The sequence below is a fragment of the Paraburkholderia sp. RL18-101-BIB-B genome (assembly GCF_046026985.1).
Classification (GTDB): Bacteria; Pseudomonadota; Gammaproteobacteria; order Burkholderiales; family Burkholderiaceae; genus Paraburkholderia.
The window spans coordinates 1-52,921 of record NZ_JARESV010000053.1; the positions used below are offsets into that span (position 1 = coordinate 1).

Consider the following 52,921-nt stretch of genomic DNA (forward strand, 5'->3'; position numbering starts at 1 on the left):
AACCGTCGGGCATCGGGACACGACTCAGATAAGCGGCCGGCGACGCGCGGCCAGTCGGGTGATGCGAAGCCGGGACTGGCAGATATTGCCTAATGCCCCGGCGATCGGGTAGGGTGGGCGACATCTTCACAACCAGAACAGGGATAAAACCATGAACAAGCAGGAACTGGTGGATGCAGTTGCCGCGAAGACTGGAGACAGCAAGGCCGCGACCGGTGAGGCGATCGACGCGGTGATCGCGACCATTACCGGTGAGCTGACGAAAGGAAAGACGGTGCAACTGATCGGCTTTGGTTCGTTTTCGACCGGTGCGCGTGCCGCACGGGTCGGACGCAATCCGGCGACCGGTGCCGAGATCCAGATCGCTGCCGCCAAGACAGTCAAGTTCACCGCGGGCAAGGCGTTCAAGGACGCGGTGAACGGCGCCTGAAACCACAGCCAAGCCATCGGACGCGGCTGCGAACGGCCTCCTGGTCGGATCGCCGCGACCTGTACGGCGACAGTCGCGTCGGAACACCGTGCTCAGGCTGCCGGTCTGGACTCAGGGCGGCTGGCCCTGTCGCATTTGCTGCGGGTTAGTGCGTTGTATCTCGGCCCCTCGCTTTTGCTGCCTATCTATATCGATACTCGCATGGAAAAGAAACATTCCCGGACACGGCGGCAGACCTCGTGCCCGACTATCGGTGCGTTGCTACGCTACCGGACCCGCATCGTGCGCGTCATCGCGGAAGCGCGTGGGCAGCGCGCGATGATCGAATCGCTCGACACGGCGGGCCGGACATTCGTGAGTACGGTGAAGTGGGCCAGCCTGCGCGAACTTGGCGCCCAACTATTCTGAATCTTGCCTGAATCGCGGGGAATCTGACGATCAACCTTCGCTGTCGCGACTCGAACCCTGCCCACGCCCCTGGATAGAGTGCCGCGCGCCAGGAGCTGGCGGTTGCGGCAACAAATTTTTCTTCCATCAGTAGACGCGGAAATTGGCCGCTTCATACTTGCGCAAAGACCACCGTCAGGGCAATAGAATGCGACGCGTCATCGTTCGGAGATCGCTGGTTCACGGCAAAGGTGTATTTGCGATGCGTCCGCTCGCAGCGGGCGAGCGCGTGCTCGAATATAAGGGCGAAATCACAGCGTGGCGGGACGCGTTACGTCGACACCGGCGTGAAGGCGTCACGGGACACACCTTCCTGTTCGGTCTGTCGGATGGCCGGGTCATCGACGGCAGTCGCGGCGGTAACAGTGCGCGGTGGCTGAATCACGCCTGCGCGCCGAACTGCGAGACCGTCGAGGATCAAGGGCGGATTTTCATCTACGCGCTCCGGCCAGTCGACGCAGGCGAAGAGCTCTTCATCGACTATCTGCTGGCAATCGACGATGCCGAAGACGAAGAGGCTCGCGCTCAGTATGCATGTGCTTGTGCGTCTGCCAGGTGCCGTCGGTCGATGCTGGCTGTCGCCGCGTGATGGGGAGCTAGGCAGGGCGGTGGCGTGAGCGACCGCCTGTCTGGAAGACCACGACCACATAGGGCAGTTGCTTCTCGACTGATCGAATGCCCACGTCCAATCGACGCAGGGATTTTTCGAGGAAAATTAAGCCCGTGCAACCGTTACGCAACTCTTGTCCCCACGCAAGATGGTGAGTTCACTATCGTATCCGATGAGACTCGAGCTTCTGGTGTCGGCCAGTTTCTGGCATTCGATCGTGTCACGGGGCGGATGCTGGAACGGCGCTTCACGCCGGTCGGTGGCCGGTCGTCAATCTGCAGGTCTCCGTGGACCTCATACATTGCACTGGCTCAGCTGAGGAGGCCGGGCCGCCGCCAAGCAAAGTTCATTCTTGTGACTCGCGTGCAAGGACGACCGCTGCCTCGACGCCGCCTTCCGTGATTTCCTCCGCGCGGGCAGCGTCTGGCACAGCGCACGCCAGCTGAAGGGTGCCCACCATGAGAGCAAAGATGCGGTTGCCCGACGACCCGCCGCTTTCAAATCTGCGTCTGGGAGTAATGCGGTCAACGTCGCAACGAAGCTTCGCAATCCATTCTCATAGGTTTGCTGTATGGACAACGAGTGCCTACCGAGTTCAGGAAGCAAAGCTGCCGAAGGACACCAGAAGGTTCATGTCGGCCCAATCGAACCAGGCATGACAACGAAGTCACGAGCGCGACGTGGGCGATGTTCCTCCTAGTCCACGAGCGAGACGCAGTCTGTCGCCGAACTTTGCTCGAGTTGCGGAGACCGCGCTCGATTTGTCACCCAAATGGGCGAGACGATCTGATGAGAAAATTATTCTTGAGACGATCATTTTGGCAATACGGAGGGTCGGAATTGACGTGGTGTCGACCCGGTCAACTTACGCATCAGACGACGGAGTGCAGTGGTGTCTCCGTACCCTATCTCTTCAGCAATCTGTTCGATCGTAAGATTGCCCGCTTCAAGCAACATGCGTGCTCTACTAATGCGGACATGTTGAAGCAGCGCTGAAGTACTTCGACCGGTCGCAACCTTTACATGTCGAGAGAGAGTTCGACTCGACATGCACAATTCAGTCGCGAGCCTTTCGATGCTTGGGGGATTTCGTAGTCGCGCCTCATATAGCGATACTAGCTTTCCAACCAATTCATTGCCATTTGCCAATGCGGCCGGAACAATAAATTGCGCCTGAGACCCGCGACCATCAATCAGCAGATTTCGGGATACCGCTTCTGCGAGCGTCGGATTAAATCTGGTACGCAAAAGATAAAGCATGACGTCGATCTGCGCAAATGCAGCCCCGCCCGTTACAATATTTTTATCTACGACCAGCAACCTGTCACCGTCGACCGTACACGTTGGCGCCATTTGTTGAAGCAGACCAGCGAACCACCATGTGGTGGTCACCCGCCGGTGATCGAGTAAGCCTGCCGCACGTAATAAAAAAACCGCCGAACACGACGCCGCGACCTCGCCACCTGCTCTTACGTGCTCTTGCAATGCATTAATCGTTCGCTTGGCATCCGGTTCATCAAATCGAGTCGTGACTTCCGCGACTGTCTGCAAGTCCAAACCGGGAATAATCCACACCGAACCGTCGTGACTTAACTTCTTAGGCAGCGGCGTTGCGCCCACGCTCACACCATTGCTCAATCTGACGAGTTTCCGGGTGGAATATATCCGCCACTGCGGTACAGCACACCCAACCTTCTTTGCGCAAGCCGCCGCGGTCGAAAGGATATCAAGGGTCATCGCGACGCTTGACGCGGACGCTCCGCGCAGAACTATGACCGAGAAATCAAACATGGCTGATACCGCCTGATAAGTGTCTGAACGGACACTGCTAGTTTGCGGTTTCTGGCAGTCAAATACAACCCTTACTAGCGGGAAACGAGAGGTATGCGACGAGGGTCGTGCGCCTACCTTGTCGTTCCCACACTCAAGAGGAATCAGCCATGCAACCGAGAAATCTTAACGAATACGATCCTTTAAAGGACTTCCAGCCGCGAAAAATCACGCTACTGGACGACATCACCAAACTTGTCCATATTTCTGGCAAGGGCCCCGCAGTGATCGTGATCCCTGAAGTTCCGGGTATCAGCCCACATGTTGCGCGATTTGCCCGGTGGGTTCGAGATGCAGGCTTCACGGTCTACATGCCCTCTCTATACGGCAGGGATGGCGAACCTATCGACCTCGAAGTCGGACAGGCGATATTCAAGCGCCTATGCGTGAGCGCGGAATTCCGTGCATTCGGTGCTGGCGGTTCTAGTCCAGTTACAAAGTGGTTGAGGGCTTTGGCCAAGCTTGCCCACGAAGAATGCGGTGGTCCAGGTGTCGGCGCAATCGGAATGTGCTTTTCGGGAAACTTTGCTTTGTCGATGATGCTCGAACCGGCGATGCTCGCACCAGTGTTCTCGCAACCCGCGCTGCCACTTGACGACGACGCCGGACTGGAGATAGCTCCAGAAGAGCTGAAAGTAGTCAAGGCACGACTTGAAAAAGAAGATCTCACAGTTATGGCGTATCGCTTCGAAGGCGATCGCTTTTGTAAGTCCCAGAGATTCGCTGCATATGAAGAAGCGCTTGGAGATCGATTTATCGGGCGAGTGCTGCCCGACAGCGCTGCCAACAGAGACGTGCCCGAGTTCTTTGAAAAGGTAGTGCAAACACCCCACAACGTCGTCACTGTACATCTCATAGATCAAGAGGGGCAGCCGACGACAAAGGCGCGGGACGAAATTCTTGACTTTTTCAGGGCTCGACTCTCTTGAAGAAACCTTTGTGCGCCAGATTGCGCGACTGCTCTCCTGCGGTACGCTCGTCTGCTTCAAGTAATGGAGTCCTAATCGTAAGATCCCGGGCTTCGACTTTCGTCGCCCGGGATCTCCAGCGCGTCATGTGTGCGCGGGGGTAACTTCGAAGGCGCAGTGCTGCACAAGGCCGATCTCGTAAAAGCGCGTCTTTGGGAATCTAATCTAAGTGTGCGATCTACGGGAGGCAATGCTCTACGGTGGTATGCGTATCTGCCTCGCGTGCCGACCGAACTGCCGCAGCGTGCACCCAGATACCGATATCAGCAACCTGCTGCGATTCAACTTCGCGAAGCGGAACGATGTATCCGCGTCGGTTTGATCCAAGTGAAAATCACTCAATAGTTCGCCGCGGTTCGCGTTACTTCGCGCTTGCACTGGTGGATCGGCCCGAGCCGATCAAAGCTCCCCATTTCGGGGAGTTTTTTTCTCTCGTTCTCTGTGTGCATTACCGCACACACCGGGGCACCTACAGGCTGACACCGTACAGCGCGTCTTCGTCGATCGTAAGCGATGGATGCGCTCCGGCCGAAGCCTCGGAGGCGGCCCAATGAATCGTCACATGACGTCCGTCAAGCAGACCGTTGACGCGAGTATAAAGGCGCCCGTGCAGATGGAGCCGTATCGTCGGCTGCGAGTGGCAGTCGAGCGTAACCACGCCACAATGTCGGAGGGAAACGTGATCTGTCCAGCGGCATGCCGTCGTATTGGCCTAACAGCAATGCGGTCTGGACGGGTCAGCCGCAACTCAACGAACCGCCGTTGGAAATTGACGGCGCGGCGGCTCATTGGGACCATCGGGTCGATGACGATTACTACAAGCAGCCAGGCGATCTCTTCCGCAAGATGAATGCGGCCCAGCGCCAGACGCTCTTCGACAACACGGCGCGGGCGATGGGCGATGCAGGGATGAAGTGAGGCAGCGCCACAACGACAACTGCACCAGGGCCGATCCGGAGTATGGCGCGGGTGTCGCAGCTTCGCTTGCGCGCTTCGCCGTCGGAACGTTGTAGGACATACCACCAAGTCGATCTGGATTGCATCTTAAAGCGACAGTGCATGGCGCTGCCTGTAAGAAGTTTGTCGCTTTGCGTGCTCCCGGATTCGCTGAAGTGCTGCGTGGCGTCCCGCTCGTACGGGGCTCGGGGCGGGACCATCGGTGCTGACACGCCGGTGTACTCGTGTGACCGCATGGCTAGCGTGAAGATAACACGCTTGTAATCGCAGTGTCATGGGGCCGCCAGAGTGAGCGGCCGAGAATGGGGTACCCGGTGAGCGTGAAGCTTCCGGATAGCTACTCGATCCGGACGCGACTTATTTTTGTGGAGTAGTGATGTACGCAGATAGTATCGATAAATTCGCGAAGATCGGCGCGCACAAAGCGTCGGCTGTCGTGCGCTCGCCGCTTGCCTTTCTGATTGGCGCGGCGATGGCTGGTGCCTACATTGGCTTTGGCGACATCCTTATGTTTTCGGTCGGCTCGCATGTCAATCAGGCCTATACGCACTTGATCATGGGTGCAGTATTCGCCTGCGCGCTGACGATCGTTGTGTTCGCCGGTTCCGATCTGTTCACCGGCACGGCGATGTACATGCCGTTTGCGGTATTCCGCGGAGAAACCGGGGTCGGTGGCATGGTACTAGTGTGGGCGGTGTGCTGGATCGGCAATCTGATCGGCGCGGTGGTGCTCGCGGCGATTCTACACGCGGCCGGCGGGGGCGTGCTGTTGACTGACGGTTCGGAGGTGTTCTTCAAGGTGGTTGAAGCGAAGATGGCCGCCCCGGCGGTTCAGCTGTTCGCAAAGGGCCTCCTGTGCAACTGGCTCGTGTGCCTGGCGATCTGGATGGCAGCCCGGACCGATAGTGACGCGGCCAAGCTCGGGTTGATCTTCTGGCCCGTATTCGCGTTCGTTGCAAGCGGCTTCGAGCACAGCGTCGCGAACATGTTCGTGTTCGCGCTTGCGCTGATCAGCGAGCACCCGGCCAACATCACATTCGCCGGTGCCGTACACAACGAACTCTCCGTCACCCTGGGCAATCTCGCCGGCGGTGGGATTTTCATGGGTCTTGGCTATTGGCTCCAGGAAGGCGGCATTGGCCATGCGTCGAATGCACGCATTCCGGCTGCGGGCAACCGCGCCCGCACGAACTGATAACGCCTGAAACCTCCCGGATTTCTAATGGGCGTTTTTACGGTCCTGAAAGGAGACGCGCGGTCTTACATGAGAAATATAACGATTCGACAACTCAAGACTTTCGAAAGTGTGGCGCGCAACTTGAGTTTTTCCCGCGCGGCTGAGGACCTTCACCTGACCCAGCCGGCCGTGTCGATGCAGATCAAGCAGATGGAGGACCAGACTGGCTTGCCGCTGTTCCGCCACACCGGTAAGCGGATCTCGCTGACCGAAGCCGGCACGCTGATTCTACGTCATTGCCGGGTGATTCTTGCAGATCTGAAGACTGCCGAGCAATCACTGGCGGACCTCATGACAGGCGGCATCCAGCGTCTGCGAGTCGGATTGATCACCTCGGGCAGCTACTTCTTTCCGCATCTGATCAACTCGTTCATGCAACGCAACACCAGCGTCGATCTCGACATGACAGTGCGCAGTCGCGATCAACTCATCACCTTGCTGCGAAGCGATCAGATCGACCTCGCCGTGATGGTGCACGCGCCGGATGGCCCTGCCATCATAGCCGAGCCGTTTGCACCCAATCCCTTCGTGCTGGTGGCGGCACCGACACATCCGCTTGCTTGTGAAACCGACATCCCATATGCGCGCATCGCGCTCGAATGCCTGATCGTAAGGGAGAGTGGTACCGACACCCGCAACGCCGCCAACGACACATTCTGCCGACGCGAATCGGCACCGCGTTTTATGGAAATCGGCTGCGAAGAAGCGATCAAACAGTCGGTCATGGCCGGCATGGGCATCAGCTTTCTATCAACACAAGCGGTTCAGTCCGAAGTGCGCGCCGGTTTGCTCAAAGTGCTCGACGTGCAGGGTTTTCCGCTTAGACGCCAATGGTGTGTGGTCCATCGCGCGGACCGCCCCTTACCGCGGGCGGCGGACGACTTCCGGCAGTTTCTTCTTACCGAGGGCGGTACACGGCTTGAAGATTTCACGGGTATTGAGAGTGTGCATACGGGCATCGTTCTTCAGCGGCCTGACCACGCTGCTCTAGAAACAAGGACGACTGCCGCCAGTAGCGCCAGCCACGAAGTCGCGCTTCGCACTCGCGCGCTGTTACGCGACGACCGACTGCCAGACGAGCATCACGTTCAGGGCCAGAATCACGCCAGTGGCGAAGACGGCAGTGCCGATCAGCTTCCGGCACGCAGTGAATCGACCCATCACTGAGCGCCGCGATGACAGCACCACGAGCGCAATAAGCGGGACGGGCAGGATGATGCTGAGCACGATCTGGCTATCCACCATTGCGGTCATTGGATTGCACGTCATGCAGACAATGACGGCCGGCACCATCGTAATGAAGCGTCGTGCCAGCACCGGCGTCTTGAATCCGACAAAGCCCTGCATGATGTTTTGACCGGCCATCGTTCCCACCACCGAGCTGGAGATACCCGAAGCCAGCAGTGAAATGAGGAACAGTGCTGCCGCTCCGGCGCCAAGAACAGGTGTGAGCGTGTGATACGCCACCGTGATGTCGGAAATGCCTGGTGTCTTCTTGTTGAACACGGAAGCGGACATGGCCACCATTGCCAGGTTCACGAAGCCGGCAAAGCCCAGGGCGATCACCACTTCACGGTTCGAAAACCGCACCAGCTTGCGGCGCTGGTAGTTGTTACGAGCCGGTGCGCGGTTCTGCGTCAGACCCGAGTGCAGATAAATCGCGTGCGGCATGATGGTCGCGCCGACGATACCAACCGCGAGCATCAGGGCGTCGTTGCCCCGCAGATGCGGCACGAAGGTGTGAAAGATGGCGGCGTGCCAGTTTGGTGGTGCGATCACGAGCTCGCATAGATAGCTCAGACCGATGATGGCGATGAGCGCGGCAATGACGATTTCGAGCGGGCGGAAACCCTTTCTATCGAGCGACAGAATGCCGATAGTGATGATGCCGGTAATCAGCAGTCCCCACCCGATCGCCACATGAAACAGCAGCGAGATGCCCATCGCCGCCCCCATGAACTCTGCCAGATCGGTTGCCATCGCGGCAATCTCCGAACCGATCCACATCCCGATCACAAGCGGACGCGGAAATTCGTCGCGACATAGTTCCGCGAGACTACGGCCGGTCACAATACCGAGTTTGGCTGACATCGCCTGAAACAGCATCGCCACAAGGCTTGACAGCAGCACCACCCAAAGCAGCTCATAACCGTAGGTCGAGCCCGCCTGGATGTTGGTCGCGAAGTTGCCCGGGTCCATGTAGCCGACCGAGGCGATCACCCCAGGGCCGGCGAATGGCAGCAGCGCACGGATGCCATGTCGCCTGTTGTCGAGGACATCGCGCATCGCCGTGACGGTGTCGGTCGTTGATCTCCCGGACAGGGCGTAGTTAGCGGTGCGTTTAATTGCCATCAACATGGTGGGGGCCTTTTCAAAGTGCTACGTGGTGTCGATACGAGATGACTGCTTCTGCCCCGCAATCACGGGGGAACAGAATTGAATCCGGATTGGGGCGCCGTGAGTCCGCTTCAGATCGACCCTGCGTGCACGCGGCGCGCCACTGTCACCGCAGAACTGCTTGCGCTTACGCGAGCACGTCGCGACGGTCCTTCAGCTTGTGGATAACGTCGAGCGTGGCGTCATCGACGCGCAGGTGCTCACGCACCAGCTGGCGCGGCGTGTTCGCCAGCCACTGTGCCAGAGTCACTTCGGAGAAGTGGTCCGACTTGAAGATTTCCAGAAAAACGAGGTCGGTATTCCCGGTATTCTTGATGTAGTGCCCCAGGTTCTTCTCGACGTAGCCCACGTCGCCCGGATTGAAGTCGACCGTCTGAGCGGCCGGGCCCGTGTTAAACACCGTCATGCGGCCGGTACCCTGGATGAAGTACTGCCATTCATCCGCATCAGGGTGCCAGTGCATCTCGCGCAAACCGCCCGGACGGAGCGTCACCATCGCGGCCGCCACGGTCTTCGAAACCGGGAAGATACTGCTGTCGACGATGCGCACTTCACCGCCCGGCTGGGCCAGCGTCGGCGCCATGGAGCCCATGCGGAAGATGAACGGATGGTCTGGGCGGCCGTTCGGCGCCGCGGCGTAGGCCTGGTCGGCCGCGAGCGGACCGGCCTTGGCGCCCTGGTAAATCCACAGCTGCTCGAGCGGGATTTCCTTGAACTTCTCGGCCGGCACGCCGAAGTTCTGCGCCAGGATTTCCGGTGGCGTGTGCGCCATCCAGTCCGACACCATCAGCGTGTTGAATTCGCCCGATGAACCGTTGTCGAAAGCCAGCACGAATTCGCCGCCGTTGTTGCCCAAGCCTTGCAGCGAATGCGGCAGACCCGGCGGGAAGTACCAGATGTCGCCGGTTTGTACATCGGCGACTTCAGCGCGACCCTTGGTGTCGATAGTCGTGATACGAACCTCGCCGCTGACCATGATCGCCCACTCGGCCTGTTGGTGCCAGTGCAGTTCGCGCACACCGCCGGGTCCGAGGCGCATGTTCACGCCCGCGATGTCCTTCGACACCGGAAACGCCTTCGTTGTCACTTCGCGTGCCCAGCCACCCGCCTGTATGCGCTTGTGCGCCTCATTGAAGGATGCCCATGGAATCGGCATTCCGCCGACATCCGTCGGCGGCGGGTTGTTGAACGACGGCAAAACATCGCGCAGTTGTGGATTCTGCGGGCCGGGCTCGGAAATCGCAGCGGGCGTCGAGTTGATACCTCCCTGCAAAGGACGGTCCGGGTTGCCGAATTCGGCTGCCTTGGCGGCGGCCGTTGCACCGAGTGCCACGGCACCTGCGGCCGCACCGGCTAGTACACTGCGACGTTTCAGGTCAGTCATGGTTGCTCTCTCATAAGTATTCCTATTGAAGAATCCACGGTGGTCAGGATGAACTCCTGTACGACACAGATGTGGGCACGATCCGGTCTGGCTTGTGCTGCAGTGAGTCGTCGCTCAATCTGGAGGGCTCCCTGCAGAATCGGAAGATCGCCATCCGCTCCGTGCGACGAATATTAGAAACGTGCGGCGCAAATGAACAATCAAGATTTCTTTGAAAAAACCATAAGAGCATCTGATACACGCCACATGCAAATGGCACTACGATGAGCGCAAGACGTGGGATTGATTGCTGTTAAGTCCATTACATATGAAAGGAGTTTGATCTTGGGTAGCCTTAGCATTACGCACTGGCTGATCGTTCTGGCAATCGTTGCGCTAGTTTTCGGCACGAAGAAGATCCGCAATCTCGGCTCGGACCTCGGCGGAGCGATCAAGGGTTTCAAGGAAGGCATGCAGGAAATCGAACCGGTTATCGCAGACGGCCCCGGGAAGGAGGCGCCGGTGGCCGCCCACATCGACGTGCGGGATCCCCCTGCCGTCTCGCAACAATGACCCGTGCATTGATTGAATTCGCAACAGTCTGGAGGAGCAGTTGCCATGTTTGACATCGACATTTCCAAAATGGCCGTCATCGGCACGGTCGCACTGGTTGTGCTCGGTCCGGAACGACTTCCCCGTGTCGCGCGCACTGCCGGCGCGTTACTGGGGCGCGCGCAACGTTACCTGAATGGCGTGCGGGCGGAAGTAGATCAGCAGATCCGGATCGACGAATTGCGCAAGATGAAGGAAGGTATAGAACTGGCGGTGACCAATGTGCAGGGTACTGTCGACCGTGCCGTGCGCCAACATGCTGGTGAACTGCAAGCTGGCGTCGATGCGACGGCGGCAAGCTTGAAAGAAGTGTTGCCAACCGCCTACCTGCCCTCCGTCCACGACGGTACGGACGATTTGCAGGCGGAACTATTCAAGGTTCGACCCGCGAAGTTGCCGATGTCGGGGCAGTTCGAAGCCTCAATTCACGCGCCTCGCCCGGATGCTGTTTCGTCCATGGCACCAGCATTTTCTAGCCAGCAAGCGCGGGCGAGGTGGCGCGGTTCGGCATCAGGCGGTCGAGGCGCCGCTGTCAAGCGCACCCGAGTTGTCTCGATGGCCGCCAGCAAGGCGCTGGGACGGAATGGTGGACGCCTCGCGTGAAGCTCTTTGGCTAGTTATGCAGCCTCTCAAGCACTGATATAGGCTCCCTATAAGTCGCGGCACTAGATGCACGCAGGGGCGGATTCAACCGGTGGATGCAATAGTTTGCTGGATCGCTCGGCTGGCGTTTCGTAGTCCAGGTACTTTCTCAACGCGGGTAGGAGGGCTCTGGTGCAAATACGGAGGCCGATGGGTTAGGCTCAGGGTTTTGACGCACGCAGGGCAAACAGAATGAGTAAGCTGAGGAACATTGACAAGCTGTTCGAAGGTCGGCACTTCGATCGCGAAGTCATCGTCTTGTGCGTTCGTTGGTACCTGCGCTAACAGCTGAGCCTGCGCGAGATGATGTCCGAGCGTGGCCTTTCTCTGGCGCACACGACGATCATGCGCTGGGTCAAGCGGTTCACGCCGGAGTTCGTCAAGCGCTGGAACCGTTTTGCTACGGCAGCCGGCCGGTCGTGGCGAGTCGACGAAACTTAGGTGAAGATCCGTGGCAAGTGGGTTTATCTTTACCGAGCGGTTGACCGGGCCGGCAAGACGGTTGACTTCCGGCTCAGCGCCAGGCGCGATGTCGCTGCTGCCAGAGCCTTTTTTCGCGAAAGCGATCAGGAGTCAAGGGCTCGCTCCCAAGACAATCACGCTGGACGGCTACGCGGCGTCGCATCGCGCAGTGCGCGAAATGACGATCGATAAATTGCGGCCTGAAAGCACAACGTTGCGATCGTCGAAGTACTTGAATAACCTGATCGAACAGGATCATCGCAACCTCAAAGCGCGGCTGAACGTGATGCTCGGCTTTAAACGCTTCAGGACTGCGGCAACCTCCATTTCCGGCAGCAACCTCCATTTCCGGCATCGAGTTGATGCATCGCATTCGCAAAGGCCAATTCAAGCTGATGAAGCTGCACCTCAAAGATACCACTGCGCCCTCAGTGTGGACGGCGGTCCTTTCAGCTCGCTGAGATGACGAACAGCCGGGTGGCCTCGCGCTCGCCTGCGCTATTTGCACCACAACCCCCCGACGAACCAAGGCGCCTGCTCTCTCAGGCACTTTGCTTTTCAGCGCCAGGTCGCGGAACGCCTCATTTGCGCTAGACTGGCTTAAGCAACCGGAGGGAGACCTGGATGATACGCAAGACGCTCAATGCCTCGCAGCTTCAGCAGGAGGTCAACCGACGAATCCATCGACTGCAGGAAATCGTCGAGGATGGCGTGAAGATTCGTGTGCCGCGGCCGCAGATGCAGGAGCCTGACAAGACAGGCTGCAACTGGAACATGACCCACTTCGGCAACGCGGTCGGCTTCGAGCGCGACATCGAGGGCGTGCTCAAGGCTGTGCGTGCGGAATACAACCTTAGTACCGAAGTGAAAGACACCGGCAACCCGTTTGGGGACTAACTGGCTGTTGAAATACCATTTCATCAATGCATGCTATCCGGAAACCACAACCCGGACTGCTCTTAGAACTTTTGCTATCAGACGCTGCGACCGACGTCGAGGTCGTTACGCGAGAACTCGGCCTGATAAACGAGATGTTCCAACGGCTTCGACGTGCACTCGCCAGGGTCGCTTGCGCGCAATCGCTTTTGGCATCAATGAGGGATGGGGACCGCGGAGATGAGCGACGACGAGACGGCGGAGTGCGCCGGGGCGGGAAGCGACAGATGTGGATGTGACAGTTGGCGATACGGGTCGCTGTGGAAATGGCTGGCAAGGGCGTGGCCGGACGAGTATCCGGCTGGGGCGGTGAGGGGTTCCCTAAAATTTTAGAAACGTAACCTTCGAAGGACTCCCTCAGTTGAAAGAATGTTACTCCGGAGCATTGACGGGAAGCTTGTTGCTGAACCTTTCCATCCCGTGCCATTCAAGCATTCCTGCTTGCCATTGCGTCCTCGTTTGTCTGCGAGAAGAGCGGCGCTGCCATCACCCGACGGGCGGAGTCCACGAACGGACCCACCTCGTACCGGCGTGACGGCGGGAAGAGCCCCTACTTGCTAAGGAGACTCTTTTTCAGGGTTCCAGAGAACCTCCTTACACCCAATCAAACTCCTAATCCTTGCGCGCTGATATTTGGCGTTCTATGGTCGGCGAATGCTGATAGTTCCACCGCATAAAACGCAGGAGAATGACGCAGTGCAACAAACACTGGGCACACACGCCCATTGCCTTGCCGGCTCCGGGGCGACTTACCTTTCCGAGACTGGCTGCAAGGACCATCGCTAACGTGCCGCTATCGGAACTGCAATGCAATATTTGTTCTCAACATCTTCAGTCGCGGCTCCTGAACGTTTCGACTACTGGCGGGACGTGGTTTGCAGTCACTGCATTCCCGCGACGAGCGACTCGCAATTTAGAGCTCAATTCGACGCTGAGATTATCGGCCGCTCACTCGGCGCCCTGGATGTGGCAAAGATGACCGGCCCGGAACACGAATGGGTTCGGGATTTCACTAATATCCGGTCCGGTCCTGAAAACAATCTCTGGCTTTCCTTTCTCGAGAATGGCATCGGCTACCTGGAGCAAAACGGCCGACGGGTTGTCCAAAACGCGGGTGACGTGCTGCTGTACGATGCAGCGCGCCCATTCAGTTACACCATTTCGCCAGAGTCCTTCTTCATCGTCAGAATCCCGCGCGATTTGCTCCTTCGTCGCACCGCGAGCGCCGAGCACGTAGTCGCCACCTCGTTAGGACCTGGCACGGGATTCAGAGCCGTACTCGGCGCGATGATTAAGGAGGCGTGCGAATCGCGGGAACTCAGCCAGTCGACGCATGCTGGGTCGCGGATTGCTGGCGCAATACTGGACCTCGTAAGTGCAATCATCGACATCCACTCCGGGGAAGCGCCTGTCACGTCCTCGCAAGCCGCCTTGTATCGAAAAGCGCTCGCGTTCATTGAAGACAACATCGAGTACGCAGGCCTCGACGTCAATTACATTGCTTCGTCAATGCACGTTTCAACGCGAACATTGGCGCGTGCATTCGCGGGACAGGCTACGACTCCCATGAAGTCCATCTGGCAAAAGCGGCTCGCGGCGAGCTACTGTGCACTTCGGGAAGGCTCGGTCAAAAATGTTACGGACGCCGCGATGACGTTTGGCTTTTGTGACGTATCCCACTTCAGCCGCTCGTTCAAAAAGAGCTACGGCGTTACGCCTCAGAGCGTATTGCTTCGGAACAGGGAGCCGGTTGACTGTTCCGAAGGCTGAATAGCGTGTGCGGACACCACGTACAGCAACGCCGCATCTCGTTGATGACGCGGCGTTTTCTTTTCAATAAGAAGCCAGGTTGGGGCTCTTCGTATGAAAGTCAGTTGCGGACTGGAACGCATGACCCACAGAGAACAGTTTCGACTCTGAGAAGGGCGCACCAATAATCTGCATGCCGACCGGCAGTCCGCTGGAATCGAATCCACATGGCACGTTGAGAGAGGGAAGGCCCGTCAGGCTCGGTACTCCCGTGAACTGCATGATTGCCGAGAGCATATCCTCTTCCACCCCGTTCTCAATCACGACGGTTGTCGCGCCCAAGGCTGTGGCGGTAAAAGGCAACGTTGGACACACGAAGACGTCGACCTCCTTGAATGCCTCGATGAATTCCGCGCGCAGCACCGACCTGTAGCGCTGTGCCTGAAGATAGTGCGTGGCTAGAAGCATCTCCCCGACCTCTAACAACGTCCGTACGTCATCGCCGTAGTCGCCCGGCCTTTCACGTAACGATTTCTGGTGATAGGTGCTCGGCTCGGCAGATTCGATGGTGAGCTGCGCGGAGATATTGCCTTCGATGTGATTGATGTCGACTTCGACGAGCTGGGCCCCTAGACCTTCGAACGTCCGCAGCGCCTGTTCTACGGCCCGCTTCACGTCGGCCTGAAGGTGAGAGAAGAAGTAGCGAGGCACCACGCCGATTCGCAGCCCCCTGACACCCGAATTCAGTCGGGAAAGATAGTCATCCACAGGGACCGGCGCGGTGGCCGGGTCGGTTGGGTCGGGGCCCGCAATCGCGTTGAACATCAACGCACAATCCTCGACGGTTCGAGTCATTGGCCCCGCGGTGTCCATGGACCATGCGAGAGGGACAATCCCGGAGTTGCTGACTCTTCCGTAGGTGGGTCGCAGGCCGACCACCCCGTTAATCGCTGACGGTAGTCGGATGGAACCGCCCGTGTCTGTGCCCAGTGCGCCAAAGCACAGGCCTGCGGCCACGGCAGCGCCTGAACCACCGCTCGACCCGGCGGGAAATTTGCTGGTATCCCAAGGATTGCGGACGTGACCGTAGTGGGGATTTGCGGAAGTGCCACCCCAAGCGAATTCGTGCATGTTCGTTTTTCCAACGAACACCGACCCAGCCTGTTTAAGCTTCGCTATTACCGTCGCGTCTTTGTCGGGATACCAATTTCCTAACACCTTGCTGCCGGCGGTAGTCCTCTGCCCCTGGATGCCTACGTTGTCCTTGATTCCCAACGGGATGCCATGGAGCGGTCCGAGGTCATAGCCAGCGGACAACAACAGTTCGGCAGCGGTCGCCGCCTTTTTCGCCGTTTCTTCGGTGACGGAAATGAATGCACGCAAGGTGCTGTTATGTCGCTCGATTTCTTGAAGCGATGCGTTCAACAGGTCTGTCGGGCTGACTTCGCCGCTTCGAACAAGCTTAGCGGCGGTTGCAATCGATAACCTGGCGAGTTCACTGCTCATGCGACACCTCACCATGAACCACCGTCTGGAGGAAGCCCGTGATTGGTGACACCTGCGCGAACTCAAGCGCACTCAACTTCGCCGACAAGGCATTTGCGTCCTTCAACCACACCTCGAGAACCTGTCTAATTGCTGCTACGCGACCGTCTTCGAGTGGCAGATTTGAGTGTTCAGCTGTGGTCCTGACCAGCTGCTCCACACTCGAGTTGGGCATCATATTTCTCCTTCGTTGACGACGTCCTGAGCGTACCTTGCCGAATTGCCAATAGCTTGTGCGAGCGCGCCATCGTGATGGAACAGCAAAGTCACGGCATTGCGCCGGCTGCCAACAGGTGAGGTCTTTTGTGGGGAGCATGGGCAGAAAGAACCCCCGCGATTATCAGCATCGATGCCTGACCCGTTCCTGCAGCGCCGGTGTCAGTGCGGATTGAACGAGGCAGCTCCCGAGCGCCTCTTTGAGTTCCGGCGCGCGCGAGCGACGCCCGATGAAGACCATGCGGGAGACGCGCTCCTGCTGATTCCAAGGCTGCCCCGCATCTGGGCGCACCACCATATGAACGCCTTGAAGCACGACTTTTCTCTCAAAGCTAGCATATGAAAGCGCAGTGGTAACGCATCACGTCGGCGCGGTGCGTCTGAAATTGGTGCCGTTCCAGGCCGGATTCTGCTTTCAAGGGTGTGAACAAGGACGTCCCACGCCTCCGGGTCAATGGTGCTTTCTCCGTAAGAATTTCTTCGGTGGACCCGCAATGCGGCATCGGACCCTTGTCCGGGAATCTTCGATTTTCGCGTTCATGCCAGTCCTTACAGGTGAGTCCATGTAACCCTGGTATTCGCCGCCGTCAGGCCGGTTTGACTGCGGGACGCCTGGTCATTGTCTTAAACGGACAGCCACCTGCCGCGTGACGTGAAGTGTGGGAACGCCAGTCATCGGGTCCGTTCGATTCATCAGCAATCACCCTGATATGGCGTACCGGGACTATCCGGTTGTCCGTGGTATGCAAGCGAGCCCAGGTGCCGGCCTGTTACTGTCACAAACACCACATCCTTCCGCAGTGGACCCGTGCAGACCATCTTCAAAACAAGCAGAGAACGGGCTGTCGCGTTGCTGCTGCCGTAAGGCAACGTGGCATATGCCACGGCGCGCCTCACAACGTACGGGCATCCATTGCTGCAACAATGTAACTCGTGTCGCCCGGCTTGCCTCGTCGATTTCGGGACGCACTCGGCTTCGAACAGCCCTTTACTCTCGCGGAGATTCTATGAATCGAGCATTTCGCTGGCTTGCTTTATGTTGCCTGGCATTCTCAACGCAGTACCCCGCGATAGCCGCGGACAAGGAGCCGATTGTTGTCGGCAGCGTGCTTGATGAGACTGGTGCGCTCAACGTGTACGGTAAGGCGATGGCAGATGCTACGAAGCTTGCCGTCAAGTCCATCAATGACGCCGGGGGGGTGCTGGGACGTCCGCTCAAGCTCGTTACCTACGATGCCCAGTCAGATAACGCGAAGTACACAAGCTATGCGAACCAGCTCGCGCTCCGAGACCATGCATCCGTCATCATGGGCGGCATCACCAGTGCTTCGCGCGAGGCCGTCCGCCCCGTAGCGGACCGCAACAAGACACTGTATTTCTACAACGAGCAGTATGAAGGAGGCGTTTGCGACAAAAACGTCTTCCTCACCGGCATTGTTCCCTCTCAACAAATCCCGCCGCTTGTCGACTGGGCGACTAAGAACGGAAAGAAGAAGTTTTACGTTCTGGCAGCCGACTACAACTACGGCCATATCTCGACGGACTGGGTGAAGCAGTATGTGACAAAAGCTGGCGGTAGTGTCGTCGGCGCCGAATTCATTCCGCTTGATGTCAGCGAGTTCGGCTCGGTCATCTCGAAACTGCAGGAGGCGAAACCTGACGTGGTGCTCTCTCTTCTGGTTGGTGGCAACCACATCGCTTTTTATCGACAGTTTGCGTCCGCAGGCCTGTCGAGCCGTATGCAGATTGTCTCCGCGACGTTCGGACTGGGAAACGAACAGGTGGTCCTGGGTCCCAAGGAAGCGAGCGGCATCGTCGTCGCCTTTCCCTACTTTCAAGAGGGCTCTTCTGAAGGCAGCAGGAAGTTCCGCGAGGCGTGGGCGAAGGCTTACGGAGCCAACTACCCCTACATCACAGACAGCGCTGTAGCCGTCTGGAACGGTTGGCACCTGTGGGCCTTGGCTGTCGAGAAGGCAGGCAGCACAGACCGCGAGAAGGTCATTAAGGCGCTTGAAAGTGGTGTCAGCTTCGACGGTCCTTCAGGCAAGGTCACAGTAGACGGTCCGACACACCATGTGGTTCAGAACGTCCACATTGCGCGCGCTGACGATAAGCATGGGTTCACGGTTATTGGCGAGGAGAAATCTGTTCCGCCGAGCTATGAACGAACCGTGTGCGACCTTGTTGCACGACCCAATACCGCAAAGCAGTTCACGCCTTCGGCTAAAGCCAACTAGACGACGTACTGTAACGGACGAATAGACATGGAAGCCTCAAGCCTAGGTTGGTTCATCAATATGGCTGTGTCCGTCGGACTCAGCATCGCAATTCTCGTGTTGGTCTCGCTCGGGCTATCAGTGCTCTTCGGCATGATGGGGATTATCAACCTGGCCCATGGAGAGTTTCTGATGTTTGGCGCGTTCGGAACGCTTGCCGGTGTCAGGGGTGGCCTTCCTCTGCCCGTTGCAATGTTGGTTTCGACGCTCGCCGTTGCGGCCTTCGGCTGGGTAGTCGAACGGGCATTGATTCGATTCCTGTATGGCCGCCTGATGGACAGCATGCTGGCGACGTGGGGACTCAGTCTCATCATGTCGCAAGGCGCAGTCTTCGTATTTGGCGCCACGACGCAAGGAATTGCCACTCCGGGTGGAAGCATCCACCTCGGCGAGTACTCCGTCTCCGCCTATTCCGTCATTCTTATTCTGGCCGCGCTCGCACTCCTCGCATTCGTCTATGCGGTGTTCACGCGTACGAAGTACGGCGTCATGGCACGGGCTGCAGTTCAGAGACCCCAGATGGCGTCGGCCGTCGGCATCGACCCGCGACGCATCAACTCTTTAACGTTCATGTTCGGTGCAGCGCTTGCGGGCGCGGCTGGCGCATTGCTTGCCCCGATGGTAGGCGTGATGCCAACGATGGGAGAGGCATATATCGCTCGTGCGTTCATGACGGTGGTTGTGGGTGGCTCCGGCGTGCTGACCGGCGCCGCCGCGGCTTCTGCGCTGCTTGGCGGAGTCGAGAACGTGGTGTCATACCTGTTTACCCCGTTCCTCGGACAAGCGGCTCTGCTGGTCCTGGCCATTTGCCTTGTACGCGTGCTGCCGACTGGTATCTCGGGTCGTCTGCGGCGCAAACTCTGAATGAGACGCTGACCATGATTCCATCAAACCGTGCCTTGAAATTGCGCCTCATCGGTTGCGCAGTCGTCGCGCTGCTCGCTCTCGCGCTTGGATTTGCGATGCCGGAATTCGCGACCTTACAAGCGACGAACTGGGCACTATTCGGGCTGCTTGCAGCCAGCCTTACGCTGGTCTGGGGGCATGGTGGCATATTCAGCTTCGGACAAGGCGCCTTCTTCGGAATCGGCGCCTATGCGTACAGCGTCGCAGCCATCAACATCTTGCCCGCTACCAATGAGACTGTATCTTCGGTCGTCGTTGCAGCACTCGCGACTGCGGCGCTGGCGGCCTTGGTTGGATACTTCATCTTCTATGGCAACGTCGGCGACGTCTACGTCGGAATCATCACGCTCGCGATGACCCTCGTGCTTTTCACCGTTCTGTCGAGCACGGCTGACCCCAAATACCATATTGGAGAGGCTCAACTCGGCGGCTACAACGGAATCTCGGGCGTCCCACCCATCACCTTGCCCCTCGGGGAATCCGGGAGCGCCCTGACAGTCGTTCAGTCGTACTCCACCGTGATTCTGGTTTGCGCATTGATTGTTGCAGGCCTGTACGTTCTCCTTCATTGCCCGTTTGGCCGTGTTCTTACCGCTCTCACGCAGAACGAGTTGCGCACTCAACTTCTGGCCTTCGATGTCCGGCTCCGTAAGCTTGTAGTGTTCACGATTGGCGGAGCGATTGCCGGTATCGCGGGTGCCTTCTACGCCGCATGGGCTATGTTCATAAGCCCGGTGGTCTTCGGACTGGCATTGGCAGCGCAGGTGGTGATTTGGGTCCTGGTTGGCGGTCGGGTGTCATTCGCTGGAGCCTTCATTGGAACCTTGCTCGTACAGTCGCTGTCCTTCGCGCTGGGCGGTGGTGCTGGAGACGCAACACCCATCGTCCTTGGCGTCGTGCTCATCGCGGTCGTTCTTTTCTTGCCGTCTGGAATCGTTCCGGCCTCAGCCAAACTCCTGGTCGCAAAACGGAAATCGGGTTCGGCTGGCGCAGCGGCCGCCAATGTTCCACTGCCTGAGGAACAGGGATTTGCAGAGCTGCCTTTTCGCAGCGAGTCCAGCGGCGCCGCACTCAGCGCCACTGGACTGGAAAAGCGCTTTGGCGGCGTTCGAGCTGTGCAGAAGGCAACAGTCAACTTCGGTCAGAAGGGCGTTCATTGTCTAATTGGCCCGAACGGCGCGGGCAAGAGCACGTTCTTCAACCTTCTTGTCGGCCGCTTTCCTCCGAATCGCGGCGCCATCGAACTTGACGGTCGACCGATTACCCATATGAAGTCACACGACCGGGTGAGGAACGGGCTAGGAATCAAGCTGCAGGTGGCCAGCATCTTCACTGAACTGTCGGTACGCGAGAACCTTTGGCTAGCCGCGTATGGGCGTCGACGAGACAAGGCAGCGGCCGACCTTCGCTCCGCGGAAATGTTGGGCTGGCTGGCACTCGCGCACCGGGCGGATGACATTGCGGGGTCGCTGTCCCATGGGCAGAAGCAGTGGCTGGAGATTGGCATGGTCATCGCTGCTGAACCCTCGGTGGTACTGCTCGATGAGCCAACAGCTGGAATGACCAGGGAGGAGACTGCCCGCATGGCTGCGATGGTGCGCCTGCTCGGACAGAGTGTGTCGGTCATCGTCGTCGAGCATGACATGGAATTTGTGCGGGCGCTGGACGTTCCCGTCACCGTCTTCCACCAGGGAAACGTCTTCGCATCCGGGTCGCTTGAAGAACTGCGACGCGACGAGCGGATTCTCGACATCTATCTGGGGCGACAAGGACATGGGCATGTCGCTTGAACTGAAGAACCTTCGCGCCGGCTACGGTCAAACGCCTGTGTTGCACGGTCTCGACCTGGAGCTGGAGCAGGGGCAGATGATTTCCATCCTTGGGCGAAACGGAGTCGGAAAAACGACGCTTTTGCGTGCCATCGTTGGAGCCATCCCGGTGCAGCAAGGCGAGATTCACTTCGATGGCTCGTCGATACGAGACATGCCAATGCACAAGCGTGCCCACCGGGGAATTGCATACGTTCCCCAGGGCCGCGACATCTTTCCATCCTTGTCGGTGCTCGACAACCTGAAAGCGGCGGCGTTCGGCACGAAGCGCAGCGACTGGCGCGAAGCGGTTGACGGGCTGCTTTCCGAATTTCCGATGCTTCGCGAAAAAGCCGACGAGCGCGGGGATTCGCTAAGTGGCGGCCAGCAACAGATTCTGGCTCTGGCACGGGCACTCATCACACGCCCAACGTTGTTGCTTCTCGACGAGCCATCCGAAGGGATACAACCCTCAATCGTTGACCAGATAGCTGCGACTGTCCGGAAAATCAATGAACGTGAGGGCATCGCGGTCATTGTGGTCGAACAGAATCTGGAGTTTGTTGCCCGCATGGGCGCGCATTGCCGACTGGTTGACAAAGGTCGTGTTGTCTTCGAATGTGAGCCGGAACAGATAATCAACGATGCCGACCTACAGCGGCAGTACCTGGGAGTTTGACCATGTATGCTACGCGGAGACACCAGCTACGAATCTGAAGTTAAAGAATTTCGCTGGAACATTCCCGAAAAGTACAACATTGGGGTGGCTGTGTGCAATAAGTGGGCGGCGCTCGACCCGGAGCAGCTGGCGCTGATTCACGAGCACGGCAACGGGCACATCACTCGCGTCTCCTTCGGCGAACTCCGGCGGAGAAGCAATCAGACAGCGAACTGCCTGCGAAAGCGCGGTGTCACGCAAGGAAGTCGCGTTTTCCGTTCCGCTCTTCGCATTGTTTGGAGAGGAAGCGTTGGAGTACCGCCTGCGCGATAGCGGAGCCAGCGTGCTCGTCACCGATACCGGGGGAGCAAGAAAAATTGCCGCCCCCAGGCAGAAGTTGCCAGCACTCGTGGCCGTCTTGGTTCATGCCAGATGCTTGATCGCGTTAAGGACCGCCGAAAGGTTCAGCCCATCAATCCGTTTGCGACGCAATCAACTTGACGTCACGGAACGGCTCTCGTTGCATGTGGGCAGGCATAGAAACAAAAAAGCCCCTCAGACTTCCATCGCGAGGGGCTTCCTCTCCGGCGGTCCGGTTTAGACCGCGGCGTCCTTCAGCTTCTTCAGCGGGCGAACTTTCAGACGCACTGGAGCCAAGGCTGTCGGCAAAGGGGGCACTGCCGCGGTCAAGTATCGGGACCCGAAGAGTGGCGCGACGTGGACCGGACATGGCCGGGCACCCCAGTGGATTGCAAGCGCAAAAAATCGCGATAAATTCCTTGTTGATGGAGGTAAGGCGATGCCGGCACCTGTGAGCAAAGCGAAGGCTGCTGGCAATTACGTCCGCGGTCCGCAGCCTGCGCTTTATCGTGACCCAAAGAGTGGCGCGACTTGGAGCGGGCGTGGGCGGGCGCCGGCGTGGCTTGCTGGTGCCAAACAACGTTCGAGGTTTTTGATTGATGGCGTTAGCGGAGTTGCGGATTCTGCCGCTGCGAGCAAGCCGAAAGCCGTCGCGAAGAAGCCCGCAACAACGACTGCGGTAGCGAAGAAGGCACCGGTGAAGAAACTGGTTGGCGCCAAAAAGGCGGTTACGAAATTGCCTGTCGCAACCGCGCCAGAACCTATGACTGCTCAAGCGACCGCGTAAGCCAGGACACAGAGCTCGCTTTTCGTTGCGTCGGGACGCGCGATTGATGGGGTCTACCGCGAACGGGCCCGCAGCGCGTCCAGACGCGCGGCGCATTTTGCGTTCGAACCACCGCGCTTGCAGGCCTGTGCGGCCTTTGAGCTGTCAGGAACGACGTCGCCGGGAGCACTTCTGTCCCAGTACCCCTCCCAGCACAAACCAAGGTTGTACGCGGCTGAGCGATGTCCAAGCTCCAAGGCCGTGGCATACATGTCCTTGGCCATCTCAAGGTCGGCGTCCATGCCACGACCAAGCCGCGCACTGTCCGCAATAGCCGCTGCTGCCATGCTGCGCAGCGGCTCGCTCGCGGTATCGTCCTTCAGCACGTCGCCCAGAATGACGTGTCCGCCCTCGTAATCCGGAGGCCCACCTGTCTCCGTGACAAGAGACAGTGCAAGCGCGACCCGGAGGGAGGGATGCCGGCCAGGGCCAACCCGTTCAAGCAGTCGCCGGCCGAGATACGGCGCGCCCAGCAACGGACTGAACCGACGGGCCGCTCGGCGAGAATTGAAATTGCCCAGAAGAGGGCTAGTCGGCTCATCTCGCGGGCACCTTGAAGCGCTATGCGATCCGCTGCATGAAGCCTGGTAGATCGGGTTCAGGCAACACGGCGAGCACCTTCAGACGTTGCAGCGTGCGCTTCTGTCCTGCTTGCAGATGAATGCGCAACGCGTCCGCCGCTGCATTCGCATCGCCGTCCAGCAAGTACCTTAGCACGGTGCGATGTTCAATCAACGTCGCCGTATCGGGATGCAGATCGAACGCGTTATAGAACGCGTAATTTACGGTCAGCGGCATATGCGCGTGCCCGATTGTCTCAAGCAGCTTCTTGTTCGGCGCACAACGCAGGCAGTCGACATGCAGGCTGTTTTCAAGCCGCTGCAATGCCTCCGAATCTACGCGCTCCGGGTTAGCAATGGCGCGCTCCACTTCCCGAAGCGATGCGTTCAAGGTGTCGCGCGACAGCAGCGGCGCGCTTGCTGCCAACGCTGCCGGTTCCAGCAGCGAGCGCAATTCATAATCGTGTCGCACGGCGCGCGCGGTCAGCGGTCCGCACATCCAGTGCGAGTAAGCCGATTTCTCGACCAGGCCGAGATCGCGCAAACGACTCAGCGCTTCGCGAACCGCGCCGCGACTCACGCCGAAAGTCTCAGCGGCCTCGGATTCGTCGATACGAAAATGGCCGAACGCAATGCCGATCGACACCGTGGCTTCGAGGTCGTGATAAATGCGTTCGCTGATGGAGGGTAGGGCGAGTGGCGCAGGCGCTTCGTCGAAGCCGAGCGCCGCTTCAGAGAGCGGCACGCGCAGGGGCTGTGGATCGGGGCCGTCTGGCCCATCGGGTCCGACCACCAGATAGCCGCGCCCCTCGAACGTGCGCAACAGTCCACCTTCGTGCAGCAACTCGAACGCCTTTCTGACCGGCACTCGACTCGTGCCAAAGATCCGCGCAACCGGCCCTTCAAGCAGTACGAGTCCGGCCGCGATCCGCCCACGCAAAATCGCGTTCTTCAACTGATCGTGAATCAGCCGATAACGCAGGCGCGTCTCACTTTCGACGGCGATAATCTCGCTATTGGATTCAACGGTCTCGCGGGTCGCCGTTTCGTTCGCGGAAGCATTCGGCCCCGCGGTTAGCCCTGCGCGTCGTGTCATCGTTTGATAGAGTACGTCGTCACGCGCGCCTGAATTCGGCCCAGCGGCGCACCAGATAATTATGCTCGTCCATCACCGAGTCCCATACTGCGATGCGGCCCATGCGCGCCACGTAGCTGCCGCCGTCGCGGCGCTGACCGGCGGCCACCAGATGCTCGCCGATGGGGCCCGGCAACGCGTGCGCCGCAGCCTTGCCATCGTACCAGTAAGCCCACTCGGCGTCGCTCATGTAGTCACGCGAACGTTCGTGGTTGGCGATGTAGAAGCCTTGCCGCGCCATCGTCGCACCGGCCCAGCCATCGAGCCACCAGTTCAGATAGGCGTAGGCGGCGTCGAGCACGCGGCCGTTGGTCGCGCGTGATAGAGACAGGCCTCCGAACCAGGCGCGATAGCCTTCGCGCGGACTCGCGAGCCTGAACTTTAACCCGGCCTTTTCCAGTTCGACGGTAGCGGGCGACCAGATGCTCTGGATCGCCACCTTGTTGGAGATCATCAGTTGTGCGGCTTCGGCGAAGCTTGACCAGAAGCCCGCGAAATGGCCGCGTCGTTTGTAGTCGATCAGGGTGGCGATCAACGCATCGATTTCTTCGATGCTCAGGTTGCCGATGTCCGCGAACTGCATCAGCCCGCTTGCTTCGACGGCGAGCGCGGCGTCGATGGCGCCGATCGCGGCGTCGGCCTGTAATGCGACGCGTCCGGCGAGTTCGGGCGCGAGCAGCCACGACCAGCTTTCGCCGCGCTCGATCAGCGCGGCGGGCAGCGTATCGTCGAGATAGACGAAGCTGTCCGCGTTATGCGTGAGCGGCAGCATGCTGATGCGCTCACTGGGCTGGCGGCCGAGCGAGTTGTCCGGCTGCACATAAAGGCGGTCCGCCGGCACCGAGCCCGCGCCGGTGCACACGCGTTTGCCGAGCCGTCCGGCGCGCGGCAGCGAGTTGATCTCGCCCCAGCGCGTGATGCGCGTGAGGTCGATGGGTTGCAGCGCGTGCGCGGGCCACAGGCAGTCGATGCTGTGAAACCACTGGTCGTACAGATCATAGCTTTGCGGATGCATCACGCCGTTACGTTGCACGGCCGAGCCATCTTCGACGATGAAACGCAGCTTGATGCCGAGGTCCTGTTCCGCCTGCTTGCGGATATGGTCCTGCAAGGTCACCGACGTGCCGAGCACGCGCAGTTCGATCTTTCCGCGATGGATAGCGGGTGCTTCGGGCGAGGTGCGCACGGGTTGGGTTGAACAGGTTCTTAAAACGTGAAGGTGGAGCGCGCAGCATCAGGCCGCTTGTGCGAGCACGGCGCGAAAGCGCTGGTATGAGTTTTCGATTGCATGAGCGTCGATGCCTTCAGTGATGAATACGAGCCGCGAGGCGCGTGGTCCTTGCGGTTCGTCGGGCCACACGTCGAGATGCAGAACGGGATGAACCAGATGCTGTACCGCGTGCAATACGGCCGGTCTGTCCGAGCCTTCGAGCGAGAGCAGGCCTTTCACGCGCAAAATCTTATCACCGTGGCGGTTCAGCAGCAGGGTGAACCAGAGGGTGAAGACCTGCCAGTCGATGGGGATGTCGATGGTGAGGCAGGTGGAGGTGATGGCGTTGCTCAGGGTTTGAGGTTGCGTGTGCGGTTGCGGCTGCGTTTCCGCGCGATGGGAAAGACGTGTGCCGCCACCTTCACCAAGATGCAGCGTACCCGCCCCGATCCTATTCATGCTCTGAACGGCATCGGGTACAAAACGCGCTGGTATGAACAGCAAATCTCTTAACGCATCCGCAGACGACGCGCGCGTAACGATTTCCGCCAATGGATTCAACGCAGCCAACGCAATGCGCAATGCGTCGACCTGCTGCGCGCCCACCAGATCGGCCTTGCTGATCACGATACGATCCGTTGCACTAATTTGCGCGAGCCACTCGGGATAGCGCTCGCGTTGCAGCTCGGCATTCACCGCATCGACGACGGTAACGGTCACGTTCAATGCATAGTGACTGCGTATCACCGGATCGGCGAGCAGCGTCGCGATAATCGGCGCGGGCGTCGCGAGACCGGTGGTTTCGATCGCCACACGCGAAAATGCGGGCACGTCCCCCCGCGCGCGCTTCGAAAACAGTGCGGCCAGCGCGTCCTTCAGTTCGCTGCGTATCGAGCAGCACACGCAGCCGTTCTCGAGCAGCACGGTTTGCGCATCCACCTCGCCCATCAGCAGGTGATCCAGTCCGATCTCGCCGAATTCGTTGACGAGCACGGCGGTGTCGCGCGCGGCTTCGCCGGTGAGCACGTCGGCGAGCAAGGTGGATTTGCCGCTGCCCAGAAAGCCGGTCACGAGCGTGACCGGAATAATGTCGTAGGCGAGGCTCACGCGGGCTCCTGATCCAAAGTAGCGGCGATCTTTGTTTCAGCGAACAGGGTCAGCGGATCGAGCGGACGGCCGAGCATACGCTCTGCCGCTTTCCATACCTGCGCGAAATCACCGACCAATTCGCTCGCGCCGGTCGGTGACGACAGCACGAACGATTGCCCGTGAAAGTCGTCGAGACGCAGCCGCAGCGGCACCAGAATCCGATTGGCCAACGAGGCCTGCAACAGTCGCTGACGTCGAGCATCGGGACGGCCGCCAGTACCCGAGCCCGCAGTTGAAGAGGCGGGCGCCGTCGTATTCGACCAGTGATTGCCGCCGCCGAGCAAGCCACACATTCCGCACATGGTGCTTCTCCAGGAGTTGTTCACGAATGCCGCTCAGGGCATCACATCGCCGGAATTCGGGCCTAGCGTCTGGCCGACGAACAGATTCCCGCCAGGGTCCGAAGCAAGCAGCACAGCAGCAGGAGCAACTTCTGAGGCGCGGCCAAAACGCCGCAACGGCAACTCCGCCGACTTCGCCGTTTTCCACGCGGTGCTGATCCCATCGACCAGCGCGGTGTCGATCGGACCCGGCGCGATGGCGTTGACCAGCACGTTGTCGGGCGCGACTTCGAGCGCGAGCGATTTGGTGAAGCCGATCACGCCCGCCTTCGCCGCGGAGTAGTGGGATAACTCCGCGCCACCTTTGATCCCGAGTTGCGACGCGACGTTGATTATGCGGCCCCAGCGTTGCGCGATCATCGAGGGTAACGCGCGACGCGTACACAAAAACACGCTGCGCAGATCGACGCGCATCATCTCGTCCCACATGTCCGTGGTGAGATCGACGCAACGCGCCTGCGTCAGCATGCCCGCGTTGTTGACCAGAATATCGATGCCGCCGAGCGCCTCGATGCAGGTATCGACGATACGATTCGCGTCCGCTTCGACGCCGACATCGGCTTGCACGGTATGCACCGTTGCGCCCAGCTTGCGGCAGGCGTCGGCCTGCTGTTCGAGACGTGTAACGTCGCGGTCCGCCAGCACGAGCCGCGCGCCCGTCGCCGCATACGCCTGTGCAATCGCCGCGCCAATGCCACTCGCCGCGCCCGTGACGACGGCACGGCGGCCGTCGAGTGAAAATGTGTCGCTCATGGTTCGACTCTTCTTGACTCGATGTGCGACTCAACCGGGCCAGCGGACCGTCAAGCCACCGTCCGCGATGATCGCCTGGCCGGTGATATATGACGCGTCCTCGCTGGTCAGAAAACGGATTAGCGTGGCGATTTCCGAAGGGCGTCCGACCCGTTGCAACGGAATGCCGCGCGCCGCTTCGAGCAGGCCTTCCGGGCCGAGCGAGTTGACCGCGTCGAGCGATTGCGGCGTTTCGATCAGCCCGGGAATCACTGCGTTGCAGCGAATCTTTCGTGGCGCCAGTTCCATCGCGACCGCGCGACACAACCCAGGCACGCCCGCTTTCGCTGCGGAGTAGTGCGTATGATTTTCCCAGCCATACACGCCGCCCGCAATCGACGACACCGCGACCATCGCGCCACCTTCCGACATACGCCGGCTGGCGGCGCGGAAGGTGCGCATCACGCCGGACAGATCGACATCGATCATCTCGAACCATTGCTCGTCGCGCATCTGGGTGAGCGGCGCGGCGCGCAGCAGGCCAGCATTGGCGATGGCGAAGTCGATCCGTCCGAAGCGTTCCAGTGCGACGGCAGCGAACGCGTCGACCTGGGCGGCGGATCTCACGTCGACGGGATGCATCACGCACTGGCCGCCGGCTTCGGAAACAAGACATTCGGTGTCGCGTGGGTCGTGCGGATCGCCCGAAAAGTAGCCGCCGACCACCGCGACGCCGATTTGCGCATACGCAAGCGCGAGCGCCTGGCCGATGCCGCTCGCCGCGCCGGTGATCAGCGCGACTTTAGTGCGTTGTGATTCGCTCATGACTTGTCTGCTCGATAAGGGCGATAAATTAATGAATACGTTCCGGGTTGACGTGTTTCGCGAAGAAGATCAACAGGCCGGACAGGAAGCAGGGCAGCGCACCGAACCACAGCGCCGCATGCAACCAGTCCACGCCGTGATTCAGCATCGAGGTCACACCGACACCCGCGAGTATGGCGCCGACCGGACCCATCGCATGGACGATCGAGCTACCTGTACCGCGAATCGCAGTGGGATAGCTTTCGCCGATAAAGAACAGCGCCGCCGAATACGGCCCGATCAGAAAGAACAGACCCAGGCTGTACAGCGCGACCACCACCGCATAGCTGCTCGGTCCCATCAACATCCCGGCGAATGCGAGGCCACCGCACATCCAGCCGATAGCGAGCGTGTTGCGTCGGCCTATCTTGTCGCCGATCCAGCCATGGCTCAGATAGCCGCAATAGCCGATCACGTTCGAGAGGACGAGAATCAGCAGCGAGTTTTCGAACGACACGTTATGCACGCGCGTCAGCACGGTAGTGCCGAGCACGCTGAATACCTGAATCGCCGACCAGTTCAGCAGAATGCCGCCGCCAAGCACTAGCGTCGCGCGCAGCGCGTCGCCGCGAAACGCTTCGCGCAGGCCCGCGCGGCTGTGTTGTTCGTAGTCGACCCGATGTTCGCTGGCGAGCGCGCGCGCGTCCTTGTCCTGACCTTCTTCGCGCAGTTGCTTGATGCGTTTGTGCAGGAGGAATTGCGGGCTTTCCTTCAAGCGTCGCGTCATGAAGAAGATGACGATAGCTGGGAACGTCGCGAAGATAAAGCAGCCTTGCCAGCCGATGCGCGGCAGCAGCAGCGCGGTCAGACCCGAGGCGATCAGCGCGCCGATCGGCCACCCGCCCTGCACGAGACTGTAGATAAAGCCTTTGTTGCGGTTCAGGCGCGGGTCGTCGGCGGCCGAGTACAGTTCGTTCAGATAGGTCGCGTTGACGGTTTCCTCGGCGTAACCGAGGCCCGACAGCGAACGGATCAGCACCAGCGGCCACTGGCCCATCGCACCGCCGAGAACAGTGAGACCCGAGCACAGCGCCGCGCCCGCGACGGTCCACAACAACGCGGCCTTTCGTCCCACGCGGTCGAGCAGGGGGCCAATGCCGAACGCGATGATCGCCGTGCCGATCGCCACGAAGGTCGCGATCTCGGCCTGGGTCGCTGCGTCCCAGTTGTAGTGCTTGCCGATTTCCGGCAGCAGCGTGCCGAACAGAATGAAGTCGTACACCGCGAACACCCACGCGAAAAACGCGACCACGGTGGCGCGCTTCACGTCGACCGGGAGGATCTTTTCGAGCCTGAAGCCGGCGCGGGTCAAGGCACTTTCTTTCATCTCAATGCTCCGATAAGGACGCTACACATAGCGCTTTGAATCGCGCCGGGTTCAGGTTGGTTTGACGCGTGGCTGGCGGCGCAGGAAGTCGTCGGCGATTTCATCGCAGGTGCAAAAGCGAACTCCGTCGTGCAACTTGAAATGCGCGATCAGACGTTCGAGCATCAGCAGCACTTGCGGACGGCCGGATACGTCGGGATGGATCGTGATCGGGAACACCGCGTAGTCGTGCTCGCGATACAGCCAGTCGAACTGGTCGCGCCACATCGTTTCGATTTCGCGCGGATTCACGAAACCGTGGCTGTTCGGCGCTTTCTTGATGAACATCATCGGCGGCAGATCGTCGAGATACCAGTTGGCCGGAATTTCGACGAGATCGGTTTCCGCGCCCCGTACCAGCGGCTTCATCCACGTATCGGGGTGCTTGCTGTAATCGATCCTGGTCCAGCTATCGCCGACCCGGACGTAGTACGGATGGAAGTCGTTGTGCATCAGACTGTGATCGTACTTGATGCCCTTTTTCACGAGCAGTTCGTTCGACACGTTGCTGAATTCCCACCACGGCGCGACATAGCCGGTCGGGCGGCGGCCCGACAGTTGCGTGACGAGTTCGATGCTGCGGTCGAGCACGGCTTCTTCCTGCTCGGGCGTCATTGCGATCGGGTTTTCGTGGCTATAGCCGTGAATGCCGATTTCGTGGCCCGCGTCCGCGACCGCTTTCATCTGCTCGGGAAAGGTCTCGATTGAATGACCCGGAATGAACCAGGTTGTCTTGAGTTTTTCGCGTTCGAACAGCCTGAGGAGACGCATCGAGCCGACCTCGCCCGCGAACAGGCCCCGCGAGATGTCGTCCGGCGAGTCTTCGCCGCCATACGAACCGAGCCAGCCGGCCACCGCGTCGACGTCGATACCGAAGGTGATCAGGATTTCCTTGGCCATCTGTACTTCCTCCTTGTTTCAGATTTCAGAACTGCAGTTTGCGTGGTGTTGCACCGACAGCGCGATGCGCAGCAACGCGTCGTCGTCGTTTTGCGCGCGCATCAGTTGCACGCTGGTGGGCAGGCCGTCGGCGTCGGTGCCGGAGGGCAGCGCGACGGTGGGCGTGTCGAGAAAACTGCCGGGCATGGTCATCGACAGGGTTTGCAGATTGACGCGCGCGAACAGTTCGGGATCGGCTTCGAGCGGTGCGCGCAACGGAGCGACGTGCGGCACGGTGGGAGCGATAAGGGTGATGTCGGCGAGTTCGTCGCGAAACGACGCGATCATCGCGAGACGTTGCTCGCGCAGGAAAGCGCGGCGCTCGGCGGGCACGACTCGGCTCGCTTCGAGACGCGTGCGCACGCGTTGATCGATGCATTCGGCGTCAGGCCAATCGAGCAACGCGCGATGCACATTGAAGGCTTCGAGACCGCCGAGCCAACCGTACATGCGGATCAGTTCGTGCAACTGGTCGAGCGTTGCGAGGCGGCGCGCGTCGACTTGCGCGCCCGCGTCGCGCAGACGTTCGACGACCGCGTCGCGCAGACGTTCGACGACCGCGTGGAGTTGCCCGAGCACCGATGGGCTGACCGCGTGTCGTTCGCTGAACGTAGGGTCGATCACGAAGCGCTGGCCTTTGAGCGACGCCGGCATAATCGGCGCGGGCGAGGTGATGCCGCGTACGGCCGAGTCAAACGCGATGCTGTCGGCGACGGTGCGGGCGAGCGGCCCTGTTGTGTCGAGCGTGCGGGGCAGTGCGAAGGTGCGTCTTTCGGATAGCGCGCGGTGCTCGCGCGATAGCCGACGATGCCGTTGAAGGCGGCGGATACGCGCACCGAGCCGCCGGTGTCGGTGCCGATGGCAAGCGGCACAACCCCGGCCGCGACCGCAACCGCCGCGCCTGACGACGAGCCGCCCGGCGCGCGCGAGCCGCTGTCGAGCGCGCGGTTCACCGGCGTGCCGAAGTGCGGGTTGAGGCCGAGGCCGGAAAAGGCGAACTCGGGGAGGTTGGTTTTGCCGATGCAGATAATGCCGGCGCGGGTGGCGTGGGCGACGAGCCGAGCGTCGGTGTGCGTGGCGACGTGCTTCGCGTTGACCGCCGACGCGGCCGTGATGACGGTGCCCGCGATATCGAACAGGTCTTTCCATGCGACCGGCACGCCGTCCAGCGGACTCAAAGGCGCGCCGCTTTTCCAGCGCGCGGCCGATTGCGCGGCTTCAGCGTGTGCGCGTTCCGGGGTCAGGACGATGAACGCTTCCGGGACGCTGGTGGCGCGTTCAAGCGCGCACTCCGTCACGCTGACGGGGTGGGCGCAGCCGAGGGCGTAGTCGTTCGACAGGCTGAGGGCGGTCGGAAAGTCTGCTGGCATGTGCCGGGTGTCCGTTTCGCGAGCGATTTAAATGTATGTCGTCAACAAGATACGTTTATATTGAATGAATTCAAATTAATGAACGATATGGGGGATTACCCTTATTTGCGCATCCGGGTGAAAGCCGGTGGGGGCGTTTGAGGTTTTGTACTTTGTGGAACCGCCGCGGATGTTTTGGCACATCGCATGCTGCGTCTTTGCGTGGCTCATGCAGGCAGTGGCCCGTCATGCCGCGGAAAACAAAAGCCCCACAAATGCGGTTTCGCGCAATATCAACATCAAGACGCGACAGGGCAAACTGAGGTCGGTCGGAAATGGTCGACGCCAACGCGTTAAGCAGCGAACTGCTTCAGACTGAATCGCACCGGGTTTTCCGGAGGCTCCAACGTTTGAGAGAATGGAGTTATGGAAAACGTAAAGAAGAAGTCACCAAGGTACTCGCCGGAAGTGCGTGAGCGGGCCGTGCGGATGGTGCTGGAGCAGCAGGGCGCCCGCGAGTCGACATGGAAAGCGATTGCGTCGATAGCGGCGAAGATCGGCTGCTCGGGAGAGACGCTGCGAAGCTGGGTGCGGCAGGCTGAACGGGATCGTGGCTTGCGCCCAGCGACGAGCACGTAGGAGCAGGATCGGCCTAAGGAACTTGAGCGGGAAGTTCGTGAGTTACGGCAGGTCAACGAGATCGCGATTGCTGCGGGAAACAACGCTTGCGCGCGCCACTTCAGTGCTTCAGCTGCTACCGGTGAACGCCCGAGGTTCCATGAATGTATGCCGGAAGTACTCGCGCACCGCATGCATCGCCGGACTCAGTTCGGCGCTTCTGCGCCATGCGAGACCCACGCTCATCGGCGGCACCGGATCGCGCAGCTGGACGGTCTCGATGCGCCTGCCCTCCAGCGACCAAGGGCGATACACCATGTCCGACAGGATCGCCACGCCGCTTCCATTTGCCACCATGCTGCGCACCGCTTCAACGGACGATGTGCGTAGCTTCACGTTCGGTCGGTACGGCGTCTCGTTCCAGTAACGCGAAGCCGTAAAAGCCGCTTCGTCGACGGTCAACATTATGAATGGTTCGGCAGCGACATCGGCGAGCGTAACGTTCTCGCGCTTTAACAATGGGTGCTGCGCACACAGCCACAGGCGCCGCACTGAATGAATGACCGGCTCAAGTACCAACTCCGGATTCGCAACATTCGATGTGAGCAGCACAGCCATGTCGTATCGGTCTGCGATCAATCCCTCTTCGATCGACTCGCGATTCAACTCGTGCAACTGGATGGTGAGTTGCGGATAGAGCGTGTTCAGGCGCTGCAAATGATGCGGCAGAAAATAGCCGAGCACGGTATAGCTTGCGGCGAGCGTCAGCGTGCCCGTAAGCGTGCTTTCGAGATTCGGAATGCGCATGGCCTCATCGACCGACGACAGGATCGTGTACGCCTGATTGAGAAAACGTCGCCCGGTATTGGTCAAGGTCATGCCGGAAGCGGTGCGCATGAACAGTTGCGTGCCGAGACTGTCCTCGAGCTCCTTGATGGCATTGGTCACTGCCGATTGCGAAATCGTCAGTTGAATAGCCGCCTGCGAAATCTGACCGAGTTCGGCCGTGGCGACGAAGTACTTCAGTTGCCGGAGAGTCAGCGCCATGGGGCCACCTGAAAAAATGATATTGCACTGCGCAATATCTTAATCCCGCAAGTGTTCAGAATGGAATCCGCCTCCGCTTCCCTTGACCAGTCCGCAATAAGCCCGATTTCCGCTCCTCCTTGCGCCGCTGAAGCTATCGAAAAAACAGATAACGTGCCATATAAAAATAGAACTATTTTGGCAGCCGGCGAGCGGATAACGTTCCCTTAACGGGTCTGGCGCGCGTCCTTCAAGCTGACCAGGCTGTTGAACCAGGAGAGATCTAGCATGAACAAGCGCAGCGTCGATTTGAATTCCGACATGGGGGAAGGTTTCGGCTCATGGAAGATCGGTGATGGCGTCGATGAGGACATCATGCCCCTCATCAGCTCGGCCAACATCGCGACCGGGTTTCACGCAGGCGACCCCAACATCATGGCGCGTACGGTGCAACTCGCGAAACAGGCAGGTGTCGGTGTCGGCGCACATCCGGGATTTCGCGATCTGGTGGGCTTCGGACGCCGCAACATCGCCGAGACGCCGCAGGCGCTCGTCAACGACATCATTTTCCAGCTTGGCGCACTGCGCGAATTCGCGCGCCTGTACAACGTCAGCGTGCAACACGTGAAGCCGCACGGAGCGCTTTATATGCTCACCGCACGCGACGAGGACCTGTCGCGCCTCCTGATCGGGACGCTTCAGACGCTGGATCCGACGCTCCTGCTGTATTGCATGGAAGCGTCGGTGACGTATCGGATTGCGCGCGAACTCGGCCAGCCGGTGATCCGCGAGTTTTACGCCGACCGCGACTACGATCGCAGCGGCTCGATCGTCTTCACCCGACGCGTCGGACGGCTCGATCCGGCTCAGGTGGCGGCGAAGGTGTTGCGAGCCTGCGTGGAAGGACGGGTGGCCACAGTCGACGGCGACGACATCGATATCGATTTCGACTCGGTCTGCATTCACAGCGACACGCCGGGCGCCCTCAAACTCGTCGAGGCCACTCGCGCCACACTGGCCAATCACGATATCCGTGTGGCAGCCCCCTTATCTGCGGCCGCCCGCTAATTCCAGTTACCCCAAAGAGACTTGAGGAGCATCCCTATGGCACTACACGATATCGTCAGCCCCCTGCCTGGCACCTTCTATCGGCGGGCGTCGCCGGAGGCCGCGCCCTACGTCGAAACAGGCGCATCTGTCGAAAGCGGCGCGGTGGTTGGACTCGTCGAGGTGATGAAGCAGTTCAGCGATGTCGAAACAAGCGTGGCGGGCCGCATCACCGATATTCTTGTCGACGACGGCGAGCCGGTCGATGCAGGACAAGTCTTGATGCGGATTGAAGGGTGAACAGGATGAACACGTCAAACACGGGCGGCTCCTCAGGCATGTTCTATCAGCCGAAGCGAATCCGTACGGTGCTGGTTGCCAATCGCGGCGAGATCGCGGTGCGGGTGATCCGCGCAGCACACGAACTGGGTATGCGGGCGGTCGCGGTGGTCAGCGATGCCGATCGCGATAGCCTTGCCGCGCGCATGGCCGATGAGGCAATTCACATCGGCCATGCGCATGCGGCGAAAAGCTACCTGAACCCCGCGGTGATTCTCGCTGCCGCACAGCAGTGCGGGGCGGATGCCATCCACCCGGGATACGGCTTCCTCTCCGAAAACGCGGCATTCGCAGCGCAGGTAGAGAACGCCGGGATGATCTTTGTTGGCCCGTCGTCGAGCGTCATTGCAACCATGGGTGACAAGGCAAATGCACGGGAAACCGCGCAGCGCGCCGATGTACCAACAGTCCCGGGCAGCGACGGTGTCGTCCTGTCGCTCGACGAAGCGCGCGAGATCGCAGCAAGGATTGGCTACCCGGTGATGATCAAGGCGGCAGCCGGCGGCGGCGGACGCGGCATTCGGGTGGCACACGACGCTGCACAACTCGACGCTGAATTGCCCCTTGCACAACGCGAGGCGCATGCGGCGTTTGGCAACGGCGGGGTGTATCTCGAACGATTCATCGCACGCGCCCGGCATATCGAAGTGCAGGTACTCGGCGACGGCAACGACGTTGTCCATCTGTTCGAACGCGAGTGCTCGCTGCAGCGGCGCCGCCAGAAGATTCTTGAAGAGGCGCCGTCACCCTCGCTCACGCCGGCGCTGCGCAATGCGCTGTGCGCATCCGCGACGCGGCTTGCAAAGCAGGTGGGCTATCGCAGTGCCGGAACGCTGGAATACCTGTTCGATGAAACGCGCGACGAGTTCTATTTCATTGAAATGAATACACGCATCCAGGTCGAGCATCCGGTGACCGAGGCCGTCACCGGAATCGATCTGGTGCGTGAGACGCTGCGTATCGCGGACGGCGAACCGTTGCGTTTCAGCCAGAATGACATCGTGTTGCGCGGTGCCGCGCTCGAATGCCGGATCAACGCGGAAGATCCCGAGCAGGATTTTCGTCCGAACCCCGGCCGCATAGACGAACTGGTCTGGCCGGCGGGCCCAGGGGTGCGCATCGATTCGATGCTCTACCAGGGTTACACCGTCCCGCCGTTCTACGATTCGCTACTCGCCAAGCTGATTGCCTTTGACGAAAGCCGGCCTGCAGCGCTCGCGCGGCTCAAGCGGGCGTTGAGCGAACTGCGCATCGTGGGCATCAAGACCACCGCGACGCTGCACCGCGCGCTGCTTGAAGACGACGACATTCGCGCCGGCCGCTACGACACCAACTATCTGGAAGCATGGATGACAGACTGGCGCGCCAAACGGGTGGCCGCCACGGACCTGAACGAGGAGGCTGCATGACGATCCGATACACATTCGGTGGCGACGAGTTCATCTTCGTGGAGATCAGCGAAGACATGTCGCTCGAAGCCTTCTTCAAGGGGACCGCGATCACGCGCGAACTGCAGCGCCGCAAAGTGGACGGCGTGACCGAAATCTGCCCCGCTAACGCATCTTTCCAGGTTCGTTACGATCCAGACGTGATCGAGCCGGACACGCTCCTCGCGCTGCTCAAACAGATCGAGGCCGAGGTCGCCGGCGCGACGGAACTGGACATCGCCACACGCATTGTCGAGGTGCCCGTGCTTTACAACGATCCGTGGACGAACGAGACACTGATGCGTTTTCGCGAGCGTCATCAGGACCCGGCTTCGACGGATCTGGAATACGCGGCACGGATCAACGGGAAGAAGGACGTCGAAGACTTCATCGCAGCACACTCCGACTCCCCATGGTTTGTCTCGATGGTGGGCTTCGTGGCCGGCTTACCGTTCATGTTCCAGATGGTCGAACGTGCGCGTCAGTTGCAGGTACCGAAATATCTGCGGCCTCGCACCGATACGCCCAGGTTGACGGTTGGCCACGGGGGGTGCTTCGGCTGCATCTACTCGGTGCGTGGCGCAGGGGGCTATCAGATGTTCGGCGTGACGCCCGCACCGATCTTCGATCCGGCGCAGCGTCTGGATTACCTGCGCGATTTCATGGTGTTTTTCCGCCCCGGTGACATCGTCAAGTTCAAGCCGATCGATCGCGACACTTACGACAAAGCCTTGGCCGCTGTCGATGCGGGGATCTTTTCATTGCGGGTGCGCGATGTGAATTTCTCGCTCGGCTCATTTATGCGCGACCCTGAAGCCTACAACCGTTCGTTGATCGAGGTGCTCAATGCCGACTAACCCTCTCCATGCCATCGAGGTCGTCAAGCCCGGACTGGCTACATCGGTGCAGGATACGGGCCGCCAAGGGTATTACCATGTCGGCATTCCGCCTTCCGGCGCGCTGGATCAGTACGCCTTGCGTGCGGCCAACCTCCTGGTGGGTAACCCCGAAAGTGCGGCCGCACTTGAATGCACGCTGCTTGGTCCTCAGCTGCTGTTTCATGCGGACGCGCTGATTGCCGTGACGGGTGCTGAAATGCAACCCAAGATCGACGGCGTGGCCCAGGCATGCAACGTCGCCCTGCTAATCAAGGCAGGCAGCACGCTGACGTTCGATTATGTGAAAGGCGGTGCGCGGGCCTGTCTCGCGGTGGCCGGCGGCGTTGATGTGCCGATGGTGCTCGGAAGCCGCTCCACGTACACGCTAGGGGCTTTCGGTGGCCACGAGGGGCGGCGCCTGCAGAAAGGCGACCGGCTCGGAATCGGGCGTACCCGAGGGCCCGCTCGTGAAGGCACGGAATTGCCAGAACGGTTGCGTACGCCGCTCGCTCGGGAAGTCGAATTGCGCGTGCTGCCTGGCCTCTATCATCACCGTCTGACGGATGAGTCAGCCATCACGTTTTTCGAAGACACGTGGACTGTCGCCCCTGAAGCAGACCGTATCGGTTACCGCTATAAGCAGGGCCGGCCACTTAAGTTTCGCGAGCGCGAGCAGCCGTTCGGCGCGGGCTCCGATCCCTCAAACATTGTCGATGCCTGCTATCCGATTGGCTCAATCCAGGTCCCTGCCGGACTCGAACCGATTATTTTGCACCGTGACGCAGTGTCCGGCGGCGGCTACGCCACGATCGGCACCGTCATCAGCGCCGACATGGATCTGATCGGGCAAATGCAACCGAACCATCAGGCGCACTTCCTGCCCGTCACCATGACGCAGGCGCTCGCTGCCCGCCGCGATGCCCAACTGCGGCTTGCACGGTTGCGCGAGGTGTTGCTGCGCTAGCGCGCAAGCAGCGCATTCTCGGGCCGGTTGAATTGCGCGCCCGGCCCCGTGATCCCTAAGTGCATTTTCGCGAATCAGATCGTGCGGCGCCATGCGCCGCACGCGGACGCACACGTCCGTCATTTTGTGCCGTACCGGTTGTCTTTCTTTCACTCGTCGCCATGGCACCGAACACGGTCGCTATCACGGCGTCGTTCCCAAACCTGCAGATGCATTGAGGAGCACGATCATGGCCAATCTGGCCCAGGAACCCGCCGAAAGCGATCTGGATCAATCGACCATCGCTATACAGGAGAACGCCCGCATGCCGGCGTTTTCGCTCACGATGGCCTGGTGGGCGGTTTGCAGCGCGGTGTTCTACATTGTCGTCGGCGCAACGCTTGCACTCAATTACGGTGCGCGCAACGCGTTGATCGGGATGGCGCTATCGGTGGTGTCGTACGGTATTGTCAATTCCATCATCAGCCGCTACGCGGTTCGCACCGGCCTGTCCGTCGCGCTATTTTCGCGGGTCTTGTTCGGCAGCGCAGGTGCGGCGCTCGCCACGTTGATCTTCTTCGCGACTGCGATCTACTACGCGGTATTCGAAGGGTCCGTGATCGCTGTTGCGGCGCACAGTCTTTTTCCTGTGCTCGACTACCGGTGGGCGGCGCTGATCGTCGTTTGCTACAGCGTGCCACTCGTGTTCGGCAGCGTGCAGCACTGGCTCGACAAGTTCAACGGCGTACTGTTGCCGTTCTATCTGCTCGGGCTGGTCGCTGCCGTCGCGCTGGCTACCCATGAATATGGCTACAACGCAGCGTGGCTCGACTTCGGCCCGAAAGGCAACGCACCGGCCAACGGCTGGTGGAGTTGCTTTGTCTATTACATGGGCGTCTGGGTGCTGATGATGTTCACTTTCGACTACGCCCGTTTTGGCCGCAAGGAGGACGCGGGTTACCACGGCCGCTTCAACTTTGGCATGCCGTTCTATCTGGTCACGTTCCTGCTGAATGGAGCGGTCGGCATCTATCTGGTCAGTACGATTCCAGGCCTCGGCACACTTTCGGAAGTATCCGTTGTGCTTGCGCTGCTCAAGCTGATGGGGGTCTGGGGTCTGCTGTTCGTGTGGGTAACGCAGTCGCGCATCAATACCGCGAACTACTATCTCGCGGCCATCAATATGCAGGCTTTTTCTCAGAAAGTACTCGGCCTTCGCGCGCCGAAGTTCGTGTGGGCGCTGGTTGTCGGCGTGGCTGTTTATGCCTTGATGATGGCCGATGTATTTTCGAAGATCCTGCAGGCGCTGGCGTATCAGGGAATCTTCGTGGTCGCGTGGGTCGGTGTGGCGCTCGCACACATCCGTTCGACACGCTACGACGAACTGATCGGCGGGGAAGTCGAATGCCGCGATTCGCACGTGCCTGCTTTCAATCCAGGCGGCCTGACCGCATGGTTTGCAGGTGCGTTCGCCGGTCTTGTGTTGATGAATGTCCCGGGACTTGTGCAGTCGTTCTCCGCGCCAGCAAGCTTTCTCGTCTCCTGGCTTGTGTACCGGGGCATGCTCACTTCGGCCAAACGAACGTGGTTCGTGCGTGGCTAGAGCGCAGGCAGACATCGAAGGCGGTGATCTGCCTTTGCGTCGGTACAGGGTACCTAGTCGCCAGGAGCAGATGATGGCCAGCGGAGTGTCGCTGGTCTAGCGCCGCATTGTGTTTTGGTACGCTGTCAGGAAGACTCACAGCCGGCGCAGGTCCGAACATCCATTTGTTTCAAACCAAATACCGAAGTCCGCCGTTATCGCCTGCGATCTGCATCAGCGACCGACCGCACAGGCCAAAAGACTCAACATGAAGGCCTCACTGCCCACCATCTCTCATTGGCCGTGATGTGCCCCGTGGCGGGCAACTCGGCAGAGGTTGAGGTTCTGGTGCAAATAGGCGGTCCGGGTCGTTGTGTTTCGTATAACTAAGTAAGTCTTATCGAACCGTCAGGACGGCATCCCACACAGCGGGCGCAGCGGTATCCTTGAGGCTTAGCTTCGCGAGGTTGAAGTGTCCTTTGCAAATGCGATGCATGAACTCTATGCCTGCCAGAGTGATGAAGCACTGTTCGATGGCGTCGGCCGTCGAGCGCTCGGGCCGGAATCCATAGGAATTCGGGGCCGCCAGTGTCTCCGCCACCGGTTCCAGAGCGAGCTTCCATAACGCCTGCATCGCCCGGCACTGCATACAGGGAATTCCCAGCGGACGCTTCTTGCCGTTACTCTTTGGAATGTAAACGCGTCGCAGCGGCATCACACGATAGCCGCGATGTCGAAGTGACAACATTCCGTTCCATCTGGCCGCCGGAGATGACCATATCCTGCCGTCCACCCCCAGCGTTCTCTTGCCGCGATTCTCCGTCACCCGCTTCACGGCTAACATCTTGCCGCTATGCGAGCGGGTTAGCAGACGTTGCAATGCATTTACCTTGCCCCATCGGCCTTCCCGAACTGCCTTGGCGATACGCACCTGAAGTCGTTTTACATCTGCCTCGACGTGCGACCAGTTTGCCTGATCCCACATCTGTGCAGCGCGCGAGGGCGCACCAGCCCCGGTCGCTTTCGCGCCGATCGCCGTCATCTGCCTTCCCTCGTATAACGATTGGTCAAGGTTCTCTCGCCATGAATGACCGCAGGGAAGTCTGCCCGCTTTCGCGTCGAGCGATGTTGCAGCCCGTATCCCGTCCATTACAGCCGGGCATTCGCTTTCTCCGCATTCCTTTACCCACAGCGCCAACAGCGTTCCTTGCGGTTCGCCTGCCGATGCCGGCAGCACTATGGGCTTACCCTGTTCCGCATGAATCTCCGAGCGGGGCGGACCCTTCCTCTTCGCCGGCGGCTGATTGTCCATGGCGGCCCAGTATTCAAAGACCACTCCTCACCGCGTACCGTTTTGGTTCAAGCCTGTCAGCACGTTTGGCTTGTTCAAACTCACGACGTTTAGCGGAAGTTCACATATGTTGGTCGTATCCACTCATCCCTTGCTCCTCTCCGCCTTCGTGCTGGCAGATTCCGCCTTGCCTCGCGGCACGGCGTACCGGCTACCCGGCGGCTACGTTGTCCCCGAAGCTTCACACCGAGCTGTTACCAACTCCGCATGTCCGGGTAGGGAACGGTTGATGGAACAACCGGTTTCATCAGGTCATACCTGCACCTGTGAGACAGAAACTCACGCGACTTGCAGGTCGCACGAATACCTGTTTGGCGAGATCAATGCCGAGAATATCGATTTCCATGATGAACCTCCATCCAGACGTCCGGTTGAGTCGATTAGTGTCCCCCGGGGGAGGCGTCGGGTCCATCTCAGTAATTTCTGGCGCTCATCGCCCACAGAGCCCTGTCCAGCAAGGATCTCCTGTGCTGCAACATTTCCCCGAAACACGGATTCACCAAGCCTCTGATAGATAACCGTTTTTAGACACTAACTGTCAGAAATTGAACGAAAAGGACGATTACCTCATTCTCGCGCCGAGGCGTTCCGTACTCGCGTTATTCCGACCGTAGTCATGCATCTAGCCATTGTCCGGCGGAGCGCCGTCCGGTGAATCCGCGAACAGTGTGTGATGCACATTGCGCAGATGCGCGCGCATCGCATTTTTCGCCGCGCGCGCGTCGCGATTCAGGATCGCCTCGCCAATTCGTCTATGGTCCGCGTTCAGCGCGACAGGAATGTTCTCGTCGGCATAAAAGGTCTCGAGATGAGTGAACATGGGGCTGTAGCGCTTGTTCCAGAGAACCGTCATCACCTCGGTCAGCACCGCGTTACCGGTCATTTCGCTGATAAGCAAGTGAAAGCGCTTGTCCTCGTCGAGAAACGCGGCGTTGTTCACCGATTGCGCCTCCAGCATGCCGATGGTTCGCGCCAGCGCTTCTCGCTGCGCATCAGTGCCGTTTTTGGCTGCAAGCGCGGCGATCTCGCCCTCGATCACCGCGCGCGCGGACAGCAAGTCCGCCGCGCTGAACTCCGCGTCCATCAGCGCGGGCTCGATGCGGGCTTCGCCGGGGTGACGGACGAACACGCCGGTGCCGGTGCGGATTTCGACCCAGCCTGCTATCTCGAGTGCGATCAGCGCTTCGCGCACCGACGACCGGCCAACCCCAAGTTGTTTCGACAGTTCGCGCTCGGCCGGCAATGCCTGCCCTTGTTGAAACGTGCCGTCCTTGATAAATCCGATGAGCAACGTCGAAATCTTCTGGTACAAGCGCTCCGCTTTGAGGCTCGGCAGTTCCATCTCTTCACTCCGTCAACTGAATTGCGCGCCCAAAAGTAAGCCGCTATACTGTTTTTGCGGTCTAGTGGCCTGACCACCCGACCAAAAAATTGCTTTTTGTAAGCATAGCATCCCTTCGGGACGGGTCCTTAATAGGCAACGGCATGAAGATGACTTTTCGGTGGTTCGGCCGGGACGACCCCGTCTCGCTGGACTATATCCGTCAGATCCCGGGCATGTACGGCATTGTTTCGGCCATCTACGACGTGCCTGTCGGGGAAGTCTGGCCGCCCGAGAAAATCGTCGAACTGAAGGCCACCGTCCACGCGGCGGGCCTGGCAATCGATGTGATCGAGAGCGTGCCGGTTCATGAAGACATCAAGCTTGGCAAGCCCTCGCGGGACGCATTGATTTCGAATTACGCGCGCACGCTGCGCAATCTGGGCGCGGCCGGAATCAAGGTCGTTTGCTACAACTTCATGCCGGTGTTCGACTGGACCCGGACCACGCTTGCGAAGTGCCTGCCCGACGGTTCGACCACGCTTGCGTTCGACGTGGACACGGTCGCCAGCATCAATCCCGACGACGGAATCCAGTTGCCCGGCTGGGATTTGAGCTACGACGCAGGCCAATTGCGCGCGCTGCTGGCCGAATATGCGTCCTGCAGTGAAGAGCGCCTCTGGGCAAACCTCGAATACTTCTTACAGCGCGTTATTCCCGTGGCGGAGGAAGCCGGAATCCGCATGGCAATCCATCCTGACGATCCGCCGCGACCCATTTTCGGCTTGCCGCGTATCGTCAAGAATCGCGCGGATCTTGAACGCGTACTTTCCATCGTGGATAGCCCGGCGAACGGGCTCACGTTATGTTCCGGCTCGCTCGGCGCAGATACCGCGAACGACGTCGCCGCGATGGTCCGGGAATTCGCCGCCCGGGGATGCATCCCGTTTGCGCACATGCGCAACGTCAAGGTGAACGATAAAGGCGATTTCCATGAGACCGCGCATCGAACGGCTGATGGTTCGCTCGACATGGCGGCGATCATGCAGGCCTACAGCGATGCGGATTACACCGGGTATATCCGTCCGGACCACGGCCGAATGATATGGGGCGAGACGGGCAAGCCAGGTTATGGCCTCTACGATCGCGCCCTCGGCGCGGTCTATCTGAACGGGCTCTGGGAAGGCATCCGCAAGGCAAGGGAGCTGGCCTAGCCCCAACTCGGCATCAAAATCGGAAACGCTGTCATAACAGGAGACAAATGGATGATCGGTTCAGGAAGGCATGTGTGCGCCGTGCTCGCGCTGGCGTCGTGCATGGTGGCGTCTTCGGCGCACGCACAGGTGGCGGCTGGCGATACGTCGCAAAAGAAGATCGCACTGTCCAATAGCTTCGCGGGCAACGCCTGGCGGCAATCGATGCTCAAGAGCTGGGCTGCGGTATCGACTGTTGCGGTGCAGGAAAAGAAAGTCGCCGCCGCGCCTGCGTTTACGACCGCCGAGAACCAGGTGACGGAGCAGGCCCAGCAGATCCAGAACCTGATTCTGCAGGGCTATAACGCGATCGTGATCGACGCCGTCTCGCCCACCGCGCTCAACGGTACGATCAAGAAGGCTTGCTCCGCCGGCGTCGTCGTGGTGTCGTTCGACGGCATTGTCGATGAACCGTGCGCGTATCGTGTTAATTTCGATTTCCGCGGCTGGGGCGAGGCGGGCGTCGACTATCTCGCCAAACGTCTGAACGGCAGGGGCAATATTCTCGAAGTGCGAGGCGTGGCGGGGATCTCCGTCGATAACCTCATGCACGAGGGTGTGCTCGCGGGACTGAAGAAGTACCCGGGCATGAAGCTCGTCGGTTCGGTGAACGGCGACTGGACGCAATCGGTGGCGCAGAAGGCGGTGGCCGGCATCCTGCCGACGCTGCCGCAAGTCGATGGTGTGGCGACCGAAGGCGAGATGTCGTTCGGCATTGCGCAGGCCTTCACGGCGGCCAACCGGCCGGTGCCGCCGATGATTATTGGCAGCACGTATGCGGAGCTCAACTGGTGGAACGAGCAGTCGAAAAACGGCTATCAGTCGCGTTCACTGTCGAATCCCCCGGGCGCGGTATCGTTTGCATTCTGGGTGGCGCAGCAGGTGTTGGCCGGCAAGAATATCCCGAAGGACGTGACCATCAATGTGCCGCTCCTCGATATTTCGCAGGAACAGTTGCAGGCGAAGCTCTCGGCGACGCCGCAGGGCGGCATCAGCGACGTGACCTACACGTTGCCGCAAACGGTCGCGCTGCTCAGCAAGAAGTAAGCTGAATGCGCCCGCCCGCGGCGGGCGCATGAGCCCGACCCAGGCGGTTATGTGGTGTCGGAACCAGACATGCGGAGCATGTGAATGGGCGAAATAAAAAATACGCCAGAGACGGAAGAGACAGGGCGCGAGGCGCTGATCCGGTTCCATGGCATCGGCAAGACATTCGGCCGCGTGCGCGCGCTGACTGACATCAACTTCAGCTTCCTGCGGGGCGAGTGCGTAGGCATCGCCGGGCATAACGGCGCCGGAAAATCGACGCTCATGGCCGTGCTCGCGGGCGTCTTCGAACCTACGCAAGGGCACATCGAGGTCGATGGCGAGTCGTTGCCGGGCTACGACGCCAACGCCGCGCGCCACGCCGGCGTGCGCTGCGTGTTCCAGGAGTTGTCGCTCTGCGCGAACTTGAGCATCGCCGAGAACATGTGCATCGTGCATCCGCAACTGCGTGGGCGCAGTTGGCGGCGGCGGGCGACCGCTCTCATGCGTGCGAAGCTGGAAGAAATCTTTCCCGGCAACGGATTGAGCGGCAACGAACTGGTCTCCGACCTCACGCTCACGCAGCGGCAGATGGTCGAGATCGCCCGGGGTTTCACTATCACCGATACCTCCGTGCGTCTCGTGATTCTCGACGAACCCACCTCGTCGCTCGATGCGCATACCGCGGAACAGTTGCTTGCCTTCGTGCGCAAGGCTGCGCAGGGCGGCATCACGTGCCTGCTTATCACTCACATGCTCGGCGAGATACAGCGTGTGGCGGACCGCGTGATAGTGATGCGCGACGGGAGCATTGTCAGCGTGCTCGCGCGGGACAATCTCAGCCGCAAAGCGATCATCCTTGCGATGGGCCAGCACCTCGAGGTCGACAAGGCGTCGGCCGACCAGCGTGCGCGCCTTCAACGCGCCGACGGCCCGGAGTACCAATGGGCGCTCGGCGCGGGACGGCGAACGAAGATCGACGCTTCGCGCGGCGAGGTGATCGGCTTTGCGGGGCTCGCGGGACAAGGGCAGACGGAGGCGCTGCTAGCCATCTACGAAGCCGCTACCAGCCGCGGAGCTGGTCGCGCGAAAGTGGCTTTCGTGGCAGGCGATCGCGGGCGCGACGGTGTGTTTCCCGTTTGGTCGATCGCGCAGAACCTCGACCTCCGCTGGTTGAGCGGCGGTATGGCTGAAGCGGGCAGGGCCGGGGCGAAGCGCTTGCCGATTCGAGGGCTCGTGGATTTTGCGGCGGCGCGCGCGGTCGTCGAGGCGTGGCGCGTGAAGATCGGGATTCGCGGTGCATCGATGAACGCGGGCATTCTCTCGCTGTCCGGCGGTAACCAGCAAAAGGTGCTGTTCGCACGCGCGCTCGCTTCGGATGCCGATCTGATCCTGATGGACGATCCCACTCGCGGTGTCGATGTCGGCACCAAACGAGACATCTATCAACTCGTGCGCGACGAAGCGGCGAAGGGCCGCACCTTCATCTGGTACACGACCGAGAACGAAGAACTGACGTATTGTGACCGGACCTATGTGTTTCGTTCGGCATCTGTCACGCGCCTGCTGCACGCCGACGAATGCACGGAGGAAGCACTCCTGGCCGCCAGTTTCGAGGAGCATGCCCCTTGACGTTTGCGATTACCCAGGCGCGATTGCGCGCGTTGCTTCCGGCCATCTCGCTGGTCGCCGTGCTCGTGCCGATCCTGTGCCTGCAGCCAGCAACGATGAGCTATTTCGGTTCGAGCCTGTTGCTGAACCTTGCCGTGCCTATCGTGCTCGCGACGCTCGCTCAACTCGCGATCATCACGGTCAACGACCTGGATTTATCGATCGGGCCATTTGTGAGCCTCGTGGCCTGCATTGGCGCGACCCTGCTGGTGAAGCAGCCGTGGCTCGGCGTACTGACGCTGGTGGGCTGCGTGCTGGCGTACGCAGCGGTCGGGGCGCTGATCGAGCTGCGGCAGATTCCATCGATTGTGGTGACCCTTGGCCTGGCGTTCGTCTGGAGCGGGCTCGCGATCGTGTTGCTGCCCTCCCCGGGCGGCACGAGCCCCGAGTGGCTCGGCACGGCGATGAACTACCAGACACCGTGGATCGCAGCACCTATCGTCTGGTCCGCCCTGATCGCAGTGCTTGGGCATCTGTTACTGATGCGCACGTCGGCGGGCGTCCGGATTCGCGGAGCCGGGGGAAATCCACGCGCGATGCGTCGTTTCGGCTGGTCGCTCGTGCGCAGCAAGGCGACGCTTTACGGCATCGCGGGTTTGTTCGGCGTTTTGTCGGGTTTGTCGCTTCTGGGCCTGACCACCTCTGCCGATGCCAATCTCGCTTTGCGTTATACGCTGCTGTCGATTGCGGCCGTGATCCTGGGCGGCGGGGAATTCGTCGGCGGGCGCGTGTCGGTGATCGGTGCGGTGCTGGGCGCGATCACGCTGACGCTTGCCGCGTCGTTTCTCGCATTCCTGAATATTTCGTCGGACTGGCAAGTCGGCATGCAAGGGGCGATCCTGATCGTCGTGCTGTCGTTGCGCGTGATGCTGCAACGCGGAGACCACCAATGAGCCCGCAAACATCCAGCGAAGTGCGCAGCGATAAAGAAGCGACCGTTGCGCTGGTGCCCAGATCCGGCTGGTTGGCCCGGCTCAAAAGCGTTCAGGCGCCGTGGGCCTGGTCGTTCGCGGGTGCGGTTCTGGTCTGGCTGGCCATCGTCTTGATCTTCGGGTTTTCGATTGCGACCAACGTGGCCCAGACGGCGCTGGTGTACGGCGTTTTCATGGTGCTGGTGGGTCTCGGGCAGATGCTTGTCATCACGTCCGGCGTGGGCAACATCGACTTGTCGGTGCCGTCCACGATCGCACTCGCGGGCGTTGTCAGCATGCACGTGATGAACGGGTTGAACGGCCAGATCGTGCTGGGCTTCGCGGCGGTGCTCGGCGTGGGTATCGCGGTCGGGCTCGCCAATTACGCGCTGATCCGCCTGCTTCGCATTCCGCCGATCATCGCGACGTTGTCGTCCAGCTTCATAATCCAGTCGCTGGCAATCACGCAGGGGCGTCAATTGCCGCCGCCGCCTGCTGCGCTCGGGGCGTTTGCAGCCGGTCGCCTCGCGCAGATCCCGTACATTGCACTGGCGGCGTTTGTGTTGTCGCTTGCGCTCGCGTTGCTGCTGCATCGTTCCATCTACGGCCGCCGGCTTTCCGCCATCGGACAGAACTCGCGCGCTGCATGGCTCGCAGGCGTCGATGTGCATTGGACGCGTTGCATTGCCTACGTGCTGTCATCGGTGATTGCGGCGGTCACCGCGCTGCTGCTCGCGGCGGTCTCCGGCGGCGCGTCGCTCGACATGGGCGTGGAGTACATGTTGATATCGATCGCCGTTGTCGTGATCGGCGGCACGCTCGTCACAGGCGGCAAGCCGACCATCGCCGGGGTCTGGGGTGCATCGATGTTCCTGTTTCTCACGAATGCCGTACTCAATGCGGTCGGCGCCGATTCGGGCGTGCGCTCGGTGGTGTACGGTTTGCTGATCATTGTCGTAACGGTCGCGGCCGGCGGCAAGGCGTTGCGATAAAAGCGCGTTCAAAAGGACAAGATAGTGAAATCTGACGAACTTGAAGTACACGATCCCCGTTTTCGCACGCTGGTCCAGCCTAATGCGCCACTGCAAAGGCTCACCGACGAATGCCTGTGGGCCGAGGGGCCGGTGTACTTTCCGGCGACCGACTTGCTGATCTGGAGTGATATCCCCAACAACCGCATGTTGCGATGGGCGCCGGGCATGGGCGTGGGCGTCTACCGGTCCAACTCCAATTACAGCAACGGCAATACGCGCGACCGCGAAGGACGCCTGTTAAGCTGCGAGCACGGCGGCCGTCAAGTCACGCGCACGGAGCACGATGGCAGCGTTGTCGTGCTCGCGTCGCATTACGAAGGCCGGCGACTGAATTCCCCGAACGATCTTGTTGTTGATTCGCACGGCGCGATCTGGTTCACCGATCCTGACTATGGAATCCTGAGCGATTACGAAGGCTTTCGCGCATCGAGCGAAATTGGTAGTTGCAATGTGTATTGTGTTTCGCCAGACGATGGACGCGTGTGCCTCGTTGCCAACGACTTCGTTAAGCCTAATGGACTTGCGTTTTCGCCGGACGAAGCACGTCTGTACATTGCGGACTCCGGTGCGTCGCATGATGTGGATGGGCCGCGCCATATCCGCGTCTTCGACGTCGCCAGCGGCGGAGCGTTGCGCAACGGACGCATATTCGTGGAGATGGAAAGCGGCGTGCCGGATGGCCTGAGGACGGACGAACACGGCAATGTATGGACGAGTGCGGAAGACGGTGTGCACTGCTATGCGCCAGATGGCACCTTGCTCGGCAAGATCCTGATTCTCGAAACGGTGGCCAACCTGACCTTTGGCGGCCTGAGCCGCAACCGGCTGTTCATTACAGCGAGTTCATCGGTGTATGCGCTGCATGTTGGTGTTCGGGGCGCCGCACGCTGAAGCAGAAACAACGTACAGCGCCGGCCAATCAAGCCGGCCGGCGCTTGTGGATTCGTTACTTGCCTGCCACGACTGCAACCACTTCCTCGCGCGTGTATTCCTTGTTCGCGAGCGAGCCCGGCGGCGTTTTTGCCAGCACGGCGTCGAGCTCTTCCGGCTTCACTTGGAGCACGGGCATACGGATGTCGTGCGGCATCTTCTTGCCTGCCAGCAATTGCTGCGTCACCCAGAATGCAAACGTCGACGCACCCGGCGGAATGGTTACCGACATGGTTTCATAGCCGCTCTTCTTCTGATCGGCCCACCACGCGAGTTCTTCCTGGCGATTGCCGAGGATGATGATCGGTGTCGGCCTGCCGGCTGCCTTCAGCGCCTGTGCTGTGCCGAAACCATCGCCGCCTTGCGTGAGGACGCCGTCGATTTTCGGCAACGTCGGCAAGATGCTCGCCACTTCTTTCTGCGCGACTGTTTGTGTCCAGTCGCCATGTACCGATCCGACTACCTTCAGACCCGGATACTTTTTGAGCTCCTCGACCATGCCTTGATGAATCTCGTCGTCGACCGACACGCCGGCCAGTCCGCGGATCTCGAGCAGGTCGCCCTTGCCATTGAGTCGCTTCGCCAGATAATCCACCTGCATTCTGCCCACGCCCTGGAAGTCGACGGCGATTCGGTATGCGCAAGGCTCGGTTGCGATGCCGTCGAACGACACGACCGTCACGCCCGCGGCGCACGCCTGCTTGATCACGCCGTTAAGCGCGGTGGGGGACACAGCGTCGACCGTTATTGCCTTGAAGCCCTGGAGAATCAGGTTCTGGATTTGCTGGACTTGCTCGGTCGCCTGGCTTTCGGCCGTGGTAAATGTGGGTGCGGCTGCCACCACTTTCTGTTTGACTGCGACGTCCGCGACGTCGGACCAACTCTTGAGCATCATCTGACGCCAGCTGTTGCCGGCGTAGTTATTCGATAGCGCGATTTTCAGTGACGATGTATCGCCTGTTGCCACTTGGGCTGACGCCGACATCGCGAACCCGGCAAAAAACGCGACGCTGAAAATCTTGCAAGCCAGTCTGCTTGATCGCACGTGCTGTCTCCTTTCGTATGTAATGTGATTCAAGCGCCGACGACGGTTCGAGCCGCGCTCGTCACTGCATCATTTTGCCGGATTTGAGGGCATACGTGCCATGACTATCGAGGTATTTCGGACGCCGGCACAAAGAGGGCGATGAAAGAAAGCCTGCGAACTCACGTGACGAACCGGCCTTCTCGAATGCGATGCACCAGTTCGATGCCTGATTGATATTGTCAAGTTGAAGAACGGTACGCACGGTCTGCGAGGCTTGCTGACGGAGTGCGGCGAGGTTATGGGCTGCGGGCGTGCGACTCTGGACAAGGCGATACCGGAAGTGTTCGGCCGTATTGCAGAGCGCCTGCCATCGGCGCTGATCAACACGTTGCGCGAACAATGGAACGGGCTGGCAAAGCTGGACGAACAGATTGCAAATATCGAGCGGCGTATGCGCGAGTGGAAGAAGGAAGACAAGGCTGTGAAGGCGATCAGCGAGATTCCTGGCGTGGGACTGCTTACAGCGCCGGTAGCAGCAGCGATGATGGATGATGCGAAATCGTTCAGGTCGGGCCGTGAGTTTGCCGCATGGGCAGGGCTCGTACCGAAGCAAACCGGCACCGGCGGCAAGGTGACCCTGCACGGGTATTGTCGGGTAGCTGGGCGCGGTTACCCGCGTCCAACGGGTCGTGCAGGCAGTGTCGCGTCGACTCGGTTCAAACCGCTTCGACGCATGCGTAGGTGTCTATCTGACGGAGAGCCACAGCACGCCGACCGCGATGGTCAGGACGGTCAGTGGCGGGCCCACCTTGAAGTAGCTCCCGAAGGCGTCCTTCGCTTTCACTCGCTCCGATAACGATATGCGCCATCACGTCGACAGTCAGCGGCAACGGCGATGTCGGCGCCGATCCTAACAGGCTCGTTGTCATTCGAGACGTACTCCGAAGTATCGATTCGTCTGGCGTTGCCCGTCGGAAGTTCGTCGCTTTGCGTAGTGCCGGATGCGTTGCAGGTGTGCTTGCGGAAAAAATAGCGATAAAAGAACTATCGTGGACCGAGCCAACTTTGGTCAAGGGAACGTGCCGGAAGGAGCCGAGCGTACAGGTCATCGCAAACTACGCGGATGGATCGCCCGCGAATGTGTTCTGTGCTCTTCAAAGGTGAGACCTAAGGGGCCGTCGCACTGCACGTTGGTGCAGGAACGACGGATGTCCGGCCAACCTACTAGAAGCGCGTTCTCAAGCCAATACGAGGTATTTTGCGTGGAGCGCCTTCGTGGCTGCCGTCGATCGAAACGACGTGAAATTTCTTGGTGCTCAACGCCGGCTCGTATCGGTTTCGGCAACATGTCCGTGCCACCAACTGGTTATTCTTCACGCCAGATTCGCCGGGTTCGTGGGAGACGTCTTCAGTGATTAGATTGGCAGAATATCCGTACGTGTCCAATCGTGACCGTATCTGAACGCGCGCGGATGTGAAGGTGCTGAACGCGATTTATAGTGGGTTCAGATGACGTCGGCGTGAAGCCGATAGGCAACGACCCATGGCAACAGTTCGTCGGTGCGATTGACTCGGTTGACGGGATACTCTGCAATGAGAATATGCGCGCGCTTCCCGTGCTAACCCTTTGAGTGGGCGTTCCATCGGGGTAAGAGGG

General features: G+C 60.1%; 46 protein-coding genes and 6 pseudogenes. 32 read left to right on the forward strand and 20 right to left on the reverse strand.

What is annotated here, in order from left to right; all coding sequences use genetic code 11:
• The first annotated feature begins 151 nt into the window (after positions 1 to 151).
• The 3 genes from P0D73_RS39050 (at position 152) to P0D73_RS39060 (ending at position 1,466) form a co-directional block, all read left to right on the forward strand.
• Positions 152 to 430 (forward strand): HU family DNA-binding protein, encoded by a 279-nt coding sequence (locus P0D73_RS39050; RefSeq protein ID WP_408181631.1) that lies wholly within the window; start codon positions 152 to 154, stop codon positions 428 to 430.
• A 201-nt stretch (positions 431 to 631) separates the two neighbouring features.
• A complete protein-coding gene (locus tag P0D73_RS39055) occupies positions 632 to 838 on the forward strand; it encodes a hypothetical protein (RefSeq protein ID WP_408181629.1) in 207 nt (68 codons plus the stop codon).
• Between the two features lie 187 nt (positions 839 to 1,025).
• Positions 1,026 to 1,466, forward strand: a complete 441-nt coding sequence (locus tag P0D73_RS39060) for an SET domain-containing protein (RefSeq protein ID WP_408181628.1) — start codon at positions 1,026 to 1,028, stop codon at positions 1,464 to 1,466.
• A gap of 834 nt (positions 1,467 to 2,300) precedes the next feature.
• On the opposite strand, the gene P0D73_RS39065 is transcribed toward P0D73_RS39060, so the two are convergent.
• Entirely contained in the window at positions 2,301 to 3,278 is a 978-nt protein-coding gene (locus tag P0D73_RS39065; RefSeq protein ID WP_408287914.1) for a GlxA family transcriptional regulator, read from the reverse strand.
• Positions 3,279 to 3,427: 149 nt separating this feature from the next.
• On the opposite strand from P0D73_RS39065, the gene P0D73_RS39070 reads away from it, so the two are divergent.
• Positions 3,428 to 4,246, forward strand: coding sequence for a dienelactone hydrolase family protein (locus P0D73_RS39070; protein ID WP_408181626.1), 819 nt, complete (start codon positions 3,428 to 3,430; stop codon positions 4,244 to 4,246).
• 523 nt (positions 4,247 to 4,769) lie between these two features.
• Here the strand turns inward: P0D73_RS39070 and P0D73_RS39075 are convergent.
• Positions 4,770 to 4,978 (reverse strand): annotated as a pseudogene (locus P0D73_RS39075) (DJ-1/PfpI family protein); the annotation flags it as partial.
• A 69-nt stretch (positions 4,979 to 5,047) separates the two neighbouring features.
• Here P0D73_RS39075 and P0D73_RS39080 point away from each other — a divergent pair.
• The 3 genes from P0D73_RS39080 to P0D73_RS39090 all read left to right on the forward strand — a co-directional run bounded on the left by P0D73_RS39080 (position 5,048) and on the right by P0D73_RS39090 (position 7,646).
• A complete protein-coding gene (locus P0D73_RS39080) occupies positions 5,048 to 5,203 on the forward strand; it encodes a catalase-related domain-containing protein (protein WP_408319691.1) in 156 nt (51 codons plus the stop codon).
• Between the two features lie 415 nt (positions 5,204 to 5,618).
• A complete protein-coding gene (locus P0D73_RS39085) occupies positions 5,619 to 6,437 on the forward strand; it encodes a formate/nitrite transporter family protein (protein ID WP_408181623.1) in 819 nt (272 codons plus the stop codon).
• Positions 6,438 to 6,464: 27 nt separating this feature from the next.
• Positions 6,465 to 7,646: a LysR family transcriptional regulator gene (locus P0D73_RS39090; RefSeq protein WP_408181621.1), complete on the forward strand. Its 1,182-nt coding sequence runs from the start codon at positions 6,465 to 6,467 to the stop codon at positions 7,644 to 7,646.
• Here P0D73_RS39090 and P0D73_RS39095 read toward each other — a convergent pair.
• Together P0D73_RS39095 and P0D73_RS39100 are read right to left on the reverse strand one after the other, a co-directional pair.
• Positions 7,533 to 8,837 carry an Nramp family divalent metal transporter gene (locus tag P0D73_RS39095; protein WP_408181620.1) on the reverse strand — a complete coding sequence of 435 codons (1,305 nt, stop codon included), beginning with the start codon at positions 8,835 to 8,837 and terminating at the stop codon, positions 7,533 to 7,535. The two genes, P0D73_RS39090 and P0D73_RS39095, sit on opposite strands and share 114 nt — an antisense overlap.
• Positions 8,838 to 9,003: 166 nt before the next feature.
• On the reverse strand, positions 9,004 to 10,260 hold the full coding sequence (locus P0D73_RS39100) for a cupin domain-containing protein (RefSeq protein ID WP_408181618.1): 1,257 nt from the start codon (positions 10,258 to 10,260) through the stop codon (positions 9,004 to 9,006).
• 324 nt (positions 10,261 to 10,584) lie between these two features.
• On the opposite strand from P0D73_RS39100, the gene tatA reads away from it, so the two are divergent.
• From tatA to P0D73_RS39125, 5 genes and pseudogenes are all read left to right on the forward strand, one after another.
• On the forward strand, positions 10,585 to 10,812 hold the full coding sequence (gene tatA, locus P0D73_RS39105) for a Sec-independent protein translocase subunit TatA (protein ID WP_408181617.1): 228 nt from the start codon (positions 10,585 to 10,587) through the stop codon (positions 10,810 to 10,812).
• Positions 10,813 to 10,857: 45 nt separating this feature from the next.
• Positions 10,858 to 11,454 (forward strand): Sec-independent protein translocase protein TatB, encoded by a 597-nt coding sequence (gene tatB, locus P0D73_RS39110; protein WP_408287932.1) that lies wholly within the window; start codon positions 10,858 to 10,860, stop codon positions 11,452 to 11,454.
• Between the two features lie 240 nt (positions 11,455 to 11,694).
• Positions 11,695 to 12,416: pseudogene (locus P0D73_RS39115) on the forward strand (IS6 family transposase).
• A 163-nt stretch (positions 12,417 to 12,579) separates the two neighbouring features.
• On the forward strand, positions 12,580 to 12,852 hold the full coding sequence (locus tag P0D73_RS39120; protein ID WP_132382040.1) for a hypothetical protein: 273 nt from the start codon (positions 12,580 to 12,582) through the stop codon (positions 12,850 to 12,852).
• An 846-nt stretch (positions 12,853 to 13,698) separates the two neighbouring features.
• Positions 13,699 to 14,661 (forward strand): AraC-like ligand-binding domain-containing protein, encoded by a 963-nt coding sequence (locus tag P0D73_RS39125; RefSeq protein WP_408319692.1) that lies wholly within the window; start codon positions 13,699 to 13,701, stop codon positions 14,659 to 14,661.
• Positions 14,662 to 14,724: 63 nt separating this feature from the next.
• On the opposite strand, the gene P0D73_RS39130 is transcribed toward P0D73_RS39125, so the two are convergent.
• Entirely contained in the window at positions 14,725 to 16,146 is a 1,422-nt protein-coding gene (locus P0D73_RS39130) for an amidase (protein ID WP_408181613.1), read from the reverse strand.
• Between the two features lie 379 nt (positions 16,147 to 16,525).
• On the reverse strand, positions 16,526 to 16,717 hold the full coding sequence (locus tag P0D73_RS39135) for a GTP-binding protein (RefSeq protein WP_408181611.1): 192 nt from the start codon (positions 16,715 to 16,717) through the stop codon (positions 16,526 to 16,528).
• 691 nt (positions 16,718 to 17,408) lie between these two features.
• Between P0D73_RS39135 and P0D73_RS39140 the strand changes: the two genes are divergently transcribed.
• From P0D73_RS39140 to P0D73_RS39165, 6 genes and pseudogenes are all read left to right on the forward strand, one after another.
• Positions 17,409 to 18,638 (forward strand): urea ABC transporter substrate-binding protein, encoded by a 1,230-nt coding sequence (locus tag P0D73_RS39140; protein WP_408287938.1) that lies wholly within the window; start codon positions 17,409 to 17,411, stop codon positions 18,636 to 18,638.
• A gap of 27 nt (positions 18,639 to 18,665) precedes the next feature.
• Positions 18,666 to 19,541, forward strand: a complete 876-nt coding sequence (locus tag P0D73_RS39145; protein WP_408181608.1) for an ABC transporter permease subunit — start codon at positions 18,666 to 18,668, stop codon at positions 19,539 to 19,541.
• Between the two features lie 14 nt (positions 19,542 to 19,555).
• Positions 19,556 to 21,373, forward strand: a complete 1,818-nt coding sequence (locus P0D73_RS39150) for an ATP-binding cassette domain-containing protein (protein WP_408319693.1) — start codon at positions 19,556 to 19,558, stop codon at positions 21,371 to 21,373.
• Positions 21,363 to 22,070 (forward strand): ABC transporter ATP-binding protein, encoded by a 708-nt coding sequence (locus P0D73_RS39155; protein WP_408319695.1) that lies wholly within the window; start codon positions 21,363 to 21,365, stop codon positions 22,068 to 22,070. The genes P0D73_RS39150 and P0D73_RS39155 overlap by 11 nt, the downstream gene beginning before the upstream one ends.
• Positions 22,071 to 22,743: 673 nt before the next feature.
• A pseudogene (locus P0D73_RS39160) lies at positions 22,744 to 22,821 on the forward strand (H-NS family nucleoid-associated regulatory protein); the annotation flags it as partial.
• A complete protein-coding gene (locus P0D73_RS39165) occupies positions 22,798 to 23,196 on the forward strand; it encodes an H-NS family nucleoid-associated regulatory protein (protein WP_494478264.1) in 399 nt (132 codons plus the stop codon). The pseudogene P0D73_RS39160 and the gene P0D73_RS39165, both read left to right, overlap by 24 nt.
• A gap of 53 nt (positions 23,197 to 23,249) precedes the next feature.
• On the opposite strand, the gene P0D73_RS39170 is transcribed toward P0D73_RS39165, so the two are convergent.
• The 10 genes and pseudogenes from P0D73_RS39170 to P0D73_RS39215 form a co-directional block, all read right to left on the reverse strand.
• The gene (locus P0D73_RS39170) at positions 23,250 to 23,561 is read right to left on the reverse strand and encodes a hypothetical protein (protein WP_408181602.1); all 312 of its coding nucleotides are present in this window, start codon (positions 23,559 to 23,561) and stop codon (positions 23,250 to 23,252) included.
• 235 nt (positions 23,562 to 23,796) lie between these two features.
• Entirely contained in the window at positions 23,797 to 24,891 is a 1,095-nt protein-coding gene (locus P0D73_RS39175) for a GntR family transcriptional regulator (RefSeq protein ID WP_408181600.1), read from the reverse strand.
• Between the two features lie 19 nt (positions 24,892 to 24,910).
• Positions 24,911 to 26,116, reverse strand: coding sequence for an ABC transporter substrate-binding protein (locus tag P0D73_RS39180; RefSeq protein WP_408181598.1), 1,206 nt, complete (start codon positions 26,114 to 26,116; stop codon positions 24,911 to 24,913).
• Positions 26,117 to 26,164: 48 nt separating this feature from the next.
• Entirely contained in the window at positions 26,165 to 27,247 is a 1,083-nt protein-coding gene (locus P0D73_RS39185; RefSeq protein ID WP_408319698.1) for a CobW family GTP-binding protein, read from the reverse strand.
• Positions 27,244 to 27,591: a hypothetical protein gene (locus tag P0D73_RS39190; RefSeq protein ID WP_408319700.1), complete on the reverse strand. Its 348-nt coding sequence runs from the start codon at positions 27,589 to 27,591 to the stop codon at positions 27,244 to 27,246. Before P0D73_RS39190 ends, P0D73_RS39185 begins: the two co-directional genes overlap by 4 nt.
• A gap of 33 nt (positions 27,592 to 27,624) precedes the next feature.
• Positions 27,625 to 28,383, reverse strand: coding sequence for an SDR family NAD(P)-dependent oxidoreductase (locus P0D73_RS39195; protein WP_408319702.1), 759 nt, complete (start codon positions 28,381 to 28,383; stop codon positions 27,625 to 27,627).
• Positions 28,384 to 28,413: 30 nt separating this feature from the next.
• Positions 28,414 to 29,187, reverse strand: a complete 774-nt coding sequence (locus tag P0D73_RS39200) for an SDR family NAD(P)-dependent oxidoreductase (protein WP_408319704.1) — start codon at positions 29,185 to 29,187, stop codon at positions 28,414 to 28,416.
• A gap of 28 nt (positions 29,188 to 29,215) precedes the next feature.
• Entirely contained in the window at positions 29,216 to 30,553 is a 1,338-nt protein-coding gene (locus P0D73_RS39205) for an MFS transporter (protein ID WP_408181591.1), read from the reverse strand.
• A gap of 51 nt (positions 30,554 to 30,604) precedes the next feature.
• Complete coding sequence (locus tag P0D73_RS39210) at positions 30,605 to 31,492, reverse strand: polysaccharide deacetylase family protein (protein ID WP_408319706.1); 888 nt, start codon at positions 31,490 to 31,492, stop codon at positions 30,605 to 30,607.
• An 18-nt stretch (positions 31,493 to 31,510) separates the two neighbouring features.
• A pseudogene (locus tag P0D73_RS39215) lies at positions 31,511 to 32,901 on the reverse strand (amidase family protein).
• Positions 32,902 to 33,306: 405 nt separating this feature from the next.
• Between P0D73_RS39215 and P0D73_RS39220 the strand changes: the two are divergent.
• Positions 33,307 to 33,582, forward strand: a pseudogene (locus P0D73_RS39220) (transposase); the annotation flags it as partial.
• 45 nt (positions 33,583 to 33,627) lie between these two features.
• Here the strand turns inward: P0D73_RS39220 and P0D73_RS39225 are convergent.
• Complete coding sequence (locus P0D73_RS39225) at positions 33,628 to 34,545, reverse strand: LysR family transcriptional regulator (protein WP_408287961.1); 918 nt, start codon at positions 34,543 to 34,545, stop codon at positions 33,628 to 33,630.
• Positions 34,546 to 34,812: 267 nt separating this feature from the next.
• On the opposite strand from P0D73_RS39225, the gene P0D73_RS39230 reads away from it, so the two are divergent.
• The 6 genes from P0D73_RS39230 (at position 34,813) to P0D73_RS39255 (ending at position 40,761) form a co-directional block, all read left to right on the forward strand.
• Positions 34,813 to 35,592 carry a 5-oxoprolinase subunit PxpA gene (locus P0D73_RS39230; RefSeq protein ID WP_408181586.1) on the forward strand — a complete coding sequence of 260 codons (780 nt, stop codon included), beginning with the start codon at positions 34,813 to 34,815 and terminating at the stop codon, positions 35,590 to 35,592.
• A gap of 36 nt (positions 35,593 to 35,628) precedes the next feature.
• Positions 35,629 to 35,871 carry an acetyl-CoA carboxylase gene (locus P0D73_RS39235; RefSeq protein ID WP_408181584.1) on the forward strand — a complete coding sequence of 81 codons (243 nt, stop codon included), beginning with the start codon at positions 35,629 to 35,631 and terminating at the stop codon, positions 35,869 to 35,871.
• Between the two features lie 5 nt (positions 35,872 to 35,876).
• On the forward strand, positions 35,877 to 37,319 hold the full coding sequence (locus P0D73_RS39240) for an acetyl-CoA carboxylase biotin carboxylase subunit (protein WP_408181583.1): 1,443 nt from the start codon (positions 35,877 to 35,879) through the stop codon (positions 37,317 to 37,319).
• Positions 37,316 to 38,194: a 5-oxoprolinase subunit B family protein gene (locus tag P0D73_RS39245; protein ID WP_408181581.1), complete on the forward strand. Its 879-nt coding sequence runs from the start codon at positions 37,316 to 37,318 to the stop codon at positions 38,192 to 38,194. The genes P0D73_RS39240 and P0D73_RS39245 overlap by 4 nt, the downstream gene beginning before the upstream one ends.
• Complete coding sequence (locus P0D73_RS39250; RefSeq protein WP_408319711.1) at positions 38,184 to 39,179, forward strand: 5-oxoprolinase subunit C family protein; 996 nt, start codon at positions 38,184 to 38,186, stop codon at positions 39,177 to 39,179. The genes P0D73_RS39245 and P0D73_RS39250 overlap by 11 nt, the downstream gene beginning before the upstream one ends.
• A 229-nt stretch (positions 39,180 to 39,408) precedes the next feature.
• Positions 39,409 to 40,761, forward strand: coding sequence for a purine-cytosine permease family protein (locus P0D73_RS39255; RefSeq protein WP_408181578.1), 1,353 nt, complete (start codon positions 39,409 to 39,411; stop codon positions 40,759 to 40,761).
• A 376-nt stretch (positions 40,762 to 41,137) separates the two neighbouring features.
• Here the strand turns inward: P0D73_RS39255 and P0D73_RS47045 are convergent, their stop codons facing one another.
• Positions 41,138 to 42,052 (reverse strand): reverse transcriptase N-terminal domain-containing protein, encoded by a 915-nt coding sequence (locus tag P0D73_RS47045; protein ID WP_459252087.1) that lies wholly within the window; start codon positions 42,050 to 42,052, stop codon positions 41,138 to 41,140.
• 661 nt (positions 42,053 to 42,713) lie between these two features.
• Positions 42,714 to 43,433, reverse strand: coding sequence for a FadR/GntR family transcriptional regulator (locus P0D73_RS39265; protein ID WP_408181577.1), 720 nt, complete (start codon positions 43,431 to 43,433; stop codon positions 42,714 to 42,716).
• A gap of 143 nt (positions 43,434 to 43,576) precedes the next feature.
• Here P0D73_RS39265 and uxuA point away from each other — a divergent pair, with 143 nt between their 5' ends.
• The 6 genes from uxuA (at position 43,577) to P0D73_RS39295 (ending at position 50,198) form a co-directional block, all read left to right on the forward strand.
• Complete coding sequence (gene uxuA / locus P0D73_RS39270) at positions 43,577 to 44,626, forward strand: mannonate dehydratase (RefSeq protein ID WP_408435379.1); 1,050 nt, start codon at positions 43,577 to 43,579, stop codon at positions 44,624 to 44,626.
• 51 nt (positions 44,627 to 44,677) lie between these two features.
• Positions 44,678 to 45,712, forward strand: a complete 1,035-nt coding sequence (locus tag P0D73_RS39275; protein WP_408320060.1) for an ABC transporter substrate-binding protein — start codon at positions 44,678 to 44,680, stop codon at positions 45,710 to 45,712.
• Between the two features lie 84 nt (positions 45,713 to 45,796).
• The gene (locus P0D73_RS39280) at positions 45,797 to 47,323 is read left to right on the forward strand and encodes a sugar ABC transporter ATP-binding protein (protein WP_408435381.1); all 1,527 of its coding nucleotides are present in this window, start codon (positions 45,797 to 45,799) and stop codon (positions 47,321 to 47,323) included.
• Positions 47,320 to 48,255, forward strand: a complete 936-nt coding sequence (locus P0D73_RS39285; protein WP_408320056.1) for an ABC transporter permease — start codon at positions 47,320 to 47,322, stop codon at positions 48,253 to 48,255. The genes P0D73_RS39280 and P0D73_RS39285 overlap by 4 nt, the downstream gene beginning before the upstream one ends.
• Positions 48,252 to 49,265, forward strand: coding sequence for an ABC transporter permease (locus tag P0D73_RS39290; protein WP_408320054.1), 1,014 nt, complete (start codon positions 48,252 to 48,254; stop codon positions 49,263 to 49,265). Before P0D73_RS39285 ends, P0D73_RS39290 begins: the two co-directional genes overlap by 4 nt.
• Positions 49,266 to 49,289: 24 nt before the next feature.
• Positions 49,290 to 50,198 carry an SMP-30/gluconolactonase/LRE family protein gene (locus P0D73_RS39295; protein ID WP_408320052.1) on the forward strand — a complete coding sequence of 303 codons (909 nt, stop codon included), beginning with the start codon at positions 49,290 to 49,292 and terminating at the stop codon, positions 50,196 to 50,198.
• Between the two features lie 55 nt (positions 50,199 to 50,253).
• Here the strand turns inward: P0D73_RS39295 and P0D73_RS39300 are convergent, their stop codons facing one another.
• The gene (locus P0D73_RS39300; protein ID WP_408181636.1) at positions 50,254 to 51,222 is read right to left on the reverse strand and encodes an ABC transporter substrate-binding protein; all 969 of its coding nucleotides are present in this window, start codon (positions 51,220 to 51,222) and stop codon (positions 50,254 to 50,256) included.
• A gap of 301 nt (positions 51,223 to 51,523) precedes the next feature.
• Between P0D73_RS39300 and P0D73_RS39305 the strand changes: the two are divergent.
• Positions 51,524 to 52,120: pseudogene (locus P0D73_RS39305) on the forward strand (transposase); the annotation flags it as partial.
• Between the last annotated feature and the right edge of the window lie 801 nt (positions 52,121 to 52,921).

Coding starts and splice junctions, on each gene's coding strand:
- P0D73_RS39200 (WP_408319704.1), bottom strand. CDS start 29,187: ATGAGCGAATCACAACGCACTAAAGTCGCGCTGATCACCGGCGCGGCG.
- P0D73_RS39050 (WP_408181631.1), top strand. CDS start 152: ATGAACAAGCAGGAACTGGTGGATGCAGTTGCCGCGAAGACTGGAGAC.
- P0D73_RS39300 (WP_408181636.1), bottom strand. CDS start 51,222: ATGTCGGCGTCAGCCCAAGTGGCAACAGGCGATACATCGTCACTGAAA.
- P0D73_RS39190 (WP_408319700.1), bottom strand. CDS start 27,591: ATGTGCGGAATGTGTGGCTTGCTCGGCGGCGGCAATCACTGGTCGAAT.
- P0D73_RS39065 (WP_408287914.1), bottom strand. CDS start 3,278: ATGTTTGATTTCTCGGTCATAGTTCTGCGCGGAGCGTCCGCGTCAAGC.
- uxuA (WP_408435379.1), top strand. CDS start 43,577: ATGAAGATGACTTTTCGGTGGTTCGGCCGGGACGACCCCGTCTCGCTG.
- P0D73_RS39255 (WP_408181578.1), top strand. CDS start 39,409: ATGGCCAATCTGGCCCAGGAACCCGCCGAAAGCGATCTGGATCAATCG.
- P0D73_RS39085 (WP_408181623.1), top strand. CDS start 5,619: ATGTACGCAGATAGTATCGATAAATTCGCGAAGATCGGCGCGCACAAA.
- P0D73_RS39230 (WP_408181586.1), top strand. CDS start 34,813: ATGAACAAGCGCAGCGTCGATTTGAATTCCGACATGGGGGAAGGTTTC.
- P0D73_RS39060 (WP_408181628.1), top strand. CDS start 1,026: ATGCGACGCGTCATCGTTCGGAGATCGCTGGTTCACGGCAAAGGTGTA.
- P0D73_RS39095 (WP_408181620.1), bottom strand. CDS start 8,837: ATGTTGATGGCAATTAAACGCACCGCTAACTACGCCCTGTCCGGGAGA.
- P0D73_RS39275 (WP_408320060.1), top strand. CDS start 44,678: ATGATCGGTTCAGGAAGGCATGTGTGCGCCGTGCTCGCGCTGGCGTCG.
- P0D73_RS39250 (WP_408319711.1), top strand. CDS start 38,184: ATGCCGACTAACCCTCTCCATGCCATCGAGGTCGTCAAGCCCGGACTG.
- P0D73_RS39210 (WP_408319706.1), bottom strand. CDS start 31,492: ATGGCCAAGGAAATCCTGATCACCTTCGGTATCGACGTCGACGCGGTG.
- P0D73_RS47045 (WP_459252087.1), bottom strand. CDS start 42,052: ATGGACAATCAGCCGCCGGCGAAGAGGAAGGGTCCGCCCCGCTCGGAG.
- tatB (WP_408287932.1), top strand. CDS start 10,858: ATGTTTGACATCGACATTTCCAAAATGGCCGTCATCGGCACGGTCGCA.
- P0D73_RS39235 (WP_408181584.1), top strand. CDS start 35,629: ATGGCACTACACGATATCGTCAGCCCCCTGCCTGGCACCTTCTATCGG.
- P0D73_RS39280 (WP_408435381.1), top strand. CDS start 45,797: ATGGGCGAAATAAAAAATACGCCAGAGACGGAAGAGACAGGGCGCGAG.
- P0D73_RS39290 (WP_408320054.1), top strand. CDS start 48,252: ATGAGCCCGCAAACATCCAGCGAAGTGCGCAGCGATAAAGAAGCGACC.
- P0D73_RS39225 (WP_408287961.1), bottom strand. CDS start 34,545: ATGGCGCTGACTCTCCGGCAACTGAAGTACTTCGTCGCCACGGCCGAA.
- P0D73_RS39130 (WP_408181613.1), bottom strand. CDS start 16,146: ATGAGCAGTGAACTCGCCAGGTTATCGATTGCAACCGCCGCTAAGCTT.
- P0D73_RS39055 (WP_408181629.1), top strand. CDS start 632: ATGGAAAAGAAACATTCCCGGACACGGCGGCAGACCTCGTGCCCGACT.
- P0D73_RS39125 (WP_408319692.1), top strand. CDS start 13,699: ATGCAATATTTGTTCTCAACATCTTCAGTCGCGGCTCCTGAACGTTTC.
- P0D73_RS39120 (WP_132382040.1), top strand. CDS start 12,580: ATGATACGCAAGACGCTCAATGCCTCGCAGCTTCAGCAGGAGGTCAAC.
- P0D73_RS39150 (WP_408319693.1), top strand. CDS start 19,556: ATGATTCCATCAAACCGTGCCTTGAAATTGCGCCTCATCGGTTGCGCA.
- P0D73_RS39145 (WP_408181608.1), top strand. CDS start 18,666: ATGGAAGCCTCAAGCCTAGGTTGGTTCATCAATATGGCTGTGTCCGTC.
- P0D73_RS39100 (WP_408181618.1), bottom strand. CDS start 10,260: ATGACTGACCTGAAACGTCGCAGTGTACTAGCCGGTGCGGCCGCAGGT.
- P0D73_RS39195 (WP_408319702.1), bottom strand. CDS start 28,383: ATGAGCGACACATTTTCACTCGACGGCCGCCGTGCCGTCGTCACGGGC.
- P0D73_RS39175 (WP_408181600.1), bottom strand. CDS start 24,891: ATGACACGACGCGCAGGGCTAACCGCGGGGCCGAATGCTTCCGCGAAC.
- P0D73_RS39240 (WP_408181583.1), top strand. CDS start 35,877: ATGAACACGTCAAACACGGGCGGCTCCTCAGGCATGTTCTATCAGCCG.
- P0D73_RS39090 (WP_408181621.1), top strand. CDS start 6,465: ATGGGCGTTTTTACGGTCCTGAAAGGAGACGCGCGGTCTTACATGAGA.
- P0D73_RS39140 (WP_408287938.1), top strand. CDS start 17,409: ATGAATCGAGCATTTCGCTGGCTTGCTTTATGTTGCCTGGCATTCTCA.
- P0D73_RS39205 (WP_408181591.1), bottom strand. CDS start 30,553: ATGAAAGAAAGTGCCTTGACCCGCGCCGGCTTCAGGCTCGAAAAGATC.
- P0D73_RS39070 (WP_408181626.1), top strand. CDS start 3,428: ATGCAACCGAGAAATCTTAACGAATACGATCCTTTAAAGGACTTCCAG.
- P0D73_RS39155 (WP_408319695.1), top strand. CDS start 21,363: ATGTCGCTTGAACTGAAGAACCTTCGCGCCGGCTACGGTCAAACGCCT.
- P0D73_RS39265 (WP_408181577.1), bottom strand. CDS start 43,433: ATGGAACTGCCGAGCCTCAAAGCGGAGCGCTTGTACCAGAAGATTTCG.
- P0D73_RS39245 (WP_408181581.1), top strand. CDS start 37,316: ATGACGATCCGATACACATTCGGTGGCGACGAGTTCATCTTCGTGGAG.